A 42,142-nucleotide genomic window follows, 5' to 3' on the forward strand; every position below is an offset into this window, starting at 1 on the left:
GATTGCTGCTGGCGCTCACATTGCTGATCCGGGAGACGGTTGTCTATTTTGCGCCTTTCATAGCACTCGGCGGCGCCCTGTGGGCAAGGCAGGCGGGCCGCTCGTGGTGGCGGATGGCAATCAGCTTCGTTCTTGTGCTGTTGCCGGTTCTGGTGGTGGCATCCGGCTATCGGGAATGGAACCGTTACAGGACCGGCCAGGCTTTCCTTACCACCGGCGCACAGATGACGATGTGGTTCGGTCCGATGGACGTTGCCAGGAAGAAGGGGGTGGATGTCTTTGCCTATGATCCGCGGGTGCAGGAGGCGCTGATGGTAGCGCTCAAAGCCGATCCCGGCATCCCGATGGATGGCGCCAAAGCCCTGAACCGGCACCTTTTCGACAACGAGCAGATGCAGGCTCCGGAAATTGCACAGATGGCATTTGGCGCATATTTCCATGCCGTGAAGGCGGCGCCGATCACGCTGCTCGCTGGCCGGCTGAAGCGGGTGCGCCCGCGGTTCCTGATGTTCAATATGTCGCAGTCGGTGGAAACCATCATTGAAATGGGCGAGGACATCCGGATTCCCGGATTCCGTGACAATGTCTTCGCGCTGGCCAGGGGCGAAGGGAGTGTCGGCATTGCAATCCGGGTTCTGCTCGATATCGCGCAGCGCACCATTTCCGTAACGCTGCTGCTTGCGTTCATTGTCGGGGTGCCATGGACGATTATCCGGCGCTTGAGGCACCGTTCAGCGCTTGAGTTGCCGCTCATTCTGGCCGGCTGGTTCTGGCTGATCTACTTCGCCGTCAATGGAGCCTATATACTGGCAAGCTTCGAGGATCGCTACGTCATGGCGACAATGCCGCTGGCCTGCATCGGCGGCCTGTGGGTGATCGGGCGCCGATATCAGGTTTTGCGCGCAGAAACAAAGTCGTCGTATTCCCGGATATAGTCGGCCGGATCATACGGGGCATCGGCGAAGACCAGCAGTTTGGCATCGCTGGAATGCCGGAACTGGGTATACCAGGTCATCGGCGGCAGAAAGACGCCGATATCCGGGCGGTCGAGAATGAACTCGGCCCGGTTGCGGCCGTCATCGACGACGATCACGCAGGCCCCGGCCGCGCAGAGCATGAACAGGGACGTGCTGCGTAGCGCATACTGCCCTCTGGCTTTCCCGCCTTCGGTGCCGAAAACGATGTAGTAGCGGCGTGGTATGAAAGGTATCTCCATGCCGAATTCGCCGACCGTGAGGTCGCCACGCACGTCCTGGACAAGCCGCATGCGATGCAGGGTGACGCCGGAGGCCGGGGTCGCCTGGCTGCCGAGGCTGCCGGGCGGGTCGGAGAGGATGGTGGTGGCGTCCGCCGCAACGGTGTCGACATAGCCGACGATCCGGGCGGGATTGCCCATCACGATGGCATTCGATGGCACGTCGCTGGTCACGACAGCGCCGGCGCCAATCATCGCGCTGCGGCCGATGGTGATCCCTGGCAGGATCGTGGCATTCGCTCCGATCGACGACCCTGCGCATATCCGGGTCCGCGCCACCTTGCTCTGGTAGGCTTTGCTGCGCGGGAAGGGGTCGTTGGTGAATGTGGCATTGGGGCCGACGAAGACATCATCTTCGATATCCACGCCGTCCCAGAGCTGGACCCCGCATTTGACGGTGACGCGATCGCCCAAGGTCACGTCATTCTCAATAAAGACATGATCGCAGATGTTGCAATCCGCACCCAGCCTGGCTCCGGGAAGGATGTGCGCGAAAGCCCATATCCTGCTGCCGTCGCCAATCTGTGTGGTCTCAACCAGTGCCTGTGGGTGCTGGAAATGCGTCATGCCTTACGCTTTCTCCGACGGGCCCTGGAACCGCTCATGGGCGAGGGTCAGTGCGTGCGGGCGCTGTTTGGAATTCTCGAAGCTGCGCCAGACATAGCCGCCGATCAGGCCAAGGCAGAGCAGGTTGAGGGCGCCGAAGAACATGACGATCAGCACTGTCGGCGCGTAGCCTGGAACGGATATCTCGCCCAGTAGGCGTGCCAGAACAATAACCACGGACAGGGCAATGGTTGCGGCAATGCCCAGTCCGCCTCCCAGGGTCAGTATGCGCAGCGGCAGGTCACTGAAAGCATAGAAGCTGTCTTCCATGTAGCGAATCTTGCGGCGCAGGCTCCACGCACTCCGTCCGGCAGGGCGTGGCAGTCTGTCGTACGGGACCGATTGTCGCCGGAAGCCTGCCCAGACCAGCAGGCCGACCAGCGTGGAATTTGTCTCTGTCAGCGCAAGCAGCGCGTCCCGGACTTTCCTGCTGCACCCGAACACATCTATGCCGCCAGCCGGCATTTCAGGCTGCACAAGGCGCCGGTACAGCGCCCAGAACAGCCGCGAGGCCAGATCCGAGACAAAGCCGTCGCTGCGGCTGTTCCTGACACCCACGGCGACGTCGCAGGTGTCGTCCCGCAGCAGGGTGAAAAACGTCTTGGCCAGCTCGGGGGGTTCCTGCAGGTCTGCGGCCATCACCGCAAAATGGTCGCCGTTTGCGGCGGCAAGCCCTGTCCGGATGGCCGCGAATGATCCGAAATTCCGGGAATGGGCGATCAGCTGAGCCTGGAAGCGGGCCGCGGGCAGCCGCTGCTTCAGTATCTGCCAGCTGTCGTCCGGACTGCCATCGACCACGAAAACAGTTTCCAGCGGGGCCGGCTGGAGCTCGGCGGCAATGGCATCGAGGCGTTCGATCAGGGCTGGCAGCGTCTCGGCATTGAGGTAAACCGGTACGATGATCGAAAACATTGCGGCTACCTCACGGCGGCGAAGCGCCGCACAGGGAGTATGTGGCGATGGACCTGCAGGCAGACCGTCAGCTGCGGGCAGTATCTGCGGTTCATCTTCCCCGATCCCATGCCCCTATCCTTAACAGCAGCCGGGGGCGGTTCTCAAGCCTGCTCTCTTCCAGTCAGACCCGGATCCCCTTCATATCATGGGCATCCGTCTGCTCGATACGCACCTTGATAAGGTCGCCCGGCTGCAGCCCGGCGGCATTTTTTATTTTCACGATGCCATCGATCTCCGGTGCATCGGCGTAGGAGCGGCCGGTAGCCGTGGTCCGCTTGGCTTCGTCGACGATCACATCGAGGGTCCGGCCAATCTTCGTTTTCAGGCGGGCGGCACTGATCTTCTGCTGGGCCGTCATGAAACGCTCCCAGCGCTCCTGCTTGACCGTGTCCGGCACATGGCCAGGCAGCTGGTTGGCTGTGGCGCCCTCGACATTCTCGTATTTGAAGCAGCCGACGCGGTCGAGCTGCGCCTCCGCGATCCAGTCGAGCAGGAAGCGGAAATCCTCTTCCGTCTCGCCGGGAAAGCCGACGATGAAGGTCGAGCGGATGGCGATATCCGGGCAGATCTCACGCCATGCGCGGATGCGCTGCAGAACCTTTTCCTGGTTACCTGGCCGCCGCATCGCCTTGAGCACCGACGCCGAGCCGTGCTGGAACGGAATGTCGAGATAGGGCAGCAGCCTGCCTTCCGCCATCAGCGGGATCACCTCGTCGACATGCGGATAGGGATAGACATAATGCAGCCGCACCCAGGCACCCAGGCTGCCCATGGCATCGCACAGCTCGGTCATCCGCGCTTTGACGTTGCGCTCGCGCCAGCGGCTCTCGGCGTGTTTCAGGTCGACACCGTAGGCCGAGGTATCCTGCGAGATGACCAGAAGTTCTTTTACCCCGGCCTTCACCAGCCGCTCGGCTTCGTACATCACGTCATTGGCCTGACGGCTGGCCAGCTTGCCGCGCATGGATGGGATGATGCAGAAGCTGCAGCTGTGGTTGCAGCCTTCGGAAATCTTCAGGTAGGCGTAATGCCGCGGCGTCAGGCGGATACCCTGCGGCGGCACCAGGTCGACGAAGGGATCATGGGCCGGCGGCGCGGCATCGTGTACGGCTTCGACCACCTGCTCGTATTGCTGAGGGCCGGTCACGGCCAGCACGTCGGGGAACATGCTCCGGATCTTTTCGGATTCGACGCCCATGCATCCGGTAACGATCACCCGGCCGTTCTCGCGCATCGCCTCGCCGATCGCCTCCAGCGATTCCTGCTTGGCGCTGTCGAGGAAGCCGCAGGTATTCACCAGCACCACATCGGCGGCGTCGTAGCTGCCGGAAATGCTGTAGCCCTCTGCACGCAGCTTGGTGATGATGCGTTCGGAATCGACCAGCGCCTTCGGGCAGCCGAGACTGACGATGCCGACCTTGGGGGCGGGTTTGCCGGAGGGATTACCGGGGGCGGGGGCGCTGGTCATGGGCGGGGCTTATACGTCGGCCGGGCCGGTATTTCCAGTGTGGCGGAGACGTCAGGCCGCTTCCACCTGACGCAGTGGCATCCGGGTGCGGACCAGCCGGCCCAGCAGGGAAACCAGAAGGATGGCCCGGTCGCCATCCACGGCCTCCTCGAACAGGGCTTCGGCATCGGCCATCGGGCCGTCGACGATGCGGAGGGTCTGGCCGCGCCGGAAGCCCGGCGGATTGAGCTGGATATAGCCCTCGGCCGTCTCGCGGGCGCGGATTCCGGCGATCACGGCTTCCGGCACCGGGATCGGCCGGTCACCCATCATCACCAGGCCGATCACGCCGCGGGTGCCGTTCACCGAACGCCAGCGCTGGCCGTCCATGTCGATGCCGGCAAACAGGTAGCGCGGAAAAAGCGCAGTGGCCACCACCTCGGCCCGGCCGGCATGGCGGCGCAGTTTCTGGTATTGCGGCAGGTAGACGTCAAAGTCCTGGTTGCGCAGTTCCTGGGCGGCCAGGCGTTCCTTGTGCGGCTGGGTGTAGACGGCGTACCACGTGGTCATGCCGCCTCCTCCCGTGTGCTGTCCGGCCGGGCGGCCTGCGCCACATGCAGGAAGCGGGGTGCGATAATCCGTTCGGCGGGCAGCTGGCGCCGCAGCCGGTCATGGGTTGCCTGCGGCTGCTGGCTGTCGGCAATGGCAACGACTTCGGCCTGCAGGGCAAGGGCGGCGGCAAGATCGGCCACTACCGGACAGCCATGGAACAGGGCCTCGTTGCGGCCCGGGGCGATCACGGCAGCCACGGTCACGCCGGCGGCAGAGGCCGACAGCAGGGCGATTTCGGCCAGCTCGCCGCTGCCGACAATGGCGATCCGCCGGATGCCGCGGGCGGCCAGCGCCGCAAAGGCCTCTTCATACTGGCTGCGGGCGCGGCGGAAGAAATTCAGCGAGGTTTCCAGATATTCGGCCACCAGCCGGCTTTTTTCGGCAAAGCCCTTGGGCGTCAGGTAATAGGCATAGCGGCGGGCGGGGGCATTCTGGATCTTCACCAGCCCCTTGGCGACGCAGCGTTTCAGCAGCGCATTGGCCAGCCCGAGGGCCACATCCAGCCGGACCGCCAGGCTGCGCTGGGTATGCTGATCGTCGGCGCCGATGGCATCCAGCAGGGCGACCATGGTGGCGGCATCCTGCGGAGCCGGGTCGGGCTTGGCGGCGGGCTTGGCGGCGGGCTTGTTCATGGTATGAACGATACGCGGCCCGACCGATCCGGTCAAACGCTTTATATGCCCGGATTTCCTGCCTTATTTGCCTGCGAACAGTGCCTCGATGGCGGCCGCGATCCGCAGCAGCCGGGCATCCTGGCCGTTGCGGGCCATCAGCATCAGGCCGACCGGCAGGCCGCCCTGCGCCGGCAGGGGCAGGGAAATGGCGCAGAGATCGAAGAAATTCCCTACCGCGGTATTGCGCAGCAGGGCGGTATTGGCGGCGGTGAAGGCCGGCTCGCTGGCGGCGAGGGCGGCGATTGCCGGCGCCTGGATCGGCGTGGTCGGCAGCACCAGGGCATCGAGATCGGCCAGCAGGCCGTCCATGGCGGCGATCAGGTCGCGGCGCCGGCGTTGCATATAAATGTAGTCGGCGGCCGTGACCGCCCGGCCGCGCTCGATGCGGCCGCGCACCAGCGGGTCGAATTCCGCCGCCCGGCTGTCGATCCAGGCGCGGTGGATGAAAAATGCCTCGGTGGCGGCAAAGCCGCCGCGGCCATTCACCGCGGCCATCTCGGCCAGCAGGTCGGTCAGCGGCACGTCGCCAGGCTGCAGCCCGGCCGTGCCCAGCACCTGCAGCGCCGCCCCGAACGCCGCGGCCACGGCCTCGTCGAGCCCCTCCAGCAGGGCGCCGCGCGGGATGCCCAGGCGCAGCCCGGCCAGCGGTGCCGGTGCCGGCACTGCGGGCGGGATGCCGGCCATCACCGCATCGGCCAGCGCGCAGTCGGCGACAGTGCGGGCCATCGGGCCGATGCTGTCCAGCGCATAGGACAGCGGGAAGGCGCCGGCGGTCGGCACGCGGGACTGGCTCGGCTTCCAGCCGACGATGCCGCAGAGGGCCGCCGGGATGCGGGTGGAGCCGCCGGTATCCGAGCCGATGGCGATCTCGGCCATGCCGTCGGCCACCGAGACGGCGCCGCCGGAACTGGAGCCGCCGGGAATGCGGCTGCGGTCGGCCGGGTTGCCCGGGGTGCCGTAATGCGGGTTGATGCCGACCCCGGAAAAGGCGAACTCGGTCATGTTGGTGCGGCCGACCAGCACGGCGCCGGCCGCCTGCAGCCGGGCGATGGCCGGGGCCATGGCCGTGGCCGGGGCGGCATCGCGCAGCAGCACCGAACCGGCGGTGGTGACCTCGCCCGGGATATCGAACAGGTCCTTCACCGAGACGATGCGGCCATCCAGCGGGCCGAGGCTGCGGCCCTGCCGCGCCCGGAGATCCGCCGCCTCGGCGGCCGCGCGGGCGCTGTCGGCCCAGACCTTCGTGAAAGCGCGGCCGCCCTCGCCGGCAGGATCGGCGATGCGGGCAAGACAGGCGTCCAGGCGGTCGCGGGCAGACGGGATCATCACAGCCTCCGGATACGGATCAGAGCGCACTATGGCCGATCTGCCGGCGGCGGCAAGGGACGCCGATAAGCGGGATTTATCGCGGATATCCCGGCGGGACTTATCGCCGGCGCCGGATCGCTAGCGCCAGACCCGGCGGATCTGGTCGCGATCGGCCGGCGGTGCCGCCGGTGCCGGGGCGGGGGCCGGGGCCTCCTCGACGCGGGCGGCCTGGCGGGCCTCCCATTCCTTCCGCATGCGCTCATGGCCCTCGATGCTCTGCACCGTCAGTTCGCATTCGGAGGCGATGGCATTCAGCACCTGCCGGGTGACCTTGTTGTACTGGCGGATGCGGTCATAGAAGCAGTCTTCCCGGCTGACCTTGCTGCCGGGGGTGTAATACTGCTTTTCGGCGCCGCGGTTGAGCAGGGCGGCGACGCCGACAGCCATGAGGACCAGCGCCGCGGTGAGCAGGATCAGACCGAGGCGGGGCAATTTCAGGTAGGACAGCACGTGGGGAGACACTCCATTTTGCCGCAGTATATGCCGCCGCCGCCGCTGCGCCCATGGTCAATATCGGCGACGCATTCCGGCCGGCCGCGGCCGGCCGCGGCCAGGGCCGTCCCGCAGCGACCGGGCGGGACCCGCAGACGCCAGTGAAATCCCGCAGAAGCCGGCAAAATCCCGTTCGATCCCGCGCTAAGTCCCTGGACCTGTGTGGCAGGTCGTTGATTTTCCGATAGACGATGTCCGACAGCAGAAAGGCCGGCCGGCAGAATTGGCCGCAACTGGACGCAACGGGCCGTTACCACCGGCCTGTTCCCGGTCTGATCTAGTGCGGCAGGGTGACCCCGGCAAGGGCGGCGCGGGCGGCGGCGATGTCCTCGCCCATCTCGCGGTCCTCGACCATGGCCGGGACCCGGGCACGGATGGCGTCATACAGGGGCCGCAGGGCCGGCGCCGGCACCAGGCCGCGCAGGTCGTAGGCCTGGGCGGCCAGCAGCGCCTCGATGGCGACGATGGTCGCGGCCGTATCCACGGCAAAGGCGGCGCGCTCGGCGGCCAGCGGCGCCATCGGCACGTGGTCCTCGGTATTGGCACAGGTCGGCACCGACTGGATCGAGGCCGGTACCGAGCGCATGCGCAGCTCGGCGACCAGCGAGGCGGCCGTGTACTGCGCGATCATGAAGCCGGAATTCTCGCCCTGGCGGGCCTGCGGGTGAATGAGAAATGCCGGCAGGCCGCCGGAATTCTTCTCGTCCACCAGCCGTGCCGCCCGTCTTTCGCTGATCACGGCCAGCGACGAGACGGAATTGGCCAGCATGTCGAGCACCTCACCGGCACGCTGGCCGTGGAAATTGCCCGAGTTCGATGTCACGAAGCCGTCGGCAAGGCCGAAAATCGGATTGTCGTTGGCGGCATTGATCTCGATCTCCAGCGTGCGCGCCGCATGCTCGACGGCATCGCGGGTGGCACCCAGCACCTGCGGGATGCAGCGCAGGGACAGGCCGTCGCGCAGCCGGCTCGGCCGCGGCGGCAGCACGGCCGTGCTGCCGGCGGTGTAATGGCGCAGCGCTTCCGAGGTGGCGATCTGGCCCGGATGCGGCTTGGCCAGCGCCACCCGCTCGTCGAAGGCATCCGACACGCCGCCCAGAACCTCGAGGCTCATGGCGGACACCGCCTCGGCCAGCCGCACCAGCCGCCGCGCATCATATGCGGCCAGCACGCCGATGCCGGTGGTCTGCTCGGTGCCGTTGATCAGCGCGATGCCGTCGCGGCCATCCACCGCCGGCGGCGCGATGCCCAGCGAAGCGAAGGCTTCGGCACCCGGCAGCCAGTCCCCGCCGGGCAGTCTGGCGCGGCCGCCGCCGATCAGCGGCAGCACCATATGGGCCAGCGGCGCGAGATCGCCGCAGGCGCCGACCGAGCCGCGCCGCGGCACATGCGGCACGACGCCACCATTCAGCATGGCCAGCAGGGCCTCCAGCGATGCCATGCTGACGCCGGTCAGGCCGGTGGCCAGCACATTGGCACGGATCAGCATCATCGCGCGCACTTCATCGTCGGCCATCGGTGCGCCGGTGCCGGCGGCATGGCTGCGCAGCAGGTTATGCTGCTGGGCGCGGTTGGATTCCTTCGGCACCGGCCGGCCGTCCAGGGCGCCGAAGCCGGTGGTGACGCCATAGATCGGCGTGCCATCGGCGATCATTTTCTGCAGCAGGGCATGACACTCGGCGACCTGCCGGCGGCCGGCCTCCGACAGCGCCACGCCGCGGTTCTGCCGCGCCACCGCGGCGACGGCATCGAGGGTGAGGGATGTGCCGTCGAGCAGCAGCGCAGTCGAGGTCATTTTGAGTTCCTGTTGGCTTCGAAAACCGGAAGATTTAGGGTAGCCTACAGGATGGGGCCGAGGGAGAAAAAATGCCTGTGATCCCGACCGGATTAAGAGTCGCAGCCTTTGCATTGCTGCTGATGGTTACGGCAGGGCGGGCTGCCGCCGAAGACATTTCCGGTTTCTGGTACGGCGAGGGGTATCAGGGACGCGGATATCTGCAGTGGCTTTCGGAGCGGCGCCCTGATGGCAGCTTTTTTGTCGAGTTCCGGCAATACAAGGAGTGCCAGATGACTTTCCAGCAGAAAGAAGCCGGGCGCTGGAAACTCGAAGGCAATATCTATTCGACGGCTACAAGTATGATTGATGGTGAGCGTGCCGATTATGCAGACCGATACCAGCTTGAAAGCGTCATCCAGGGTGTCATGAAATACAAGCACCTCAAGAGCGGCCACACCTTTACCACTTATCGCGTCGGCGACGATTTCCGCTGGCCGACCTGCGATCCGGCCAAACTGGTATCCTGACGCCTAGGCTCCGAGGAAAGGCAGATTCAGGTCCTGCTCTTTCGCGCAGGCAACGGCGGTGTCATAGCCGGCATCGGCATGGCGCATTACGCCGGTGGCCGGATCGTTCCACAGCACCCGCTCCAGCCGCCGCGCCGCCGCCTCGGTGCCGTCGGCGACGATGACAACGCCGGCATGCTGGGAGAAGCCCATGCCGACGCCGCCGCCATGATGCAGCGAGACCCAGGTGGCGCCGGAGGCGGTATTCAGCAGGGCATTCAGCAGGGGCCAGTCGGAGACGGCATCGGAGCCGTCCTTCATGCTCTCGGTCTCGCGGTTGGGGCTGGCGACCGAGCCGCTGTCGAGATGGTCGCGGCCGATCACGACGGGGCCTTTCAGCTCGCCGGTCTTCACCATCTCGTTGAAGGCGAGGCCAAGCCGGTGGCGCTGGCCCAGCCCGACCCAGCAGATGCGCGCCGGCAGGCCCTGGAAATGGATGCGCTCGCGCGCCATGTCGAGCCAGGTATGCAGGTGCGGATCGTCGGGGATCAGCTCCTTCACCTTCGCATCGGTCTTATAGATGTCCTCCGGATCGCCCGACAGCGCCACCCAGCGGAACGGACCGATGCCGCGGCAGAACAGGGGCCGGATATAGGCCGGCACGAAGCCGGGGAAGTCGAAGGCCTCGGCGACGCCGGCCTCCTTGGCCATCTGGCGGATGTTGTTGCCGTAATCGAAGGTGGGGATGCCCATCGCCCTGAAGGCCAGCATGGCGCGCACATGCACGGCCATCGACTCTTTGGCGGCTTTCACGACGCCGTCGGGATCGGCGAGTTTCGCCTGCTCCCAGCGCTCGAGGCTCCAGCCGGCCGGCAGATAGCCGTTCAGCGGATCATGGGCGCTGGTCTGGTCGGTCACCGCATCGGGGCGGATGCCGCGCTTCACCATCTCGGGCAGCAGTTCGGCGGCATTGCCCAGCAGGCCGATGGAAATCGCCCGGCCGGCTTTCTTTGCCTCTTCCAGCATCGCCAGTGCCTCGTCGAGGCCGGTGGCCATCCTGTCGACATAGCCGGTGCGCATGCGCATCTCGATGCGCGACGGCTGGCATTCGATGGCGATGATCGAGGCGCCGGCCATGGTGGCGGCCAGGGCCTGGGCGCCGCCCATGCCGCCGAGGCCGGCCGTGAGGATCCAGCGGCCCTTCAGCTGGCCGCCGTAATGCTGGCGGCCCATCTCGACGAAGGTCTCGTAGGTGCCCTGCACGATGCCCTGGCTGCCGATATAGATCCACGAGCCGGCCGTCATCTGGCCGTACATCATCAGGCCCTTGCGGTCGAGCTCGTTGAAATGCTGCCAGGTGGCCCATTCCGGCACGAGATTGGAATTGGCGATCAGCACCCGCGGCGCATCCTCGTGGGTGCGGAACACGCCAACGGGTTTCCCGGACTGCACCAGCAGGGTCTCGTCCGGCTTCAGTTTCGTCAGGGCCTGCTGGATGCGGTCGAAGCAGTCCCAGTTGCGGGCGGCACGGCCGATGCCGCCATAGACCACCAGCTCTTCCGGCTTTTCGGCGACATCGGGATCGAGGTTGTTGCGCATCATCCGGTACGCCGCCTCGATCTGCCAGTTTTCGGTATGCAGGTCCGGCCCCACGGGGCTGCGGATCACGCGGGAATTGTCGCGGCGGCCGGAAGCGACGGGATCGGCGGACATGGACGGACCTCGTTCAGATGAAAGACCGCTTCGACGTGCCGTCGGCGCGGTAGGAGAAGCGGGTGGCGAAGCGGTGGGCATGGCCCGGGTAGTACAGCCGCGCGGCCGAGACGATCTGCGTCCCCGACCAGGTGCGGCGGCGCAGGCGCAGGCAGGGTTCGCCCGCGGCCATTTTCAGCAGCCGGCGGATGCGGGCATCGGGCATCACCGCCTCGACGATATGCTCGACCTCGGTGGCCGGCGCGCTGCGCATCAGGAATTCGTTCGGTGTCTGGCTCTCGAAATCGGCGTCGAGATAGCCCGGTGCGGTGGCGGGATTGACGAAGCGGTCCTCGACCTGCAGCGGCACGCCATCGGCGGCATGCACCAGCACGGAATGCCAGACCGGTGCGCCCGGGGCGAGGCCGAGATCGCGGGCGGTTTCGGTATTTGCCTTCTCGGCCTTCAGCAGCTCGACATGGGCGGTGTGGCGCTGGCCGCGCTCGCGGATTTCCTCGGCGATGCTGCGCAGCTCGACCAGGTTGAAGATCGGCCGCTTCTCGGCCACGAAAGTCCCGGTGCCCTGGACGCGGACCAGCAGCCCCTCATGGGTCAGCTCGCGCAGGGCCCGGTTGACGGTCATGCGGCTGACCTTGAGATCGCGCACCAGGGTGCTTTCGGAGGGGACCTGCTCGCCGGCGCGCCAGCCGCCATCCTCGATCAGGCGGACGATATATTCCTTGACCTGCCGGTAGCGGGGAGTCGGCCCGTTGATCGTTCCGGTCTCGGTTCTTGCCCCGGCCATGCCTGTCCTGCCCCTGTCGGTTCGCGACGGGGCAGTATAGGATCACTCCGATTGTATATACAAGTCCGGATCAGGGCTCCGGCCAGGGATGCAGGGCGGGGCGCAGCTGCTCGAAGATATGCGCCATGCGCAGCACGCCGGCATCGTCGAAACGGTGGCCGATGATTTGCAGGCCGATCGGCAGCTCGTCGCCGTCATAGCCGCAGCAGATCGATGCCGCCGGCTGTTCCGACATGTTGAACGGTACGGTGAAGCAGATATGGCCGAAGGGTTCGGCCAGGTTGTTGCCCGGGCAGGCCTCTTCCGCCGCATAGGCGGTGATCGGCGAGGCCGGCGCCAGCAGGAAATCGAAAGGCTGGGTGGCGGCGACGGCGGCCTCGCGCATGGCGAAGACCTGGGCCAGGCCGCGCATCACCTCGGCCCCGCCCAGGCCGGCGGCGCCGCGGCACCAGTCGGCGATGAAGGGCAGCACTTTTGCCTGGCGGTCCGGCGCCATCAGCTCGAAATCGGCCCAGGCGCGGGCCTGGAACACGACATTCATGCCGGCGATCATCGCCGGGGTCATGAAGGGCGCCGCCGGCGCGACGATGGCACCGGCGGCCTCGAACAGCTTCGCCGCCCGGCTGACGGCATCGCGCACCGCCGGCTGTGGCGGCGTGCCGACGCCGATATCCAGCAGCAGGCCGATCCGTTTGCCCTTCACCTCGCCATCCAGCAGCTTGGGGTAATCCTGTTCTTCATAGGGCAGGGACATGTAGTCCCGGGCATCGGGCTTCGTCAGCTCGTTCATCAGCAGCGCGGCATCGGTGACCGTGCGGGTCATCGGTCCGGTGACGCGGCCGAGCCAGGGCGGATTGATCGGGATGCGCCCGAGGCTGGGTTTCAGGGCGAAGATGCCGTTATAGGCCGCCGGCAGCCGCACGCTGCCGCCGATATCGGTGCCCAGGGCCAGCGGGCCGTAGCCGGCCGCCACCGCGGCGCCGGCGCCCGAGGACGAGCCGGCGGTGTTGCGCGCGGTGTTCCACGGATTGCGGGTCACCCCGTGCAGGCTGGAGACGCCGGAGGCCAGCATGCCGAAATCCGGCATCGTGGTCTTGCCGAGGAAGACGCAGCCGGCCTCGCGCAGGCGCGCCGCCGGCGGGGCGTCGACCCTGCCGGGATTCATGTCGCCGGCCGCCGTGCCGACCGGCGCCGGCCAGCCGAGGGTGCCGATATTGTCCTTGATGGTGACCGGCACGCCATCCAGCGGGCCGCGAGCCTCGCCCTTCCTCCAGCGTTTCTCCGACGCCTTTGCCGCGGCCAGTGCCCCCTCGGCATCGGTGATGTACATGGCGTTCAGCTGCGGCTCCCAGGCCGCGATGCGGGCCAGCGCCGCCCGGGTGGCCTCGACCGGCGACAGGCTGCCGGTGCGGTAGCCCATCCACAATTCGAAGGCGGTCAGGTCATGCAGGGCGGTCATGCTGTCTCCCGGGCTTGCGGTTTCAGGCGGCGGTGCGGTTGACGCCGCACCAGCGGGTCATGAACAGCGCCAGCACGGTGGTCACCTGCATCATGCTGTCGATCGACACCCATTCGTCGATGCCGTGGATATTCTCGGCATGGGGGCCGTAGCAGGTGGCCGGGGTGTTGCCATAGAGATTGAAGAAGCGGGCATCGGTGGTGCCGGTGAAGCAGGTATAGGCCGGTGCCTCGCCCAGCACGTCGCGGCAGCAATCGGTCAGGGTGGTGATCACTGGCTGGTTCATGTCGAGCGCGAAGCCCTCGGCCTGGAAGCCCTCGTAGACCACATGGTAGCGCAGGCTGTTGCTGGACGGATGCCGGCGATAGGCCTCGGCCAGCACCGCCTCGACCTCGGCCCGCACCTCGGCAGGCTTGCGGCCGGGATAGAAGCCGAGCCGGATATCGGCGCGCGCTTCCGTCGGCACCGAGGAGGCCCATTCGCCGCCGGTGATCTTGCCGAGGTTGAAATTCACCGGATGCTCGTGGCCGTGATAGCAGGCGTGGCGGTTGCCGGCCTCGTTCCACTTCGCTTCCAGCTTCTTCAGCTCGCCGAACATGTAGCTGGCGAAATCGATGGCGCCGACCCCGGTATGGGCCACCGAGGCATGCACCGGCTTGCCGGAAATCTCCAGCGCCAGCCACATCACCCCCATCTGTGCCTGCATGATGCCTGGCGTCGGCTCGGTGATGATCGCCGCATCGGCGGTATAGCCCTGCACCAGGCAGGCCAGCGCACCGTTGCCGGTGCATTCCTCCTCCACCACCGACTGCAGCACGACTTTCGCGGCCGGCTCCAGGCCCAGCTTCTGCAGCGCCTTCAGGGCCATGGTATAGGCGACGATGCCGGCCTTCATGTCGCCGGCCCCGCGGCCATACAGCCGGTCGCCATCGACCCAGGGATCGAAGGGATGCTTCGTCCACAGCTTTTCGGCGCCGACCGGCACCACGTCGATATGGCCGTTGAAGATCAGCGAACGGCCGCGGATGCCGTGTTTCGGCTGGTGGATGCCGACCACGTTGTGGCGGCCGTCGTAGGAGACGATGGAGGGCGAGTAGCCTGGATGGTCCCGGATCTTCGCCTCGTCGATGGCGAATTCGTCGACCGTCAGGCCCATATCCGCGAAGACGCCGCGCATGTGGTCCTGTGCGCCGCGCTCGTCGCCCAGCAGCGAGGGCTGCCGCACCAGGTCGGACAGCAGCCCGACGGCTTCGTCGCGCAGGCTGGCCACGGCCGCCGCGATCTGCGCCTGGCTGACCGGCGCGTCCAGAATCTCCGACATGACAGACCTCCGTGATGGCGCTGCTGCCGGCCCGGGCCCGGCCGGACCCGGTCAGGCGGCGCTGCCGGCCTCCAGCCAGTGGCGGCCGGGCAGGGCGGCGAACAGCTGCTGCGTATATTCATGCTGCGGACTGGCGAACAGGGCGGCGGTGTCGGCGAATTCGACCACCTTGCCGCGCTGCATCACCATGATGCGGTCGCACAGGCGGGCGGCGACGCGCAGGTCATGGGTGATGAACAGGATGCTGATGCCGAAGCGGTCGCGGATCTGCTCCAGCAGTTCCAGCACCTGCGCCTGCACCGAGACATCGAGTGCCGAGACCGCCTCGTCGGCGATCAGGATTTCCGGCTGCATGGCCAGCGCGCGGGCGATGGCGATGCGCTGGCGCTGGCCGCCCGAGAACTGGTGCGGATAGCGGTCCAGTGCATTGGCCTCCAGCCCGACGGTTTCCAGCAGGCTGCGGGCGCGCTCGAGCGCCTCGGCGCGCGGGGTGCCGTAATTCAGCGGCCCCTCGATCACCGCCTGGCCGACGGTGCGGCGCGGATTGAGCGAGCGGTAGGGGTCCTGGAACACCACCTGGATGCGGCGGCGGTAGGGATGCAGGGCGCGCTCGCCCAGGCCGGCGATGTCGTGACCGTCCAGCAGCACCTGGCCGCCGGTCGGCTCGATCAGGCGGGCGACGCAGCGGGCCGCCGTCGACTTGCCGGAGCCGCTTTCGCCGACGATGCCGAGAGTCTGGCCCTTGTAGAGGGCCAGATCGACGCCGTCGACGGCGCGCACCTCGCGGGTACCCTTGAAGAAGCTGGTCGAGACGTAGATCTTGCTGAGCGCCTTCGCATCCAGCACCGGCGCACCGGCCAGCGGCCGGGCGGTGCGCGGGGTCAGTCGCGGCACCGCGGCGATCAGCATCCTGGTGTAGTCGTGCTGCGGGTTGTACAGCACCTCCTGCGCGGGACCGCTTTCCACCACCTCGCCATAGCGCATCACCACCACGCGGTCGGCGATGTCGGCCACCACGCCGAAATCATGGGTGATGAACAGCACGCCGGTGCCGCGCTTGCGCTGCAGTTCGCGCAGCAATTCGAGAATCTGCGCCTGGGTGGTCACGTCTAGGGCGGTGGTCGGCTCGTCGGCGATCAGCAGGGCCGGTTCCAGCGCCAGTGCCATGGCGATCATCACGCGCTGGCGCTGGCCGCCCGACAGCTGGTGCGGATAGGCATTCATCAGTCGCGCCGGGTCGGGCAGATGCACGTCGGCGAACAGCTGCTGGACGCGTTCCTCCGGGCTGACGCCGCGGCCTTTCCATTTATGGGTGCGCAGCAGTTCGATAACCTGCTCGCCGACCCGGTGCACCGGGTTCAGCGCCGTCATCGGTTCCTGGAAGATCATCGACATGCGGCTGCCGCGCAGGTCGCGCAGCCGCGCCTTGCCGGCGGCCAGCACGTCCTCGCCTTCCAGCAGGACCTGGGCGGCACTGACCGGCAGGGTGTTCAGGCGCATCACCGTGGAGGCGGTGACCGACTTGCCCGAACCGCTTTCGCCGACCAGGCAGACGATCTCGCCGGGCATGACATCGAGGCTGAGATTCTGCACCGCATAGGGGCGGTCGCCGCCTTTCGGCAGGGCGACCGAGAGATCGCGGATGCTGAGCACCGGGGTTTTCGCGGCATCGCTCATGGTCTCAGGCCCCCAGCCGCTTTTTCATGCGCGGGTCGAGCGTGTCGCGCAGGCCGTCGCCGAGGATGTTGACGGCCAGGATGGTGGCGGCGAGGAAGCCGCCGGGAAACAGGATGATCCACGGCGCGCGCTGGAATACGTCGCGGCCGTCGGCGATGATGTTGCCCCAGGTCGGAATCTCGCTCGACAGGCCGGCGCCGAGGAAGCTGAGGATCGCCTCGACCAGGATCGCCGAGGCACAGATATACGTCCCCTGCACGATCAGCGGCGCAATGGTGTTGGGCAGGATGTGCTGGATCAGGATGCGGTAGACCGGGGTGCCAAGCCCGATGGCCGCCTCGACATACGGCTCTTCGCGGATCGACAGCACCACGCCGCGCACCAGGCGGGCGACACGCGGGATTTCCGGCACCACGATGGCAACGATCACGGTCAGCAGGCTGGAACCGGACAGCGACACCAGCGCGATCGCCAGCAGGATGCCGGGGATCGCCATCAGGCCGTCCATGGTGCGCATGATCGGGCCGTCGAGCCAGCGGATGTAGCCGGAAACGAGACCGATCACCAGGCCGACCGAAATGGCGATGGCGGCGACGCAGATGCTGACCAGCAGCGACACCCGGGCCCCGTAGAGGGCGCGGGTGGCCACGTCGCGGCCGAGCTTGTCGGTGCCCATCAGGAAATCCTCCGATGGCGGCTTGAGCCGGAAGCGGGGCGCGATGGCGGTCGGATCGGTCTGGCTGAGCAGGGGTGCCAGCAGGGCGATCAGCACCAGCAGCAGCAGGATGCCGCCGCCGGCAAGCACGGCGGAATTGCGGAAAAGCGGATGACGCAGGACTGCACGCATGGACCGGGTACCCCTAATACCTGATCCTGGGATCGAGCAGGACATAGGTGATGTCGATGGCAAGGTTGATCAGGACATAGATGCCGGAGAACAGCAGGATGATGCCCTGGATGATCGGATAGTCGCGGGCCAGCACGGCATCCACCACCAAGCGGCCGAGGCCGGGGATGTTGAACACCGTTTCGGTGATCACCACGCCGCCGATCAGCAGGGCGAAGCCGATGCCGATCACCGAAACGATCGGCACCGCGGCGTTGCGCAGCGCGTGGCGGGTCAGCACGACGCGGTCGGGCAGGCCCTTGGCATGGGCGGTGCGGATGTAATCCTCGCCCAGCACTTCCAGCATGGCGGCGCGGGTGATGCGGGCGAACAGCGCGATGTAGATGAAGCTGAGCGCCAGGGTGGGCAGGATCAGGTTCTGCAGGAAGGGCCACAGGCCCTCGCCGATCGGGGTGAAACCCTGCACTGGCAGCAGGTCAAGCCGGATCGAAAAGACATAGATCAGGATGTAGCCGAGCACGAAGACCGGGATCGAGAAGCCGGCGACCGACAGGGCCATGATGCCGCGGTCGAGCAGGCTGCCCTGTTTCCATGCCGCGACGATGCCCATGGGAACGGCAACGATCACCGAAAACAGCAGCGTGACGATGGCCAGCGAGATGGTCGGCTCGATGCGGTCGGCGATCATGTGGGTCACCGGCTGCTTGGACAATACCGAGCGGCCGAGATCGCCCTGGGCGAGTTCGCCGATCCAGGTGACGAACTGCTGCCAGATCGGCTGGTCGAGGCCGAGGCTGGCGCGGATTGCCGCGATGGCCTCCGGCGTTGCGGCATCGCCGGCCAGGATGGCGGCGGGGTCGCCCGGGCTGAGGCGCAGCATCAGGAAAACGAAGATGGCCACCACCCCCATGACGGGGATGGCGGCCATCAGACGCGACAGAATCAGACGCAACATTTACGGGAACAGTCTCGTCTGATCTTACTTCTTTTCGACATTCCACAGTGCCAGTGCCGGGCTCGGCAGCAGGCCCGCGACATTCGTGCGCACGGCGCTCGGCTGGATGTATTCGCCAAGCGGGACATACATCACCAGTTCGTAGGCACGCTTCTGGATCGCCTCGGCAATGGCCTTCTGCTTCGCCGGGTCGGCCTCGCGTGCATAGTCGTCGCGCATCTTCTCGATCTGCGCATCCTCGGTCCAGCCGAACCAGCCGCCTTCCTTGCCCAGGCCCTTGATGCCGGCATTGACCACCGGGTTCATCATGTCGGCGGTGCCCCAGGCGGTGTGGAAGATGTGCCAGCCGCCCTGGTCGATCGGATCCGGCTTGGCGCGGCGGCCGACCAGGGTCTGCCAGTCCATGCTCTGCAGGTCGATATTCATGCCGATCGAGCGCAGCAGCGGTGCGGAAACCAGCGGCAGCTGGTTGATGCTGTTGATGTCGGTCGGGGCCATGATGACGATCTTCTCGCCCTTGTAGCCGCTTTCCTTCAGCAGCTTCTTGGCCGTGGCCAGGTCCGCCTTCTTGGTGCCGGCGGCACCGACCTCGGTTTTCAGCGGGGTCTTGCAGCCGAACATGGCGCCGCAGACGCTGTAGAATTCGGGGTTGCCGACCTGCGCCGCCAGGTAGTCTTCCTGGGAAACGGCATGCAGGATCGCCTGGCGGACCTTGACGTTATCCAGCGGCGGCTGCAGCCAGTTCATGCGCAGCATGTAGTTCATGCCGAGCGGCTGCAGGTCCTTGATGACAACTTCCTTGGACTTCTTCAGCTCCGGCAGCAGGTCGTAGGAGGCCTGCTCGATCATGTCGACCTCGCCCTTGATCAGGGCGTTGGTGGCGGTCTGCGCGTCCGACATGGTGATCCACTCGACGCGGTCGACCTTGACCACCTTGCCGCCCGACAGGCTGCTGGGGGCCTCGCTGCGCGGCTTGTAGTCGGGGTTCTTCTCGTAGACGACCTTCACGCCGGGCTGGAATTCGCTCTTGACCATGCGGAAGGGACCCGAGCCGATCTCGTCGGGCACATTCTTGCTGGACGGCGTTTCCGCCATCGCCTTGGGCATGATGAAGCAGGGATTCGAGCTCGGCTTGCCCAGCGAATCGATCACCAGGCCGTAGGGCTCCTTGAGGACGATCTGGAAGGTCTTGGCATCGACCGCCTTCATCTCCTTGATAAAGGTCATGAGCTTCTGGCCCATGGTGTCGCGCTCGCCCCAGCGCTTGATCGACGGGATCACGTCGTCCGGGGTGACCGGCGCGCCATTGTGGAACTTCAGGCCGTCGCGCAGCGTGAAGGTGTAGGTCAGCTTGTCATCGCTGAGCTTGAAGCTGTCCACCATCTGCGGCTTGACCTGCAGCTTGTCGTCGACCGCGAACAGCGTGTCGTAGATCATGTAGCCATGATTGCGCGAGATGAAGGCCGTGGTGATGATCGGATCGGTGATGCGCAGGCCGGAATGCGGCACCATGCGCAGGACCTTTTTATCCTGGGCTGTCGCATCCGTGGCGGCCCCCGCCAGCAGGCCAAGGCCGATGCCCAGCCCGATCAATGATGCAAGGCTGCGAAAATTCCGCGAACGCATAGCACTTCCCCTTGTTTTTGTTTGACGGCGTATGAAAGCTCATCATGGTATGACGGCCGAGGTCAAGGGTGACTTTGCCGATTTTACAGGCTGGACCAATTTTGCCGTTTCGCTATGCAGCATGCTTGCCTGCGTGGCACAGGCTTGCATAAGCAGGAGACAGGAAACCGATGTCACAGAATCTCAGCCGCGCCCTCCGTTTCACCAAGGAAGCGGTCCGGTCCGCCAACGGCGTCGTCGCCGCGCAGAACCAGAAGGCGGCCGATATCGGCGCCGGCGTATTGCGGGCGGGCGGCAATGCGGTGGATGCCGCCGTGGCGACGGCATTCGCGCTGGGCGTGCTGGAACCCTGGATGAGCGGCATCGGCGGTGGCGGCTTCATGCAGGTCTGGGATGCACGGAAAAAACAGGGCCATGTGATCGATTTCGGCATGATCAGTGCCGCCGCGCTGGATCCGGCGGCCTATCCGCTGGCGGAAGGCACCGGCGGCGACCTGTTCGGCTGGCCCGCCGTCGCCGAGGATCGCAACATCCTCGGCTACCCGTCGATCGCCGTGCCGGGACAGCCCGATGGCATGCGGCTGGCGCTGGAGACCTTCGGCACCCGCAGCTGGCAGCAGAGCCTGGGCCCGGCCATCGAACTGGCGCAGGAAGGCACCGAGATCGACTGGTTCCTCAGCCTGGTGATTGCCAGTGCCGCAAAGGATCTGGCCCGGTTTCCGGCCTCGCGCGCGACATTCCTGCCGGACGGTTTCGCTCCTTCGGCCGATCTGGCGGGGACGGCGGCACGGCTGCGCAATCCGGCCCTGTTGGCGACCCTGCAGCGGCTTTCGGCAGCCGGTGCCCGCGACTATTACGACGGGGCGCTGGCGGCGAAGCTGGTGGCGGACCTGTCGGCCGGCGGTTCGAAGATCGCGGCGGCCGATCTGGCGGGTTACCAGGCCCGGCTGCTCGCACCGCTGCAATACGGCTATGGCGACCGCACGCTGCTGCTGCCGCCGGGCCTGACGGCGGGGCCGACCCTGCGCGATGCGCTGGAGATCGTGCAGGCCCGGCTGCCGCGCGGCGCCGGCAGCCCCGGCCCGGCCAGTTTCGTTGCCTATGCCGAAGCCCTGACCGAGGCTTACGAGAAACGGCTGGCCGGTATGGGCGATACCGAGAACCAGGGCGGCTGCACCACGCATTTCTGCATCATCGACCGCGACGGCAACATGGCCTCGGTGACCCAGACCCTGCTGTCGGTCTTCGGCAGCCGGGTGGTGCTGCCGGAAACCGGCGTGCCGATGAATAACGGCATCATGTGGTTCGACCCGCGGCCGGGCCGGCCCAATTCCATCGGTGCCGGCAAGCGGCCGCTGAGCAACATGCTGCCGGTGCTGGCACTGGCCGATGGTGCGCCGTGGCTGGCGATCGGCGCCTCCGGTGGTCGCCGCATCCTGCCGGCGGTGATGCAGCTGCTGTCTTTCCTGGTCGATTACCGGATGCCGCTGGAGGATGCCTTCCTGCAGCCGCGCATCGATGCCTCGGTGCCGGGCCAGCCGGTGCTGGATCCCCAGCTCGATCCGGCTGTCCGCGCCGCCGTGACCGCCCGGTTCCCGAAAGCCGTGGAACGGCCGCGGGTGCCGTTCCCGCTGACCTATGCCTGCCCGAGCGCGGTGCTGATCGGCGCCGATGGCGCGCGGATCGGCATGGCCGAGATGGGGCAGCCCTGGGCAGGCATGGCCGCAGCGTAGCCGCGGTCCGGGCGGGCCCGGCACGGGCTGGCCGCGACAGGCGAAAAGACGGGCGAAAAGCTGTTGCGGATCAGGGGCTAGCGGTGCCGGGGTTGCGCACCGGCGCGGCCCGCCGTATATCCGCGGCGTTTCCTCCCCGGAACCCGGAGCTTGTGAATGGACCGCGTGCGTCTTGAGGGTTATGCCTTTCTGGCCGGCTTCATCGCCTGCGTACCGGCAGCCAACTGGCTGATCGGCCATGTTGGCACGGTCTGCGTGCCGCAGGGGCCCTGCCTCATCCCGGTTGCGCCGGGTGGCATTACGGCGCCGAGCGGCGTGCTGATGATCGGTCTGGCCCTGGTGCTGCGCGACATGGTGCAGCGCCGGCTGGGCAAGCTGTGGACACTGGGGGCCATCGCCATCGGCGCGGCGCTGTCCGGCCTGGTGGCACCGCCGGCCCTGGTCGCCGCCTCGATGGTGGCCTTCATGCTGTCGGAACTGGCCGATTTCGCCGTCTACACGCCGCTGCAGAAGCGCGGCCTGGTGCTGGCGGTGGTCGCCTCCAGCCTGGTCGGCCTCTGCGTCGACTCGGTGCTGTTCCTCTATCTCGCCTTCGGCAGCCTCGACTATCTGGCCGGCCAGATCATCGGCAAGGCCTGGATGGTTCTGCTGTCGGTGCCGCTGATCCGCCTGCTGCGCGACCGCGACGAACGGCGCGGCATCCAGCCGGCCTGACGCGGCGACGAAGCCGGAAACGGAAAACGGCGCCGTTCAGGCGCCGTTTCTTTTTGCCTGCATGGCGGCGATGGCTTCCAGCCAGTAATCCGGATCTTCGTAGTCGGTCGGGTCGGGCGCGCCGGCCAGGTGGAAGGCCTCGCGGCGTTCGACGCAGGTGCCACAGCGGCCGCAATGCCTGTCGCCGCCCTTGTAGCAGCTCCAGGTGATGCCGTAGGGCACGCCGAGCGCCAGCCCCTCGCGCACGATGCCGGCCTTGTCGGTGCCGGTGAAGGGGGCATAGAGCGCCACGTCCCACATATCCTCCAGCGCGCAGTCCTGCATGGCGCGGAAGGCCTCGACGAAGGCCGGGCGGCAGTCGGGATAGATGAAATGGTCGCCGGCATGCACGGCGATGCCGACCGCATCGGCCTTCGCGCCGGCGGCGATGCCGAAGGCGATGGTCAGCATGATGGCATTGCGGTTCGGCACCACGGTGGCCTTCATGTTGTCTTCCGCATAATGCCCGTCGGGCACGGCGGTTTCGCCGCCGCCGATCAGCGCCGAAGACGTCAGGAAGCGGGCCAGTTCGCGGATATTGACCACATCGTGGCGCACGCCGAGTTTTTCCGCCGCCAGCGCAGCCCGCTCGATCTCCTTGCTGTGGCGCTGGCCGTAATCGAAGGAGACCAGCCGGTCGAGCGCGCCGGCGGCTGCCACCTTCCAGGCCAGCGTCACCGAATCGATGCCGCCGGAGCAGAGGACGACCGCCTTCTTCATGCCGCGCCTCTCGTCACGCTGTGGCCGTCCGCCGCCGGCGCTGCAGCAGCGCCACCAGCCCGATCAGGGCCAGGGCGGGCAGGAAGAACCAGTATTTCGACGGCCGCTCGGCATCGACCAGCACTTCCTCGACCTTGAAGCCGGGCTCGAGCCCGACGCGCTTGGCGTAGGAGCCGAACCGGACATTGCCGACCTGCACGTCGCCGCCCAGTTCAACGAAGCTGGCCCCGGAATCGGCCAGCCGTGCGCGGCCGGTCGTCTGGTCGCCGAGCGGGATGCTGACCGTCTTGCGGATGTCGTCGCCCTCGATGGTGGTGCCGCTGATGACGAAATGGAAACGGGCATGGGCCGGATGCGTCTCGGCGATCTCGAAGATTTTCGCCGCCGGTTCGTGGCGGTAGGGATCGGCGATCATGTCGAGCCAGAAGCCCGGGCGGAACAATGTGAAACAGGCCAGCAGCAGGGCCGCCGATTCCCACAGCCGGTTGCGGGTCAGGAACCAGCCGAGTGTTCCGGCCGAGAAGACCAGCATGGCCACCGTACAGGCAGCCACCACCAGCAGCGTGTCGGCCCAGCCTTCGAGGCCGATCAGCAGGATCTGCGGATTGAAGATGAACAGGAAGGGCAGCACCGCGGTGCGCAGGCTGTAGACGGTGCCCTGCAGGCCGGTGCGGATCGGGTTCTCGCCCGAGATCGCCGCAGCCGCGAAGGAGGCGAGCCCGACCGGCGGGGTGACGTCGGCCATGATGCCGAAATAGAACACGAACAGATGCACGGCGATCAGCGGGATCGGGATGCCGGCCTGGGCGCCCAGTTCCACGATTACCGGCGCCATCAGGGTGGCGACCAGGATGTAGTTGGCGGTGGTCGGGATGCCCATGCCGAGGATCAGGCAGATGAAGGCGGTCAGGATCAGCATCAGCATGATGTTGCCGCCGGAGATGAACTCGACGAAGTCGGTCATCATCAGGCCCATGCCGGTCAGCGTCACGGTGCCGACGATGATGCCGGCGGTGGCGGTGGCGGCGGCGATGCCGATCATGTTGCGGGCGCCGAGATTGAGGCCGTCGAACAGGTCGCGCAGGCCGATCATCACCGCATCGCCGAGATTGCCCTGGCGGCGGAACAGCGCGAACAGCGGCTGCTGGGTCACCAGCAGGGCAATGATCGTCGCGGTGGCCCAGAAGGCCGACAGGCCGGGCGACATCTGTTCGACCATCAGGCACCACAGCAGCACGCCGATCGGCAGCAGGAAATGGAAGCCGGTGCGGGCGACATCCCAGGCCTCGTAGAGATGGATCACCGGGTCGTTCGGATCGTCCAGCTTGAGGTCAGGGAAGCGGGCGGCGAAGCCGATCAGCGCGACATAGCCGGCCAGCGCCAGGGCGCCGATGATCCATGGTGCGGCATCGCCCAGTGCGGCCTTGAGCGCAAGGATGGCGTAATACAGCAGGCAGATGACGATGATGCTGCCGCTCCAGCCGAGGCCCTGGCGGATCAGCCGCTCTTTCAGCGGCCGCATCATGCTGCGCTTCAGCGGCTCGAGGCCGGCCTTCATCGCTTCCAGATGCACCATGTAGAACAGCGCGATATAGGAGATGATCGCCGGCAGGAAGGCATGCTTGACGATCTGCGAATAGGGGATGCCGACATATTCTACCATCAGGAAGGCGGCAGCGCCCATCACCGGCGGCATGATCTGGCCGTTTACCGAGGAGGCGGTCTCGATGGCGCCGGCCTTGACGCCGGACAGGCCGACCCGCTTCATCATCGGGATGGTGAAGATGCCGGTCGACACCACGTTGGAGACCGACGAGCCGGAAATCAGCCCGGTCAGGCCCGAGGAGACGACCGCCACCTTGGCGGGTCCGCCGCGCAGATGGCCGAGCAGGGCGAAGGACATCTGCATGATGTAGTTGCCGGCCCCGGCCTTCTCGAGCAGCGAACCGAACAGCACGAACAGGAAGACGAAGCCGGTGGAGACGCCGAGGGCCACGCCGAACACGCCCTCGGTGGTCAGCCACTGGTGCTGCAGGAACTTGGTCAGCGAGGCGCCCTTGTGCTGGATCGCGTCGGGCATCCACGGGCCGGCGAAGGTGAAGGCGATGAAGACGGTGGCGACGATCACCATCGGTGGGCCGAGCGTGCGGCGGGCCGTTTCCAGCAGCAGCAGCAGGCCGATGCCGGCAGTGACCAGATCCATGTCGGTCGGCTGGCCCGGCCGTTCGGCGAGGGCGCGGTAATGGGTGTAGAGATAGGTGGCGGCGAAGGCGCCGATCAGGGCCATGGCCCAGTCGGCCAGCGGGATGCGGTCGCGCGGCGAGCGGCGGAAGGCGGGATAGCAGGCAAAGCCGAGGAAGACGGCAAAGCCGAGATGGATGGCGCGGGCCTCGGTGTCGTTCAGCACCAGGATGCCGAACATGAAAGGCAGCGGCGAGGCATACCACAGCTGAAACAGCGACCAGCAGATGGCGGTGGCGACCAGCAGGCGCCCGGTGATGCCGGACGGATGCCGGCTGCCGGTATCCGATTCGGCGACCAGTTCCTCCAGTTCCTTCAGATCCGGACGGTGCGCGTCCTGCCTGGTGTCGGTCATGGTACTGATCCCCCGCCTGGCGGCCTTTCGGTTCCTGAAAACAGAAAAGCCGGCCCGCCGTCAAGCGGGCCGGCCTTTCCCGGCAGTGCTGGTTACATCCAGCCCTTTTCCTTGTAGTACTTCGCGGCACCGGCATGCAGCGGTGCCGACAGGCCGTCCTTGATCATGTTCTTCGGATCGAGGTGGCCGAAAGCCGGATGCAGCTTCTTGAATTCGTCGAAATTCTCGAACACCGCCTTCACCAGCTGGTAGACGGTGGCCTCGTCGACCTTGGTCGAGCTGACCAGGGTGGCCAGCACGCCGTAGGTCTTGGTGGCCTGCGGGTTGTTGTTGTACATGCCGGCCGGGATGGTGGCGTAGGCGTAGTAGGAATTGTCCTTCACCAGCTTGTCGACCACGGGGCCTTCCAGCGAGATCAGCTTGGCGCCGCAGGTGGTGGTCGGATCCTGGATGTTGGCATTCGGATGGCCGACGCCGTAGAAGAAGCCGTCGATCTTGTTGTCGCACAGCGCCGGGCCCTGCTCGTCGGCCTTCAGCTCCGAGGCGAGCGAGAAATCCGACAGCTTCCAGCCCATCGCGCTCAGCAGCTCTTCCATCGAGTTGCGGGTGCCCGAGCCGGGATTGCCGACGTTGAAGCGCTTGCCCTTGAAGTCCTCGAACTTGGAAACGCCGGCTTCCTTGCGGGCCAGCACGGTGAAAGGCTCCGGATGCACCGAGAACACGGCGCGCAGGTCGCCATAGGCGCCGCCATCCTTGAACTGGGCCTGGCCCTTGGCGGCATTGTACTGCACATCCGACTGGGCCATGCCGAAGTCGAGTTCGCCGGCCTTGATGGTGTTGATGTTGTAGGCCGAGCCGCCGGTCGATTCGACCGAGCAGCGGATGCCATGGGCCTTGCGGTCCTTGTTGAGCAGGCGGCAGATGGCGCCGCCGGCCGCGTAGTAGACGCCGGTCACGCCGCCGGTGCCGATGGTGATGAATTTCTGCTGCGCGATGCCGGTCCCCGGCAGGGTCGCCAGCAGGGCCGCGCCCAGCAGACCCCCCGTCAGATGCTTGCTAAACCGAGACATACGTCATCCCTCCTTGTTGGATTCTGTCCTGGGTGGTGATCGGCCGGCAGTGGCGGACCCGCAGGGGGTGCTGCCGCTGGCGGCGCTTGCGACGGCGCACATGGCGGCCGGCGTCTCTCATAGCCGATTGCATTCCCGCACCGGCATGCATATCGGTCGCCGCGCCATACCTTCCGGGTATGGACACCACGGCGGGGCGCGGCGTCAAGAGGCGGATTGTATCCATTGTCCCCTTGCCCATCGGCCTATTGTCCATGGCTCTGGCGGCCGCCGCGCGCCGGGCGCTGCAGCCCGGCGGAAATCGCCTTTTCCGCCTGGGTCAGGGCGGCGACGAATTTGCGCGCCGGCAGCGAGGCCGGCTGGTGGCGCGGCCGCATCACATGCACGGTGAAGCCGATGCGCGGATCGAGCGGCCGCACGGCGACCTTGGCCGGATCATGGGCGGCGGCCGTATACTGATCGACAATGGCGACGCCGGCACCCTGCGCCACCAGCGCGAGTGCCACCTGGTTGGTGCCAACCTCGATGGCCGGTTTGAGATCGGTGTCCGACAGCCGGACCGCCGCGCTGAAGGCGGCGCCGAGCGGATCATCCGAGCGCAGGCCGATGAAGGTGTCGCGCGCGAAGCGGTCGAATGGCACGCTGGCCGGCAGCCGGGCGGCCAGCTCGTGCGGGAAAATCCCATAGAACTGCGCCTCGCTCAGCGGCGTGATCTCCAGTCCCGGATGCGGCTGCACGTCGAAGCCGATGCCGAGATCGACTTCCTGGGTGGCCACCACCCGCACCAGATCGGCATATTGCCGGGTTTCAACCTGGAAACTGACATGGCGGTGTTTCTGGCGGAAGCGGGCGATGGCGTTGGGAACCAGGGCGATGCACAGGGCCGGGGCGGCGGCGATGCGCAGATGGCCGCTGGTAGCCTTGCCGAGATTGCGCGACAGCCTGAGCAGGTTTTCCAGCCCTGCCACCAGCCGCTCGCTTTCCGCATGCAGGATGGCCGCCTCGCGGGTCGGCTGCAGGCGGCCCTTCACGCGGTCGAACAGCTTGTAGCCCAGCCGGTCCTCGGCGCGCAGCAGCAGGCGGGTGGCTGCCGGCTGCGAGATGTTCAGCAGCCGGGCGGCGGCGGTGATCGTGCCGGTCAGCATGACGGCATGGAAGATTTCGAGATGGCGCAGCTGCATGGAGCAAATCCGGGAAAGCGTGGCGGCCACACCGTGATACGGGCGGCCGGCGGCCGTCAATGCATAACCTGAAGGTATGGCCGGTGACGCGATCCGCAGTGGCCTGGCGGCGGCCGTCATCGTTATGGTCGCGGCATGGATATCATCGTGATCGGCGCCGGTGTGATCGGCCTGACGACGGCGCGCCGCCTGGCGCAGGACGGCCACCGCGTGCGGGTGATCGACCGTGCACCGGTCGCGGGGCAGGGTGCCAGCCGCGCCAACGGCGCGCAGCTCAGTTATTCCTATGTGGCGCCGATGGCGGATCCGTCGGTCTGGGCGGCGCTGCCGAAATACCTGTTCGGCCGCGACAGTCCGATGCGGTTCCGCCCGGGTCTTGACTGGCGGCAGTATCACTGGCTGCTGAAATTCCTTGCCGCCTGCACCCGGCGCGAGGCGCTGGCGACCACGGAAAAGCTGCTGCGGCTGGCATTCCTCAGCCGCGACGAGCTGCATGCGGCGCAGGATGTGCGGCAGCTCGACTTCGCCTGGGCGCGCAGCGGCAAGCTGGTGGTGTATTCCACCGCGGCCGGGCTGGCAGCAGCGCAGGCGCAGGCGGATTTCCAGAATGCCCGCGGCTGCCGGCAGCAGGCGGTCGGCCGCGACGGCTGCCTCGCCATCGAGCCGGCCCTGGCCGGCATTGCCGGCCGCATTGCCGGCGGCATCTTCACGCCAGATGACGAAGCCTGCGACCCCCATGCCCTGTGTCGCGGCCTGGCGGAGCGGCTGGCCGGCCCGGCGGGCGGCGTGGAATTCCAGTTCAGCCGCCGGGTGCTGCGCCTGCATCGCACCGGCCGCCGGCTGGCCGGGATCGAGACCGATGCCGGCCTGTTCACGGCCGATGCCTATGTGCTGGCGGCCGGCCTCGAGAGCCGGGCCCTGGCCGAAGGGATCGGCCTGTCGCTGCCGATCTATCCGGTCAAGGGCTACAGCCTGTCGCTGCCGATCGCCAATGACGACGCGGCGCCGCGGGTCAGCGTGACCGACACCCTGCACAAGGTGGTCTATGCGCGGCTGGGCGGCATGCTGCGGGTGGCCGGCATGGCCGATCTGGTCGGTGCCGATGCCAGCATCGATCCCGCCCGGCTCGGCCAGCTGGCGCGGCAGGCGCGGGAAACTTTCCCGCAGGCTGCCATCGCACCGGAAACCGGGCCCTGGTGCGGTCTGCGTCCGGCGACGCCGAAGGGGCTGCCGCTGCTGGGCGATTGCGGCATCGACGGCCTGCTGCTGAATACCGGCCATGGCGCACTCGGGCTGACGCTGGCTTTCGGCTCGGCGGCGGTGATCGCCGCCGGTCTTGCCGGGCGTCCGTCTCCGGTTGCGCTGGCCGATTTCTCGCATCGCGCCGCCTAGGCCATCTGCCGCAGAATCTCGCGGGCCGTGGCGGCATCGGCCATGGCGCGACCCATCAGGCCGGCATGCTGCACGGTCTGGCGCACTAGGGCGGCATTGTCCGGTGCGGCGCTGCCATCGGCCAGCAGGGTGTTGTTCTCGAAGCCGATCCGCGCATGGCCCCCGAGGCCGAGCGCGGCCAGCGCGCAAGCGCCTTCCTTCGCACCGAAGGCGCAGACGGCGAAGGCGCCGTCGGCCTCGGTCCAGTGCCGCAGGAAGGGCAGCAGGTCGGCCGGTTCGGATTTCTGCCCGGCAGTATAGCGACCCAGCACGAACAGCACGAAATGCCGGTTCCCCGGCACGATGCCGCGCGCCTTCAGGTCGCGGAAGCGCTGCACGTCGGTGTCGCTGTACAGGATATACTGCAGCATCGTGCCGGCCTTGTGCAGGTCGGCAAAGAAGGCGGCGGCATCCGCCTCGCTGGCGGCATCCGGTGCGATCTCGCGGATTGCCAGGCTGCAGGCCTCCGGCATCAGGGTGCGCATCGCGGCCATCTGCGCATGCCGGTCATATACACCAGCCGCTTCCGACGTGGCCTGGACGATCAGTTCGTCACCGGCCTCGCGCCGCACGGCGGCGATGGCGGCGCGGTAGAGATCCGCATCCAGCGAATGGCGGCCATCCGGCTGGCGGACATGCAGGTGGATCATGGCGGCGCCGGCATCCAGACATTGCGCGGCGCAGAGGCCGAGTTCGTCGGCGCTCAGCGGTACCGCCGGATGGTCGGCCTTCAGCTTGCGGGCGCCGTTCGGGGCCACGGCGACAATGGCCGGCGCCATCACGGCAGGCAGGATCGGTGCGACGGACATCAGGCAACACTCCGCAGGGCATTGTCGACGGCATCCCCCAGCCGGTCGACGATGGCATCGATATCCGGCCGCTTGCAGATGAAGGGCGGGGCCAGCAGGACATGGTCGCCATGCCGGCCATCGATGGTGCCCCCCATCGGATAGCACATCAGGCCGACAGCCATGGCTTCTTTCTTGATGCGGGCATGCAGCTTCAGGGCCGGGTCGAAGGTGGTCTTGCCGGCACGGTCCTGCACCAGTTCGATCGCCTGGAACAGGCCGCGGCCGCGGATGTCGCCGACATGGCGGTGATTGCCGAAACGCTCCTGCAGGCGGTCGGCCAGATACAGGCCCATCGCCTTCACGTTTTCCAGCAGGCCGTCGCGGACGATCACCTGCTGCACCGCCAGAGCGGCGGCGCAGGCCATCGGATGACCGAGATAGGTATGGCCGTGCTGGAAGAAGCCGGAACCATTGCGGAAGGCATCGAAGGTCTTCTGGCTCAGCAGCGTCGCGCCGATCGGCTGGTACCCGCCGCCGAGACCCTTGGCGATGGTCATGATGTCGGGGGCGATGCCTTCCTGCTCGCAGGCATGCAGGCTGCCGGTACGACCCATGCCGCACATCACCTCGTCGAGGATCAGCAGCACGCCGTATCTGTCGCAGATCTCGCGGATGCGCCGGAAATAGCCCGGTGCTGCGGCAACGGCTCCCAGTGTGGCGCCGACCACCGGCTCGGCGACGAAGGCGATCACGCTGTCGCTGCCCAGTTCGAGAATCTTCGCTTCCAGTTCGTCGGCCATGCGGCGGCCATAGGCTTCCGGCGTCTCGTCGTCGCGGCGGCCGCGATATTCGAAACAGGGCGAAATGTGATGGGCCTCGATCAGCATCGGGGCGAATTGCTGGCGGCGCCAGGCATTGCCGCCGACGCTGAGGGCGCCGACGGTGTTGCCGTGGTAGCTCTGCTGGCGGGCGATGAAATGCCGGCGCTGCGGCTGGCCGGTCTCGACGAAATACTGGCGCGCCATCTTCAGCGCGGCTTCCACCGCCTCCGAACCGCCGGAAACGTAATAGACGTGGCTGATCCCCTTCGGAGCCGTCCCGACCAGGTAATCGGCAAGCTGCTCGGCCGGTTCGGTGGTGAAGAAGCTGGTATGGGCATAGGCGATGCGGCCGGCCTGTTCCTGCAGCACGCGGGTAACATCCGGGTGGCCGTGGCCGAGACAGCTGACGGCGGCGCCGCCGGAGGCATCGATATAGCGTTTGCCGGCGGCATCCTCGATGTAGATGCCCTGGCCGCCGACGGCGACCGGATAATCGTGGTTGATCTGGCGGTGCAGGATATGGCTGCTCATGATGCCTGTGCTCGTTTGCGGCGGGGGGACCAGTAGGCGGAAAAGGCGCCGAGCTGACGCTCGGCATCCCGGATGGCGCCGAGCGCACGGTCGCCGCCATGGGCGGCGACCAGGGCGATCAGCGATTCGGCGGCGACAAAAGCCGGCGTGACGGTATGGAAGAAAGACGGCGTGTCGGTCGGCACCAGGATGCTGGCTGTTGCGGCCGCGGCGATCGGCGAGGCCGTGCTGTCGGTGAGGGCGACGACGGCGACGCCGCGCTGGGCGGCATAGCGGACCCGCTCGACGGCCGCGCTGGTATAGGGGGCGACGCTGATGGCCAGCAGCACGTCACCTTTGCCGCTGTGGCGCAGGGCATCGATGCCGGTATCGCCGGGGCCGTCCAGCAGCAGGCCGTTGTCGCGGAACAGGCCGTAGACATAGGCGGCGTGGAAGGCGACGGCATAGCAGGAACGCAGGCCGAGGAAGTACATCCGCCGGGCCCGGCCGACCAGCCGGGCTGCCGCCACCAGCGCGGCGGTGCCTTCGCCGGCCGCAAAGCTGGCCAGGTGGCGGGCCATCGCCTCGCCGATCTGGCCGGCCAGCGCGGCATCGCCGCCGGTGCGCTGGCGCCGCTGCATCAGGCCGGCGCGGGCGCTGAAATCCGCGGTTTCCGGCGGGCGGGCGGGCCGGCGCAGGGCTTTCGCATGCAGATCGCGGAAGCCGGCGTAATCGTCGAAACCAAGCTGGCGGGCCAGCCGGGTCATGGTCACCGGCGGCACGCCGGCCCGGCGGGCCAGTTCGCGCATCGACAGCAGGGCGACGTCGTCCGGATGATCCAGCACATGGCGGGCGGCCACCTGCAGCCGCGGCGGCAGCTGCGGCAGGGCATCGGCGATCCGGCGGGCCAGGCGGCGGGTTTCCATGGCGGGCCATGGAACCCGATTCTCCGGGCTTATGCAACAAATGATTCATTGTTGCTCATATGACTGAAACAATCGTTTCATATGGCCGGCGGCCGGACTGGCCCACCCGATAAGCCTGACTTATAGTGCGGGCGCTTTGCCATTAGAGGATTCCGGCGATGGCCGACCTGCGCAATCTCGAGACCTTTGTCTGGGTCGCCCATCTCGGCGGCTTCCGCGCCGCCGCCGAAAAGCTGAACACCACCCAGCCGGCGGTGTCGCAGCGCATTGCCCTGCTGGAAGCCGATCTCGGTGTCAGGCTGTTCGACCGCGAACCGCGCGGCGTGGCGCTGACGCCGAAGGGCGTCGAGCTGCTGCCTTATGCCGAGCGCATGCTGCAGCTGCGCGCCGATCTGCTCCAGGCGGCGCGGGAAAAGAAATCCATGCGCGGCGTCGTGCGGCTGGGGGTGGCCGAGACCATCGTGCATACCTGGCTGGCGAAGCTGATCGAACGCATGCATACGGTCTATCCGGCGCTGACGCTGGAGATCGAGGTGGATACCTCGCCGCTGCTGCGCGAGCGGCTGGTCTCGCACCAGCTCGATATTGCCTTCCTGCTCGGCCCGGTCAGCGAGCCGCGCATGAAGAATGTCGCCCTGTCGAGCTATCCGCTGGCCTGGGTGGCGAGCCCGGCGCTGGATCTCGGGCCCGATCCGGTGCCGCTGAGCATGCTGGCCCGCTGGCCGATCATCACCTATCCACGAAACACGCGGCCCTATATCACGGTGCGCGAGATGATGACGCGTTCCGACTATCCGCAGCTGCGCATGTACGGCAATGCCTCGCTCAGCACCATCGTGCGGATGACCCTCGATGGCATCGGTATCAGTGCGATCCCGCCGGTGGTGATCCGGCGCGAACTGACGGAAAAACGCCTGCGTCTTGTGCGGGCTGAGCAGAATCTGCCCGATCTGAACTTCGCTGCCACCTATCCGGTCAAGCCGGACAGCTACCTGGCCGAGGCGGTGGTCGAGATCGCGCGCGATCTGGCCAATGCGGAGGCAAAACGCGGTATGCGCCTGCGCAATCGCTAGGCATTCATGAGATAAGATTTTCTTATCAATCGCCATCCGAACTCGCGATTGGACAGTCACGCTGCCGCCATGCTGCGATAACCCCGGTGTCACATAAGGGGATGGGGAAGCAGTTCATGAATGCCGGTGCTGTACAGCAGGGGCGGATTTTTGCCAGCGGGCGCGAGGCGCGGCTGGCGGTGCGCAGCGGCGCCCATCGCGGCCCCACCGCCGGTATCGCCCCGGGCTATGTCCAGGGCAACCTTGCCATCCTGCCGAAAGCGCTGGCCGACGATTTCTTCCGCTTCTGCCAGTTCAACCCGAAACCCTGTCCGCTGCTGGCGGCCAGCGAGCCGGGCGCCCCGCGCCTGCCCGCCCTGGGCGCCGACCTCGACATCCGTACGGACCTGCCGCTCTACCGCGTCTGGAAGAACGGCGAGCCGGTTGCCGAGGTGCGCGACCTGAAAGATGTCTGGCGCGACGATCTAGTCGCTTTCGTGATCGGCTGCTCGTTCTCTTTCGAGGAAGCGCTGGTCGAGGACGGCATCGCCCTGCGCCATATCGATGAAGGCACCAACGTGCCGATGTACCGCACCAGCATCGAGACCGTGCCAGCCGGGCCCTTCCGCGGGCCGCTGGTGGTTTCCATGCGGCCGCTGAAGCCGGCCGACGCCATCCGCGCGGTGCAGATCACCTCGCGCTTTCCGGCCGTGCATGGCGCGCCGGTGCATATCGGCAAGCCCGGGATGATCGGTATTGCCGACATCATGCAGCCCGATTACGGCGACCCGGTCGCGGTGAAGGCCGACGAACTGCCGGTCTTCTGGGCCTGCGGCGTCACCCCGCAATCGGTGATCGCCGCGGTCAGGCCCGAATTCAGCATCACCCACGCACCCGGCCACATGCTGGTCACCGACCTGCGCAACAGCCGGCTTGCCGTTCTGTAAGTCATCCAACCTGGAGGGGATATCATGAAGACCATGTTCAAGAGCCTGGCCCTGGCCGGCATTCTGGCTGCCGCCGTGGCGAGCACCGCTGGAGCGCAGGATATGCCGCAGACCAAGCTGAAGGTCGTCGGCGCCTGGGGCAACCTGACCCAGTACAAGAATTTCGAGCAGCCGTTCTGGACCAAGGAAATCGAAGAGAAGTCGAAGGGCGCCGTCTCGGCCGAGATCACCCCGTTCAACGAGATGGGCCTGAAGGGCGCCGAGATCTTCCGCCTGATGCGCCTTGGCGTCATCGATTTCGGCTCCACCGTGCTCGGCTATGTTGCTGCCGACGACGCGCGCAACGAGGCCGTCGACCTCGCCGGCCTGTCGCCCGACGTCGCCACCGCCCGCAAGGTTTCGGATGCCTACAAGCCGGTGCTGGACAAGTTCTACGGCGAGAAGTTCGGCATCAAGGTGCTTGGCATCTGGCCGTATTCGGCCCAGGTGCTGTATTGCAGCGGAGAGATCAAGGGCCTTGCCGACCTGAAGGGCAAGAAGGTGCGCACCGGCAACCGCACGCTGGCCGAATTCGTCGAGGCCTTCGGCGGCACCGGCGTGACGCTGGCCTTCAACGAGGTGGTGCCGGCCCTGCAGAACAAGGTGGTCGACTGCGCCATCACCGGCACCCTGTCGGGCAATTCGGCCAAGTGGTACGAGGTGGCGACCCATATCTATGCCCTGCCGCTCGGCTGGAGCCATGTGATGCATGCGGTCAACATCAAGACCTGGCAGAAGCTCGACCCGAAGGTGCGCAGCTTCCTCGAGAAGGAGATTGCCGGCCTCGAGGACAGCATCTGGAAGGCGGCCGCCGAAGAAACCCAGCAGGGCTATGACTGCAATGCCGGCAAGGACAGCTGCAGCATGGGCACCAAGGCGAAGATGACCGTCGTGCCGGTCTCGGACGCTGACAAGGCGCTGCTGAAGAAGGCGCTGGCCGACACCGTGCTGCCGAAATGGGCCGCCCGCTGCCAGGGCGACTGCGTCGACACCTTCAACGGCAGCATCGGCAAGGTGGTCGGCCTGACCGCCGCCGCCAAGTAAGCTGCCTGTTCCCAGGCGGGGCCCGGATTCTCTTGCGGGCCCCGCCCCCCCCTTTCTGCTAGGCTGCGCTGCATGCTCCTGCTCGACCGCTGGCTCGGCCTTGCCGACCGTTTCTCCCGCTGGGCCGTCTGGTTCGGCGGCGGCCTGATTCTCGCCTCCGCCTTCCTGGTCGCCGTCGACGTGCTGCTGCGCAAGCTGTTCCTGGTCACCGTGGGCGGTTCCGACGAATTGTCGGGTTATGCCTTCGCCATCGGAACCACCTGGGCACTCGGCTTCACCCTGCTGCGCCGTGCCAATGTCCGGGTCGACGCACTCTACAGCCGGCTGCCGGCGGCGCTCTGCGCCATCCTCGACATCGCCGCCCTGCTGGCGCTGGGCCTGTTCGTCGGCCTGCTGACCTGGCAGGCCTGGGCGGTGCTCGACACCTCGCTGGCCTTCAATGCGAAGGCGACCACGCCGCTGGCCACGCCGCTGTGGATGCCGCAGCTGCTGTGGCTGGCCGGCCTTGCGCTGTTCATCTTCACCCTCGTGCCGCTGCTGCTGCGCGCGCTGCTGGCTTTGCTGACCGGTGACCTGCCGGCCGTGCGCCGTCTGGCCGGCGCACGCACCATCGAGGAAGATGCCGCCGACGAGGCCGCCCATACCGCCAGCCTCAAGCCTCGGGCCTGATCCATGCTGCTGACCTCGCTCATCCTGCTGCTCGCGCTGCTCGCTGCCGCCCTGCCGGTGGCCGCCGCCCTCGGCACGCTCGGGCTGCTGCTCGACCAGATCTATTCCTCCATGCCGCTGACCCTGGCGCTGGGCGAAGTCGCCTGGTCGTCGTCAAAGGACTTCCTGCTGGTCTCGATCCCGATGTTTGTGCTGCTGGGAGAAATCCTGCTGCGCGCCGGGGTGGCCGAACGGATGTATGATGCGATGGTGAAGTGGCTGTCCTGGATGCCGGGAGGCCTGATGCATTCCAATATCGGCGCCTGCGCCATCTTCGCCGCCACCTCCGGTTCGTCGGTGGCGACCGCGGCCACGGTGGGCACCGTCGCCCTGCCGCTGGTCGAGAAACACGGCTACAGCGAGCGGCTGTTCCTCGGCACGCTGGCGGCAGGCGGCACGTTGGGCATCCTGATTCCGCCGTCCATCAACATCATCATCTATGCGGTGCTGACCGACACCTCCATTCCGCGCCTCTATCTGGCCGGCATCATTCCCGGCCTGGGCATGGCCCTGCTGTTCATCCTGATGGTTGCCGCTTTCTGCATGGCCAAACCGGCCCTCGGCGGCAAGCCGATGAGCGCCACCTGGGCCGAACGTATCCGCAGCCTGGTGCATCTGGTGCCACCGCTGGGCATTTTTCTCGTGGTGGTCGGCTCGATCTATGCCGGCCTTGCCACGCCGACCGAGGCGGCCTCGCTCGGCGTCGTCGCGGCTCTGGGGCTGGCCTGGGCCTTCGGCAAGCTCAGCTTCGCCATGATGAAGGAGGTGCTGGAAAACACCATGCGCACCACCGCCATGGTGATGCTGATCATCATTGCCGCCTATTTCCTGAACTTCGTGATCTCGGCCATCGGTCTGACCACCATGCTGACCGATTACATCGCCGGGCTCGGCCTGTCGAAATTCGAGATGCTGGTTGCGGTCGTCATCTTCTACCTGCTGCTCGGCTGCTTCATGGAAACGCTGTCGATGATGATCACGACGATTCCGATCGTCGCGCCGGTGATGTTCGGCCTGGGTTTCGATCCGGTCTGGTTCGGCGTCGTGCTGGTGATCCTGATCGAGATGGCGCTGATCACGCCGCCGGTCGGCCTCAACCTGTTCGTCGTGCAGTCGCTGCGCAGCAGGGGTTCGCTGAATGACGTGATCGCCGGTTCGGTGCCTTTCGTCGGCGTGATGATCGTCATGATCCTGCTGCTGGGCCTTTTCCCGGCCATCGCCCTGTGGCTGCCGGGTCTGTTCGGCTGATTTTTCCGCGAGGTTTCCCGTGCTGACTTTCGACCGCCTCTGGGCCGACCGCCGCGACCGCGTCGCCGTACAGATCGACACCCTGATCGTTGCCGGCTGGGCCGGCCGCGATGCCGCCGCCATCGAGCATCATATCGAGGAGCTGGCCGCCATCGGCGTGCCGCGGCCCTCCGCCGTGCCGCTGTTCTACCGCATCGGTGCCGGCCAGCTGAGCCAGACCGCGCATCTGCAGGTGCTGGGCCCCGACAGCTCCGGCGAAGTCGAGCCGGTTGTGGTCTCGCTGGCCGACGGCCTGTGGATCACGCTGGGTTCCGACCATACCGACCGCAAGGCCGAGGCCGCCGGTGTCGCCCTGTCCAAGCAGCTCTGTGCCAAGGTGGTGGGCACCGAATTGTGGCGCTATGACGAAGTGGCGCCGCACTGGGACAGCCTGGTCCTGCGCGCCTGGACCACCATCGACGGCAGCCGCGTGCTGTACCAGGAAGGCGCCGTCTCCGCCCTGCGCAGCCCGGCCGACCTGATGCAGCGCTACAGCAATGCGCCCTCTCTGCCCGCCGGTAGCCTGATGTTCGGCGGCACGCTGGGCGCCATCGGCGGCGTGCGGCCCGGCAGCCGCTTCGAGATGGAGCTGGAAGACCCGGTGCTGGGCCGGAAAATGGGCCATGCCTATGATATCGAGGTTCTGCCGGTTGTGGCCTGACCTGCTTCGCGGCTATTGATCGGGCATGGGCAGCTACCCGCAGATCCGTGATTTCGGCGATACCGGCTTCAGCGTCGAGTTCGGCGAGGGGATCGACCGTGCCGTGAATGCCATGGTGATGGCCCTGCATGCGGCGCTGGGCGAGGCGGCCCTGCCCGGCGTGATCGAGACCATCCCGTCCTTCCGTGCGCTGCTGGTGCAGTATGATCCGCTGGTCACGGCCCGCGTCGACCTGGAAGCAAAGGTCCGCGCCATGCTGCCGGACCTGACCGCGGCCGAGCATGTCGGCCGGCTGTGGCGCCTGCCGGTCTGCTACGCGCCCGATCTTGCCCCTGACCTGAACGACGTGGCCGAGCGCTGCAAGCTTGCACCCGAAGACGTTGCGGCCCGCCATGCCGCCGGGCGGTTCTTCGTCTACATGCTCGGCTTCATGCCGGGTCTCGCCTATATGGGCGGGCTGGAGGCGGCTTTGCAGCTGCCGCGCCGCAAGGAACCGCGGCTGAAGGTGCCGCCGGGCTCGGTCGCCATCGCCGAATCGATGACCACCATCTATCCGTGGGAAAGCCCCGGCGGCTGGCACCTGATCGGCCGCACGCCGCTCAGGCTGTTCGACGCGGGGCGGGCCGAGCCGACCCTGCTGGCGCCGGGCGACGAGGTGACCTGCCGGGCGATCACGGCTGCCGAATACGAGGCCATGCTGGCCGAGGTCGAGGCCGGGCGCTTCGACTATGCCGCCCTGCAGGTGACAGCATGACCGGCTTTCTCGATATCGTTGCGCCGGGGCTGATGACCTCACTGCAGGATCTCGGCCGCTGGGGCCACCAGGCCGGCGGCATGCCGGTGGCCGGCGCCATGGACCCGGTGGCCCTGCGGCTGGCCAATGCGCTGGCGGGCAATCCGGAAAACACCGGCGCGCTGGAGATCGGCTATCTCGGCCCCAGCCTGGCCGTGCGGGCCGACAGTATCCGCATCGCCCTGGCCGGTGCCGCAAAACTGACCCTGCAGCCGGCCGATGGCGGCGAGGCGCGGATGCTCAGGCCATGGCGCAGCCACCGGCTGAAACGCGGCGACCGTCTGGCGGTCGCCGCGGTGGAAGAGGGTGCCGTTGCCTATCTTGCCGTGCAGGGCGGCTTCGCGATCACGCCGTTCCTTGGCAGCCTGTCGACCTACATGCGGGCCGGGCTTGGCGGCTTCGAGGGCCGGGCCCTGAAGGCCGGCGACGGCCTGCCGCTGGTGCTGGCCGCCGCGCCAGAAGCCGACGAGCAGGAACTGGCGGAGCGTTTCGATTACGGCAGCGGGCCGGTGCGGGTGGTGCCCGGGCCGCAGCAGGACCGCTTCACGGCTGCCGGTATGTCCACCTTCCTGTCGGCCACCTACACGGTGACCAAGGAAGCCGACCGCATGGGCCTGCGGCTCGACGGCCCGGCGGTCGAGCATACCAGGGGCGCCGACATCGCTTCGGAAGGACTGGTCACCGGCTCGATCCAGATTCCCGGCAACGGCCGGCCGATCATCCTGATGGCCGACCGGCAGACCACCGGCGGCTATACCAAGATCGCCACGGTGATTTCCGCCGATCTGCCGCGGGTCGGCCGCATGAAGCCGGGCGATGTCCTCAGCTTTGCCGCCATCCCGGTGGCCGAGGCGGAAGCCGTCCGGCGCGAGCAGGAGGTCCGCATCCGCGCCCTGGTCGCCGCCATCCGGGCGGCGGAACCGGATATGCGCCTCGATCTCGGCGCCCTATATAATACGAACCTGATCAGCGGCATGGTGGATGCCGTCAGCGGAGAAGGCCGATGAGCAACCTCAAGGTCAACCTGAACAGCGATCTGGGCGAAAGCTTCGGTGCCTGGGAGATGGGCGACGATGCGGCGATGCTGGCGGTGGTGAAATCCGCCAATGTCGCCTGCGGCTTACATGCCGGCGACTGGACGGTGATGCAGCAGACCGTCGACGAGGCCGTGAAGAACGGCGTGTCCATCGGCGCGCATCCATCCTATCCAGACCTGCAGGGTTTTGGCCGCCGGCCGATGACCATGAGCAACCGCGAGGTCGAATCGCTGATCGCCTACCAGGTCGGCGCGCTGATCGGCGTGGCGGCCACCCGCGGCGGCAGGGTCACCCATGTGAAACCCCATGGCGCGATCAACAACAAGGCGGCGGTGGATGCCGATCTGGCCGCCGCCATCGCGCGCGGCATCGCTGGGGTGTCGCGCGACCTGATCTTCCTTGCGCCGGCCGGCTCGGCCATGGTCGATGCCGGTCGCAAGGCCAACCTGCCGGTGGCCCAGGAAGTGTTTGCCGACCGCAATTACGACGACGACGGCAACCTGGTGCCGCGCGGCCGCCCCGATGCCATGGTGCATGACAACGAGGCGGCGCTCGGCAATGTCCTGCGCATGGTGCAGGAAAAGGCGATCGTCTCGGTGTCGGGCAAGCGCATTCCCTGCGCGGTCGATTCGATCTGCGTGCATGGCGACAGCGCCGGTGCCGTTGCCATGGCCCGCCATGTCCGTGCCGGCCTCGAGGCGGCCGGGGTGAAGATCGTCACCCTGCCGGAAATGCTGGGCTAGCGGCACCAGTCAATTTTCTGTTGTGATTCGTCTCTGAGGTCTGCCTCGCCTGTCCGGTGCAGTCACCGCATAGCGTCCGGGCGGCATGCCATAGCGCGCGGTGAAGGCATTGATGAAATTGGTGACGTGGTTGTAGCCCACACGGAAGGCGATCTGCTTGATCGGTGCCGCCCCGGCCTCCAGGGCGATCCGCGCGTGCTCCAGGCGGTGGTTGCGCAGCACCTCGAACACCGTGCCGCCGTATTCACTGCGGAAGGCGGCGTTCAGGCGTTTCTCGCTCAGGCCCACGGCCGCAGCCAGTTCGCCGAGGCTTGGTGGCTGCCTCATGTCGAGCAGCAGCAGGCTATGGGCGGCTGCCAGCGCCTCGCGTTCCTGTCGGCCCAGAGCGCGCCGCTGTCCGATCCGGCCTGCCATCTGGCGGGCCAGAAGCTGCAGCACCGCGCCCTCGATGAACAGGTGGCGCAGTGGTCCGTTCAGGTCGGGTGAAAACAGGCTGTCGGCCAGAGAGCGCAACTGGCGGGTCGCCTGCATGGGGATGATCCGGCTGGCCGTCACATCAGGCTCCAGCAGCGGTGCCAGCGCCTGCGGCAGCACGCCGTCGAAGATCTGCCGCACCCGGTCGACACGGAGGGCATAGCCGGCGAGGCGCAGACGCTGTGGTGCCTTAACATGGTAACGCGGGTTGCGGGCCGATGGCCGGAACAATATGGCCTGGTCCGGTCCGGCGGCGACCTGCAGGCCATCGGGCATCTCGATTTCGACCAGTCCGGATACGGCAACATTGCTGCTGATCCAGGGGACCGTTTCGGTGTCGCGCGGCTGTACGGCGATATCGCTGCGTGCGGTCACCTCGGTCAGGAAAACCCGCATGCCGGGACCGATCTCGATGCGCTCGATCTCGGCATCCCATTGCGAATCGCGGATCACGGTCCGCTCGCTGACTCTCAGGGCTTGCCGGCCCTCGGCTTCATGCACCAGCCAGTCGATTTCATCCACCGCTGCCTGCCTCCCGGGTGCGATTCCGTATGCGGTCATCCTAGGAGACGGAATCGCCGGGAGCTATCGCAAACCATTGCATGGGCGATGCCGGGGCGGGTAACGCTGGCTGGTGCAACCCAGAATATCGGAGTGGGCGTCCCCCGTTCAGCGCGTGCCTGCATATATGGCGGGCGCGCATATTCCGGCCTGTTCCGCATATACCGGCACCGTTGCGCCGCCCGCCCGGA

At 67.0% G+C, this 42,142-nt stretch carries 38 protein-coding genes and 1 pseudogene (1 of these 39 only partly in view); 14 read left to right on the forward strand and 25 right to left on the reverse strand.

The features are described from left to right. Window positions 1-935, forward strand: the 3' portion of a protein-coding gene (locus tag ACEQZY_RS07685; protein WP_370153415.1) for a hypothetical protein. The gene continues 520 nt to the left of window position 1, outside the view; 935 of the gene's 1,455 nt are visible here — the last part of the coding sequence; the start codon falls outside the window, past its left edge; its stop codon occupies window positions 933-935. Here ACEQZY_RS07685 and ACEQZY_RS07690 read toward each other — a convergent pair. From ACEQZY_RS07690 to hutH, 9 genes and pseudogenes are all read right to left on the reverse strand, one after another. Further along, window positions 890-1,675: a WxcM-like domain-containing protein gene (locus ACEQZY_RS07690; protein ID WP_370153457.1), complete on the reverse strand. Its 786-nt coding sequence runs from the start codon at window positions 1,673-1,675 to the stop codon at window positions 890-892. The genes ACEQZY_RS07685 and ACEQZY_RS07690 overlap by 46 nt on opposite strands. Before the next feature lie 18 nt (window positions 1,676-1,693). Continuing rightward, a pseudogene (locus ACEQZY_RS07695) lies at window positions 1,694-1,822 on the reverse strand (N-acetyltransferase); the annotation flags it as partial. A 3-nt stretch (window positions 1,823-1,825) separates the two neighbouring features. Continuing rightward, on the reverse strand, window positions 1,826-2,773 hold the full coding sequence (locus ACEQZY_RS07700) for a glycosyltransferase family 2 protein (protein WP_341702895.1): 948 nt from the start codon (window positions 2,771-2,773) through the stop codon (window positions 1,826-1,828). A 163-nt stretch (window positions 2,774-2,936) separates the two neighbouring features. Further along, window positions 2,937-4,283: a 30S ribosomal protein S12 methylthiotransferase RimO gene (gene rimO / locus ACEQZY_RS07705; protein WP_341702894.1), complete on the reverse strand. Its 1,347-nt coding sequence runs from the start codon at window positions 4,281-4,283 to the stop codon at window positions 2,937-2,939. A gap of 51 nt (window positions 4,284-4,334) precedes the next feature. Further along, complete coding sequence (locus ACEQZY_RS07710; RefSeq protein WP_370153417.1) at window positions 4,335-4,832, reverse strand: transcription termination/antitermination protein NusG; 498 nt, start codon at window positions 4,830-4,832, stop codon at window positions 4,335-4,337. After that, window positions 4,829-5,506 (reverse strand): winged helix-turn-helix transcriptional regulator, encoded by a 678-nt coding sequence (locus ACEQZY_RS07715; RefSeq protein ID WP_370153419.1) that lies wholly within the window; start codon window positions 5,504-5,506, stop codon window positions 4,829-4,831. Before ACEQZY_RS07715 ends, ACEQZY_RS07710 begins: the two co-directional genes overlap by 4 nt. A gap of 63 nt (window positions 5,507-5,569) precedes the next feature. After that, window positions 5,570-6,874, reverse strand: coding sequence for an amidase (locus tag ACEQZY_RS07720; RefSeq protein WP_370153421.1), 1,305 nt, complete (start codon window positions 6,872-6,874; stop codon window positions 5,570-5,572). A gap of 120 nt (window positions 6,875-6,994) precedes the next feature. Next, window positions 6,995-7,378 carry a hypothetical protein gene (locus tag ACEQZY_RS07725; RefSeq protein WP_370153423.1) on the reverse strand — a complete coding sequence of 128 codons (384 nt, stop codon included), beginning with the start codon at window positions 7,376-7,378 and terminating at the stop codon, window positions 6,995-6,997. Between the two features lie 307 nt (window positions 7,379-7,685). Further along, window positions 7,686-9,203 (reverse strand): histidine ammonia-lyase, encoded by a 1,518-nt coding sequence (gene hutH, locus ACEQZY_RS07730; protein ID WP_370153425.1) that lies wholly within the window; start codon window positions 9,201-9,203, stop codon window positions 7,686-7,688. Window positions 9,204-9,274: 71 nt separating this feature from the next. On the opposite strand from hutH, the gene ACEQZY_RS07735 reads away from it, so the two are divergent. Further along, window positions 9,275-9,712 (forward strand): hypothetical protein, encoded by a 438-nt coding sequence (locus tag ACEQZY_RS07735; protein ID WP_370153427.1) that lies wholly within the window; start codon window positions 9,275-9,277, stop codon window positions 9,710-9,712. A gap of 3 nt (window positions 9,713-9,715) precedes the next feature. Here ACEQZY_RS07735 and hutU read toward each other — a convergent pair whose 3' ends face one another. From hutU to ACEQZY_RS07775, 8 genes are all read right to left on the reverse strand, one after another. After that, complete coding sequence (gene hutU / locus ACEQZY_RS07740; RefSeq protein ID WP_370153429.1) at window positions 9,716-11,404, reverse strand: urocanate hydratase; 1,689 nt, start codon at window positions 11,402-11,404, stop codon at window positions 9,716-9,718. 13 nt (window positions 11,405-11,417) lie between these two features. Then, complete coding sequence (gene hutC / locus ACEQZY_RS07745; protein WP_370153431.1) at window positions 11,418-12,188, reverse strand: histidine utilization repressor; 771 nt, start codon at window positions 12,186-12,188, stop codon at window positions 11,418-11,420. 70 nt (window positions 12,189-12,258) lie between these two features. Beyond that, window positions 12,259-13,647 carry an amidase gene (locus ACEQZY_RS07750; RefSeq protein ID WP_370153433.1) on the reverse strand — a complete coding sequence of 463 codons (1,389 nt, stop codon included), beginning with the start codon at window positions 13,645-13,647 and terminating at the stop codon, window positions 12,259-12,261. Between the two features lie 22 nt (window positions 13,648-13,669). Further along, window positions 13,670-14,968: an ArgE/DapE family deacylase gene (locus ACEQZY_RS07755; protein ID WP_370153435.1), complete on the reverse strand. Its 1,299-nt coding sequence runs from the start codon at window positions 14,966-14,968 to the stop codon at window positions 13,670-13,672. Window positions 14,969-15,019: 51 nt separating this feature from the next. Then, entirely contained in the window at window positions 15,020-16,645 is a 1,626-nt protein-coding gene (locus ACEQZY_RS07760) for an ABC transporter ATP-binding protein (RefSeq protein ID WP_341703777.1), read from the reverse strand. A 4-nt stretch (window positions 16,646-16,649) separates the two neighbouring features. Further along, window positions 16,650-17,492, reverse strand: coding sequence for an ABC transporter permease (locus ACEQZY_RS07765; RefSeq protein WP_341703776.1), 843 nt, complete (start codon window positions 17,490-17,492; stop codon window positions 16,650-16,652). Between the two features lie 13 nt (window positions 17,493-17,505). Beyond that, entirely contained in the window at window positions 17,506-18,447 is a 942-nt protein-coding gene (locus ACEQZY_RS07770; RefSeq protein WP_341703775.1) for an ABC transporter permease, read from the reverse strand. A gap of 24 nt (window positions 18,448-18,471) precedes the next feature. Beyond that, the gene (locus tag ACEQZY_RS07775) at window positions 18,472-20,073 is read right to left on the reverse strand and encodes an ABC transporter substrate-binding protein (RefSeq protein ID WP_341703774.1); all 1,602 of its coding nucleotides are present in this window, start codon (window positions 20,071-20,073) and stop codon (window positions 18,472-18,474) included. A gap of 170 nt (window positions 20,074-20,243) precedes the next feature. Here ACEQZY_RS07775 and ACEQZY_RS07780 point away from each other — a divergent pair, with 170 nt between their 5' ends. Together ACEQZY_RS07780 and ACEQZY_RS07785 are read left to right on the forward strand one after the other, a co-directional pair. Continuing rightward, complete coding sequence (locus tag ACEQZY_RS07780) at window positions 20,244-21,806, forward strand: gamma-glutamyltransferase family protein (protein WP_370153438.1); 1,563 nt, start codon at window positions 20,244-20,246, stop codon at window positions 21,804-21,806. 156 nt (window positions 21,807-21,962) lie between these two features. After that, complete coding sequence (locus tag ACEQZY_RS07785; protein ID WP_341703772.1) at window positions 21,963-22,520, forward strand: VUT family protein; 558 nt, start codon at window positions 21,963-21,965, stop codon at window positions 22,518-22,520. A gap of 36 nt (window positions 22,521-22,556) precedes the next feature. Here ACEQZY_RS07785 and queC read toward each other — a convergent pair whose 3' ends face one another. From queC to ACEQZY_RS07805, 4 genes are all read right to left on the reverse strand, one after another. Further along, complete coding sequence (gene queC, locus ACEQZY_RS07790; protein WP_341703771.1) at window positions 22,557-23,279, reverse strand: 7-cyano-7-deazaguanine synthase QueC; 723 nt, start codon at window positions 23,277-23,279, stop codon at window positions 22,557-22,559. Window positions 23,280-23,292: 13 nt separating this feature from the next. After that, the gene (locus ACEQZY_RS07795; RefSeq protein WP_370153440.1) at window positions 23,293-25,875 is read right to left on the reverse strand and encodes a TRAP transporter permease; all 2,583 of its coding nucleotides are present in this window, start codon (window positions 25,873-25,875) and stop codon (window positions 23,293-23,295) included. Between the two features lie 92 nt (window positions 25,876-25,967). After that, window positions 25,968-26,945, reverse strand: coding sequence for a TAXI family TRAP transporter solute-binding subunit (locus ACEQZY_RS07800; RefSeq protein ID WP_370153442.1), 978 nt, complete (start codon window positions 26,943-26,945; stop codon window positions 25,968-25,970). 245 nt (window positions 26,946-27,190) lie between these two features. Beyond that, complete coding sequence (locus tag ACEQZY_RS07805; protein ID WP_370153444.1) at window positions 27,191-28,126, reverse strand: LysR substrate-binding domain-containing protein; 936 nt, start codon at window positions 28,124-28,126, stop codon at window positions 27,191-27,193. A 135-nt stretch (window positions 28,127-28,261) separates the two neighbouring features. On the opposite strand from ACEQZY_RS07805, the gene ACEQZY_RS07810 reads away from it, so the two are divergent. Next, window positions 28,262-29,518 carry a D-amino acid dehydrogenase gene (locus ACEQZY_RS07810; protein ID WP_370153446.1) on the forward strand — a complete coding sequence of 419 codons (1,257 nt, stop codon included), beginning with the start codon at window positions 28,262-28,264 and terminating at the stop codon, window positions 29,516-29,518. On the opposite strand, the gene ACEQZY_RS07815 is transcribed toward ACEQZY_RS07810, so the two are convergent. The 3 genes from ACEQZY_RS07815 to ACEQZY_RS07825 are packed head-to-tail and all read right to left on the reverse strand — an operon-like array spanning window position 29,515 to window position 32,605. Then, a complete protein-coding gene (locus ACEQZY_RS07815) occupies window positions 29,515-30,366 on the reverse strand; it encodes a 3-keto-5-aminohexanoate cleavage protein (protein WP_341703766.1) in 852 nt (283 codons plus the stop codon). The two genes, ACEQZY_RS07810 and ACEQZY_RS07815, sit on opposite strands and share 4 nt — an antisense overlap. Beyond that, complete coding sequence (locus tag ACEQZY_RS07820) at window positions 30,366-31,700, reverse strand: aspartate aminotransferase family protein (RefSeq protein WP_370153447.1); 1,335 nt, start codon at window positions 31,698-31,700, stop codon at window positions 30,366-30,368. The genes ACEQZY_RS07815 and ACEQZY_RS07820 overlap by 1 nt, the downstream gene beginning before the upstream one ends. Beyond that, on the reverse strand, window positions 31,697-32,605 hold the full coding sequence (locus ACEQZY_RS07825) for a MurR/RpiR family transcriptional regulator (RefSeq protein ID WP_370153448.1): 909 nt from the start codon (window positions 32,603-32,605) through the stop codon (window positions 31,697-31,699). The genes ACEQZY_RS07820 and ACEQZY_RS07825 overlap by 4 nt, the downstream gene beginning before the upstream one ends. A gap of 158 nt (window positions 32,606-32,763) precedes the next feature. Between ACEQZY_RS07825 and ACEQZY_RS07830 the strand changes: the two genes are divergently transcribed. The 9 genes from ACEQZY_RS07830 to ACEQZY_RS07870 all read left to right on the forward strand — a co-directional run bounded on the left by ACEQZY_RS07830 (window position 32,764) and on the right by ACEQZY_RS07870 (window position 40,916). Next, a complete protein-coding gene (locus tag ACEQZY_RS07830; RefSeq protein ID WP_341704739.1) occupies window positions 32,764-33,678 on the forward strand; it encodes a LysR family transcriptional regulator in 915 nt (304 codons plus the stop codon). Between the two features lie 116 nt (window positions 33,679-33,794). Then, entirely contained in the window at window positions 33,795-34,604 is an 810-nt protein-coding gene (locus tag ACEQZY_RS07835; RefSeq protein ID WP_370153450.1) for a putative hydro-lyase, read from the forward strand. 24 nt (window positions 34,605-34,628) lie between these two features. Continuing rightward, entirely contained in the window at window positions 34,629-35,687 is a 1,059-nt protein-coding gene (locus ACEQZY_RS07840) for a TRAP transporter substrate-binding protein (protein ID WP_341704737.1), read from the forward strand. A gap of 72 nt (window positions 35,688-35,759) precedes the next feature. Beyond that, window positions 35,760-36,356 (forward strand): TRAP transporter small permease subunit, encoded by a 597-nt coding sequence (locus tag ACEQZY_RS07845; protein WP_370153451.1) that lies wholly within the window; start codon window positions 35,760-35,762, stop codon window positions 36,354-36,356. A gap of 3 nt (window positions 36,357-36,359) precedes the next feature. Beyond that, window positions 36,360-37,643 carry a TRAP transporter large permease gene (locus ACEQZY_RS07850; protein ID WP_370153453.1) on the forward strand — a complete coding sequence of 428 codons (1,284 nt, stop codon included), beginning with the start codon at window positions 36,360-36,362 and terminating at the stop codon, window positions 37,641-37,643. Between the two features lie 19 nt (window positions 37,644-37,662). After that, on the forward strand, window positions 37,663-38,343 hold the full coding sequence (locus ACEQZY_RS07855; RefSeq protein WP_341704734.1) for a DUF2848 domain-containing protein: 681 nt from the start codon (window positions 37,663-37,665) through the stop codon (window positions 38,341-38,343). Between the two features lie 25 nt (window positions 38,344-38,368). Further along, on the forward strand, window positions 38,369-39,097 hold the full coding sequence (gene pxpB, locus ACEQZY_RS07860) for a 5-oxoprolinase subunit PxpB (RefSeq protein ID WP_341704733.1): 729 nt from the start codon (window positions 38,369-38,371) through the stop codon (window positions 39,095-39,097). Next, window positions 39,094-40,143, forward strand: a complete 1,050-nt coding sequence (locus ACEQZY_RS07865; protein WP_341704732.1) for a biotin-dependent carboxyltransferase family protein — start codon at window positions 39,094-39,096, stop codon at window positions 40,141-40,143. The genes pxpB and ACEQZY_RS07865 overlap by 4 nt, the downstream gene beginning before the upstream one ends. Next, window positions 40,140-40,916 carry a 5-oxoprolinase subunit PxpA gene (locus ACEQZY_RS07870; protein WP_341704731.1) on the forward strand — a complete coding sequence of 259 codons (777 nt, stop codon included), beginning with the start codon at window positions 40,140-40,142 and terminating at the stop codon, window positions 40,914-40,916. The genes ACEQZY_RS07865 and ACEQZY_RS07870 overlap by 4 nt, the downstream gene beginning before the upstream one ends. Before the next feature lie 9 nt (window positions 40,917-40,925). Here ACEQZY_RS07870 and ACEQZY_RS07875 read toward each other — a convergent pair whose 3' ends face one another. Continuing rightward, on the reverse strand, window positions 40,926-41,912 hold the full coding sequence (locus tag ACEQZY_RS07875; RefSeq protein ID WP_341704730.1) for a helix-turn-helix transcriptional regulator: 987 nt from the start codon (window positions 41,910-41,912) through the stop codon (window positions 40,926-40,928). Window positions 41,913-42,142: the final 230 nt, after the last annotated feature.

This window comes from Ferrovibrio sp., from assembly GCF_964218355.1.
Taxonomy (GTDB): Bacteria; Pseudomonadota; Alphaproteobacteria; order Ferrovibrionales; family Ferrovibrionaceae; genus Ferrovibrio.

Coding starts and splice junctions, on each gene's coding strand:
- ACEQZY_RS07700 (WP_341702895.1), bottom strand. CDS start 2,773: ATGTTTTCGATCATCGTACCGGTTTACCTCAATGCCGAGACGCTGCCA.
- rimO (WP_341702894.1), bottom strand. CDS start 4,283: ATGACCAGCGCCCCCGCCCCCGGTAATCCCTCCGGCAAACCCGCCCCC.
- ACEQZY_RS07710 (WP_370153417.1), bottom strand. CDS start 4,832: ATGACCACGTGGTACGCCGTCTACACCCAGCCGCACAAGGAACGCCTG.
- ACEQZY_RS07715 (WP_370153419.1), bottom strand. CDS start 5,506: ATGAACAAGCCCGCCGCCAAGCCCGCCGCCAAGCCCGACCCGGCTCCG.
- ACEQZY_RS07720 (WP_370153421.1), bottom strand. CDS start 6,874: ATGATCCCGTCTGCCCGCGACCGCCTGGACGCCTGTCTTGCCCGCATC.
- hutH (WP_370153425.1), bottom strand. CDS start 9,203: ATGACCTCGACTGCGCTGCTGCTCGACGGCACATCCCTCACCCTCGAT.
- ACEQZY_RS07735 (WP_370153427.1), top strand. CDS start 9,275: ATGCCTGTGATCCCGACCGGATTAAGAGTCGCAGCCTTTGCATTGCTG.
- hutU (WP_370153429.1), bottom strand. CDS start 11,404: ATGTCCGCCGATCCCGTCGCTTCCGGCCGCCGCGACAATTCCCGCGTG.
- hutC (WP_370153431.1), bottom strand. CDS start 12,188: ATGGCCGGGGCAAGAACCGAGACCGGAACGATCAACGGGCCGACTCCC.
- ACEQZY_RS07750 (WP_370153433.1), bottom strand. CDS start 13,647: ATGACCGCCCTGCATGACCTGACCGCCTTCGAATTGTGGATGGGCTAC.
- ACEQZY_RS07755 (WP_370153435.1), bottom strand. CDS start 14,968: ATGTCGGAGATTCTGGACGCGCCGGTCAGCCAGGCGCAGATCGCGGCG.
- ACEQZY_RS07760 (WP_341703777.1), bottom strand. CDS start 16,645: ATGAGCGATGCCGCGAAAACCCCGGTGCTCAGCATCCGCGATCTCTCG.
- ACEQZY_RS07765 (WP_341703776.1), bottom strand. CDS start 17,492: ATGCGTGCAGTCCTGCGTCATCCGCTTTTCCGCAATTCCGCCGTGCTT.
- ACEQZY_RS07770 (WP_341703775.1), bottom strand. CDS start 18,447: ATGTTGCGTCTGATTCTGTCGCGTCTGATGGCCGCCATCCCCGTCATG.
- ACEQZY_RS07775 (WP_341703774.1), bottom strand. CDS start 20,073: ATGCGTTCGCGGAATTTTCGCAGCCTTGCATCATTGATCGGGCTGGGC.
- ACEQZY_RS07780 (WP_370153438.1), top strand. CDS start 20,244: ATGTCACAGAATCTCAGCCGCGCCCTCCGTTTCACCAAGGAAGCGGTC.
- ACEQZY_RS07785 (WP_341703772.1), top strand. CDS start 21,963: ATGGACCGCGTGCGTCTTGAGGGTTATGCCTTTCTGGCCGGCTTCATC.
- queC (WP_341703771.1), bottom strand. CDS start 23,279: ATGAAGAAGGCGGTCGTCCTCTGCTCCGGCGGCATCGATTCGGTGACG.
- ACEQZY_RS07795 (WP_370153440.1), bottom strand. CDS start 25,875: ATGACCGACACCAGGCAGGACGCGCACCGTCCGGATCTGAAGGAACTG.
- ACEQZY_RS07800 (WP_370153442.1), bottom strand. CDS start 26,945: ATGTCTCGGTTTAGCAAGCATCTGACGGGGGGTCTGCTGGGCGCGGCC.
- ACEQZY_RS07805 (WP_370153444.1), bottom strand. CDS start 28,126: ATGCAGCTGCGCCATCTCGAAATCTTCCATGCCGTCATGCTGACCGGC.
- ACEQZY_RS07810 (WP_370153446.1), top strand. CDS start 28,262: ATGGATATCATCGTGATCGGCGCCGGTGTGATCGGCCTGACGACGGCG.
- ACEQZY_RS07815 (WP_341703766.1), bottom strand. CDS start 30,366: ATGTCCGTCGCACCGATCCTGCCTGCCGTGATGGCGCCGGCCATTGTC.
- ACEQZY_RS07820 (WP_370153447.1), bottom strand. CDS start 31,700: ATGAGCAGCCATATCCTGCACCGCCAGATCAACCACGATTATCCGGTC.
- ACEQZY_RS07825 (WP_370153448.1), bottom strand. CDS start 32,605: ATGGAAACCCGCCGCCTGGCCCGCCGGATCGCCGATGCCCTGCCGCAG.
- ACEQZY_RS07830 (WP_341704739.1), top strand. CDS start 32,764: ATGGCCGACCTGCGCAATCTCGAGACCTTTGTCTGGGTCGCCCATCTC.
- ACEQZY_RS07835 (WP_370153450.1), top strand. CDS start 33,795: ATGAATGCCGGTGCTGTACAGCAGGGGCGGATTTTTGCCAGCGGGCGC.
- ACEQZY_RS07840 (WP_341704737.1), top strand. CDS start 34,629: ATGAAGACCATGTTCAAGAGCCTGGCCCTGGCCGGCATTCTGGCTGCC.
- ACEQZY_RS07845 (WP_370153451.1), top strand. CDS start 35,760: ATGCTCCTGCTCGACCGCTGGCTCGGCCTTGCCGACCGTTTCTCCCGC.
- ACEQZY_RS07850 (WP_370153453.1), top strand. CDS start 36,360: ATGCTGCTGACCTCGCTCATCCTGCTGCTCGCGCTGCTCGCTGCCGCC.
- pxpB (WP_341704733.1), top strand. CDS start 38,369: ATGGGCAGCTACCCGCAGATCCGTGATTTCGGCGATACCGGCTTCAGC.
- ACEQZY_RS07865 (WP_341704732.1), top strand. CDS start 39,094: ATGACCGGCTTTCTCGATATCGTTGCGCCGGGGCTGATGACCTCACTG.
- ACEQZY_RS07870 (WP_341704731.1), top strand. CDS start 40,140: ATGAGCAACCTCAAGGTCAACCTGAACAGCGATCTGGGCGAAAGCTTC.